At 63.9% G+C, this 48,473-nt stretch carries 47 protein-coding genes, 1 tRNA gene and 2 pseudogenes; 24 read left to right on the forward strand and 26 right to left on the reverse strand.

Going from position 1 to position 48,473, the window contains the following annotated elements; all coding sequences use genetic code 11:
* The first annotated feature begins 241 nt into the window (after positions 1-241).
* On the forward strand, positions 242-1,129 hold the full coding sequence (locus tag QME24_RS19175; RefSeq protein WP_281690958.1) for a LysR family transcriptional regulator: 888 nt from the start codon (positions 242-244) through the stop codon (positions 1,127-1,129).
* On the opposite strand, the gene QME24_RS19180 is transcribed toward QME24_RS19175, so the two are convergent.
* Positions 1,117-1,899, reverse strand: coding sequence for an AraC family transcriptional regulator (locus QME24_RS19180; protein ID WP_029886565.1), 783 nt, complete (start codon positions 1,897-1,899; stop codon positions 1,117-1,119). The two genes, QME24_RS19175 and QME24_RS19180, sit on opposite strands and share 13 nt — an antisense overlap.
* A 376-nt stretch (positions 1,900-2,275) precedes the next feature.
* On the opposite strand from QME24_RS19180, the gene QME24_RS19185 reads away from it, so the two are divergent.
* The 5 genes from QME24_RS19185 to QME24_RS19205 all read left to right on the forward strand — a co-directional run bounded on the left by QME24_RS19185 (position 2,276) and on the right by QME24_RS19205 (position 8,921).
* Positions 2,276-3,892, forward strand: a complete 1,617-nt coding sequence (locus QME24_RS19185; RefSeq protein WP_281690959.1) for an APC family permease — start codon at positions 2,276-2,278, stop codon at positions 3,890-3,892.
* Positions 3,893-3,978: 86 nt separating this feature from the next.
* Positions 3,979-4,905: a 4-hydroxyproline epimerase gene (locus QME24_RS19190; RefSeq protein ID WP_144187857.1), complete on the forward strand. Its 927-nt coding sequence runs from the start codon at positions 3,979-3,981 to the stop codon at positions 4,903-4,905.
* Positions 4,906-4,949: 44 nt separating this feature from the next.
* Positions 4,950-5,897 carry a dihydrodipicolinate synthase family protein gene (locus QME24_RS19195; RefSeq protein WP_009683314.1) on the forward strand — a complete coding sequence of 316 codons (948 nt, stop codon included), beginning with the start codon at positions 4,950-4,952 and terminating at the stop codon, positions 5,895-5,897.
* 187 nt (positions 5,898-6,084) lie between these two features.
* Positions 6,085-7,662, forward strand: coding sequence for an aldehyde dehydrogenase (NADP(+)) (locus QME24_RS19200; protein WP_281690960.1), 1,578 nt, complete (start codon positions 6,085-6,087; stop codon positions 7,660-7,662).
* A gap of 2 nt (positions 7,663-7,664) precedes the next feature.
* Positions 7,665-8,921, forward strand: coding sequence for an FAD-dependent oxidoreductase (locus QME24_RS19205; protein WP_281690961.1), 1,257 nt, complete (start codon positions 7,665-7,667; stop codon positions 8,919-8,921).
* A gap of 271 nt (positions 8,922-9,192) precedes the next feature.
* On the opposite strand, the gene xenA is transcribed toward QME24_RS19205, so the two are convergent.
* Complete coding sequence (xenA, locus tag QME24_RS19210; protein ID WP_009681758.1) at positions 9,193-10,284, reverse strand: xenobiotic reductase XenA; 1,092 nt, start codon at positions 10,282-10,284, stop codon at positions 9,193-9,195.
* A gap of 49 nt (positions 10,285-10,333) precedes the next feature.
* Here xenA and QME24_RS19215 point away from each other — a divergent pair, with 49 nt between their 5' ends.
* On the forward strand, positions 10,334-10,669 hold the full coding sequence (locus tag QME24_RS19215) for a helix-turn-helix domain-containing protein (protein WP_029886571.1): 336 nt from the start codon (positions 10,334-10,336) through the stop codon (positions 10,667-10,669).
* Positions 10,670-10,759: 90 nt separating this feature from the next.
* Here the strand turns inward: QME24_RS19215 and mqo are convergent, their stop codons facing one another.
* Positions 10,760-12,397: a malate dehydrogenase (quinone) gene (mqo, locus tag QME24_RS19220; protein WP_009681756.1), complete on the reverse strand. Its 1,638-nt coding sequence runs from the start codon at positions 12,395-12,397 to the stop codon at positions 10,760-10,762.
* Between the two features lie 266 nt (positions 12,398-12,663).
* Here mqo and QME24_RS19225 point away from each other — a divergent pair.
* Together QME24_RS19225 and QME24_RS19230 are read left to right on the forward strand one after the other, a co-directional pair.
* Positions 12,664-12,885: pseudogene (locus QME24_RS19225) on the forward strand (iron dicitrate transport regulator FecR); the annotation flags it as partial.
* Between the two features lie 247 nt (positions 12,886-13,132).
* Positions 13,133-15,140 (forward strand): annotated as a pseudogene (locus QME24_RS19230) (TonB-dependent receptor).
* 91 nt (positions 15,141-15,231) lie between these two features.
* Here the strand turns inward: QME24_RS19230 and QME24_RS19235 are convergent.
* The 9 genes from QME24_RS19235 to dapA all read right to left on the reverse strand — a co-directional run bounded on the left by QME24_RS19235 (position 15,232) and on the right by dapA (position 23,737).
* A complete protein-coding gene (locus QME24_RS19235) occupies positions 15,232-15,423 on the reverse strand; it encodes a YhfL family protein (protein WP_182337245.1) in 192 nt (63 codons plus the stop codon).
* Between the two features lie 113 nt (positions 15,424-15,536).
* On the reverse strand, positions 15,537-16,745 hold the full coding sequence (locus QME24_RS19240; RefSeq protein ID WP_054905777.1) for a hypothetical protein: 1,209 nt from the start codon (positions 16,743-16,745) through the stop codon (positions 15,537-15,539).
* A 10-nt stretch (positions 16,746-16,755) separates the two neighbouring features.
* Positions 16,756-18,600 carry a hypothetical protein gene (locus QME24_RS19245; protein WP_054905776.1) on the reverse strand — a complete coding sequence of 615 codons (1,845 nt, stop codon included), beginning with the start codon at positions 18,598-18,600 and terminating at the stop codon, positions 16,756-16,758.
* A gap of 7 nt (positions 18,601-18,607) precedes the next feature.
* Positions 18,608-19,468 (reverse strand): SH3 domain-containing protein, encoded by an 861-nt coding sequence (locus tag QME24_RS19250; protein ID WP_009681801.1) that lies wholly within the window; start codon positions 19,466-19,468, stop codon positions 18,608-18,610.
* A 563-nt stretch (positions 19,469-20,031) separates the two neighbouring features.
* Positions 20,032-20,121: transfer RNA gene (locus QME24_RS19255), tRNA-Ser, on the reverse strand.
* A gap of 91 nt (positions 20,122-20,212) precedes the next feature.
* On the reverse strand, positions 20,213-20,923 hold the full coding sequence (gene purC / locus QME24_RS19260; RefSeq protein ID WP_004375217.1) for a phosphoribosylaminoimidazolesuccinocarboxamide synthase: 711 nt from the start codon (positions 20,921-20,923) through the stop codon (positions 20,213-20,215).
* A 30-nt stretch (positions 20,924-20,953) separates the two neighbouring features.
* Positions 20,954-21,712 (reverse strand): MBL fold metallo-hydrolase, encoded by a 759-nt coding sequence (locus QME24_RS19265; RefSeq protein WP_009682009.1) that lies wholly within the window; start codon positions 21,710-21,712, stop codon positions 20,954-20,956.
* The gene (gene bamC / locus QME24_RS19270; RefSeq protein ID WP_009682010.1) at positions 21,713-22,834 is read right to left on the reverse strand and encodes an outer membrane protein assembly factor BamC; all 1,122 of its coding nucleotides are present in this window, start codon (positions 22,832-22,834) and stop codon (positions 21,713-21,715) included.
* Positions 22,835-22,849: 15 nt separating this feature from the next.
* Positions 22,850-23,737 carry a 4-hydroxy-tetrahydrodipicolinate synthase gene (dapA, locus tag QME24_RS19275; protein WP_009682011.1) on the reverse strand — a complete coding sequence of 296 codons (888 nt, stop codon included), beginning with the start codon at positions 23,735-23,737 and terminating at the stop codon, positions 22,850-22,852.
* Positions 23,738-23,996: 259 nt separating this feature from the next.
* Between dapA and QME24_RS19280 the strand changes: the two genes are divergently transcribed.
* On the forward strand, positions 23,997-24,557 hold the full coding sequence (locus QME24_RS19280; protein ID WP_009682012.1) for a glycine cleavage system protein R: 561 nt from the start codon (positions 23,997-23,999) through the stop codon (positions 24,555-24,557).
* Between the two features lie 10 nt (positions 24,558-24,567).
* The gene (locus tag QME24_RS19285; protein ID WP_009682013.1) at positions 24,568-25,041 is read left to right on the forward strand and encodes a peroxiredoxin; all 474 of its coding nucleotides are present in this window, start codon (positions 24,568-24,570) and stop codon (positions 25,039-25,041) included.
* Positions 25,042-25,201: 160 nt separating this feature from the next.
* Here QME24_RS19285 and QME24_RS19290 read toward each other — a convergent pair whose 3' ends face one another.
* Positions 25,202-26,272, reverse strand: coding sequence for an AI-2E family transporter (locus QME24_RS19290; RefSeq protein ID WP_029887111.1), 1,071 nt, complete (start codon positions 26,270-26,272; stop codon positions 25,202-25,204).
* A 20-nt stretch (positions 26,273-26,292) separates the two neighbouring features.
* Positions 26,293-26,532 carry a sulfurtransferase TusA family protein gene (locus tag QME24_RS19295; RefSeq protein WP_009682015.1) on the reverse strand — a complete coding sequence of 80 codons (240 nt, stop codon included), beginning with the start codon at positions 26,530-26,532 and terminating at the stop codon, positions 26,293-26,295.
* A gap of 123 nt (positions 26,533-26,655) precedes the next feature.
* On the opposite strand from QME24_RS19295, the gene QME24_RS19300 reads away from it, so the two are divergent.
* Entirely contained in the window at positions 26,656-28,092 is a 1,437-nt protein-coding gene (locus tag QME24_RS19300) for a M48 family metalloprotease (RefSeq protein WP_029887110.1), read from the forward strand.
* Positions 28,093-28,146: 54 nt separating this feature from the next.
* Here the strand turns inward: QME24_RS19300 and QME24_RS19305 are convergent, their stop codons facing one another.
* On the reverse strand, positions 28,147-28,878 hold the full coding sequence (locus QME24_RS19305) for an amidotransferase (protein WP_009682018.1): 732 nt from the start codon (positions 28,876-28,878) through the stop codon (positions 28,147-28,149).
* A gap of 218 nt (positions 28,879-29,096) precedes the next feature.
* Between QME24_RS19305 and QME24_RS19310 the strand changes: the two genes are divergently transcribed.
* Together QME24_RS19310 and QME24_RS19315 are read left to right on the forward strand one after the other, a co-directional pair.
* The gene (locus QME24_RS19310) at positions 29,097-29,339 is read left to right on the forward strand and encodes a hypothetical protein (RefSeq protein WP_146073870.1); all 243 of its coding nucleotides are present in this window, start codon (positions 29,097-29,099) and stop codon (positions 29,337-29,339) included.
* A 66-nt stretch (positions 29,340-29,405) separates the two neighbouring features.
* On the forward strand, positions 29,406-30,206 hold the full coding sequence (locus QME24_RS19315) for a cytochrome c (protein WP_009682019.1): 801 nt from the start codon (positions 29,406-29,408) through the stop codon (positions 30,204-30,206).
* Between the two features lie 68 nt (positions 30,207-30,274).
* Here QME24_RS19315 and QME24_RS19320 read toward each other — a convergent pair whose 3' ends face one another.
* The 4 genes from QME24_RS19320 to QME24_RS19335 all read right to left on the reverse strand — a co-directional run bounded on the left by QME24_RS19320 (position 30,275) and on the right by QME24_RS19335 (position 33,707).
* Positions 30,275-30,604 carry a ribonuclease E inhibitor RraB gene (locus QME24_RS19320; RefSeq protein WP_009682020.1) on the reverse strand — a complete coding sequence of 110 codons (330 nt, stop codon included), beginning with the start codon at positions 30,602-30,604 and terminating at the stop codon, positions 30,275-30,277.
* 177 nt (positions 30,605-30,781) lie between these two features.
* The gene (locus QME24_RS19325) at positions 30,782-31,018 is read right to left on the reverse strand and encodes a hypothetical protein (protein WP_009682021.1); all 237 of its coding nucleotides are present in this window, start codon (positions 31,016-31,018) and stop codon (positions 30,782-30,784) included.
* A 200-nt stretch (positions 31,019-31,218) separates the two neighbouring features.
* Positions 31,219-33,276, reverse strand: coding sequence for an LTA synthase family protein (locus QME24_RS19330; RefSeq protein WP_009682022.1), 2,058 nt, complete (start codon positions 33,274-33,276; stop codon positions 31,219-31,221).
* Positions 33,277-33,515: 239 nt separating this feature from the next.
* Positions 33,516-33,707: a PLD nuclease N-terminal domain-containing protein gene (locus QME24_RS19335; protein WP_009683250.1), complete on the reverse strand. Its 192-nt coding sequence runs from the start codon at positions 33,705-33,707 to the stop codon at positions 33,516-33,518.
* 126 nt (positions 33,708-33,833) lie between these two features.
* Between QME24_RS19335 and QME24_RS19340 the strand changes: the two genes are divergently transcribed.
* Complete coding sequence (locus QME24_RS19340; protein ID WP_009683249.1) at positions 33,834-34,772, forward strand: ZIP family metal transporter; 939 nt, start codon at positions 33,834-33,836, stop codon at positions 34,770-34,772.
* A 25-nt stretch (positions 34,773-34,797) separates the two neighbouring features.
* Here QME24_RS19340 and QME24_RS19345 read toward each other — a convergent pair whose 3' ends face one another.
* Entirely contained in the window at positions 34,798-35,328 is a 531-nt protein-coding gene (locus tag QME24_RS19345; RefSeq protein ID WP_235768617.1) for a hypothetical protein, read from the reverse strand.
* 58 nt (positions 35,329-35,386) lie between these two features.
* Positions 35,387-35,911 carry an ankyrin repeat domain-containing protein gene (locus tag QME24_RS19350; RefSeq protein WP_054881728.1) on the reverse strand — a complete coding sequence of 175 codons (525 nt, stop codon included), beginning with the start codon at positions 35,909-35,911 and terminating at the stop codon, positions 35,387-35,389.
* A gap of 266 nt (positions 35,912-36,177) precedes the next feature.
* On the opposite strand from QME24_RS19350, the gene QME24_RS19355 reads away from it, so the two are divergent.
* On the forward strand, positions 36,178-36,450 hold the full coding sequence (locus QME24_RS19355; RefSeq protein WP_009683246.1) for a DUF3509 domain-containing protein: 273 nt from the start codon (positions 36,178-36,180) through the stop codon (positions 36,448-36,450).
* Between the two features lie 156 nt (positions 36,451-36,606).
* Here the strand turns inward: QME24_RS19355 and QME24_RS19360 are convergent, their stop codons facing one another.
* The 3 genes from QME24_RS19360 to aroC form a co-directional block, all read right to left on the reverse strand.
* Complete coding sequence (locus tag QME24_RS19360; protein ID WP_281690962.1) at positions 36,607-37,143, reverse strand: oxidase; 537 nt, start codon at positions 37,141-37,143, stop codon at positions 36,607-36,609.
* Positions 37,143-38,297 carry an MFS transporter gene (locus tag QME24_RS19365; protein ID WP_198748749.1) on the reverse strand — a complete coding sequence of 385 codons (1,155 nt, stop codon included), beginning with the start codon at positions 38,295-38,297 and terminating at the stop codon, positions 37,143-37,145. Before QME24_RS19365 ends, QME24_RS19360 begins: the two co-directional genes overlap by 1 nt.
* A gap of 466 nt (positions 38,298-38,763) precedes the next feature.
* Complete coding sequence (gene aroC / locus QME24_RS19370) at positions 38,764-39,855, reverse strand: chorismate synthase (protein WP_029887408.1); 1,092 nt, start codon at positions 39,853-39,855, stop codon at positions 38,764-38,766.
* Positions 39,856-40,065: 210 nt separating this feature from the next.
* Between aroC and QME24_RS19375 the strand changes: the two genes are divergently transcribed.
* Positions 40,066-41,028 (forward strand): alpha/beta hydrolase, encoded by a 963-nt coding sequence (locus tag QME24_RS19375; RefSeq protein ID WP_281690963.1) that lies wholly within the window; start codon positions 40,066-40,068, stop codon positions 41,026-41,028.
* A gap of 61 nt (positions 41,029-41,089) precedes the next feature.
* On the forward strand, positions 41,090-41,872 hold the full coding sequence (locus QME24_RS19380) for a hypothetical protein (RefSeq protein ID WP_281690964.1): 783 nt from the start codon (positions 41,090-41,092) through the stop codon (positions 41,870-41,872).
* A 107-nt stretch (positions 41,873-41,979) separates the two neighbouring features.
* Here QME24_RS19380 and prmB read toward each other — a convergent pair whose 3' ends face one another.
* Positions 41,980-42,888 carry a 50S ribosomal protein L3 N(5)-glutamine methyltransferase gene (gene prmB, locus QME24_RS19385; RefSeq protein WP_009683238.1) on the reverse strand — a complete coding sequence of 303 codons (909 nt, stop codon included), beginning with the start codon at positions 42,886-42,888 and terminating at the stop codon, positions 41,980-41,982.
* A gap of 179 nt (positions 42,889-43,067) precedes the next feature.
* Here prmB and QME24_RS19390 point away from each other — a divergent pair, with 179 nt between their 5' ends.
* The 5 genes from QME24_RS19390 (at position 43,068) to QME24_RS19410 (ending at position 45,737) form a co-directional block, all read left to right on the forward strand.
* On the forward strand, positions 43,068-43,658 hold the full coding sequence (locus QME24_RS19390; RefSeq protein WP_009683237.1) for a cysteine hydrolase family protein: 591 nt from the start codon (positions 43,068-43,070) through the stop codon (positions 43,656-43,658).
* Between the two features lie 85 nt (positions 43,659-43,743).
* Entirely contained in the window at positions 43,744-44,064 is a 321-nt protein-coding gene (locus QME24_RS19395; protein WP_009683236.1) for a hypothetical protein, read from the forward strand.
* Positions 44,065-44,130: 66 nt separating this feature from the next.
* Positions 44,131-44,691 carry a Smr/MutS family protein gene (locus QME24_RS19400; protein ID WP_009683235.1) on the forward strand — a complete coding sequence of 187 codons (561 nt, stop codon included), beginning with the start codon at positions 44,131-44,133 and terminating at the stop codon, positions 44,689-44,691.
* Positions 44,692-44,760: 69 nt separating this feature from the next.
* Positions 44,761-45,306 carry a GTP cyclohydrolase I FolE gene (folE, locus tag QME24_RS19405; RefSeq protein WP_009683234.1) on the forward strand — a complete coding sequence of 182 codons (546 nt, stop codon included), beginning with the start codon at positions 44,761-44,763 and terminating at the stop codon, positions 45,304-45,306.
* 59 nt (positions 45,307-45,365) lie between these two features.
* A complete protein-coding gene (locus tag QME24_RS19410; protein WP_009683233.1) occupies positions 45,366-45,737 on the forward strand; it encodes a glutaredoxin in 372 nt (123 codons plus the stop codon).
* Positions 45,738-46,190: 453 nt separating this feature from the next.
* Here QME24_RS19410 and QME24_RS19415 read toward each other — a convergent pair whose 3' ends face one another.
* Positions 46,191-46,793, reverse strand: coding sequence for a glutathione S-transferase family protein (locus QME24_RS19415; protein ID WP_029887247.1), 603 nt, complete (start codon positions 46,791-46,793; stop codon positions 46,191-46,193).
* 144 nt (positions 46,794-46,937) lie between these two features.
* On the opposite strand from QME24_RS19415, the gene QME24_RS19420 reads away from it, so the two are divergent.
* Positions 46,938-48,128 carry a benzoate/H(+) symporter BenE family transporter gene (locus QME24_RS19420; RefSeq protein WP_029887246.1) on the forward strand — a complete coding sequence of 397 codons (1,191 nt, stop codon included), beginning with the start codon at positions 46,938-46,940 and terminating at the stop codon, positions 48,126-48,128.
* Positions 48,129-48,473 lie beyond the last annotated feature (345 nt).

Here is a 48,473-nt window from a genome sequence, read left to right on the forward strand (position 1 = left end):
CCTGGCACAGGGGTTACTGGCCCGAAACAAACGTAGGAGCGAGCGCAGCTCGCGATGCGCCGCGCGGGCGGCGCTCGATCTCACCGGCCCTGCATTTCTTGTGACAAACACCTGTCAGCCCTGACGCGATCCCTGTGGCAGCTGGCTTGCCAGCGACAGGGCCCGCCCAGGCAGCATCTAACAATGGCCAGCCACCGCAGAGTTGGTTAAGGTCAACACACCCCGCATCCCAGGCACTTCCATGGACATCAAGCAGCTCAAGTTCCTCATCGCCCTCGACCAGACCCGCCACTTCGGCCAGGCGGCGGCGCTCTGCCATATCACCCAGCCGACGCTGTCCATGCGCCTGCGCAACCTGGAGGACGAACTGGACCTGGTGCTGGTCAAACGTGGCCAGCGCTTCGAGGGCTTCACCGAAGCCGGCGAGCGCATTCTGGCCTGGGCCCGCACCCTGCTGGCCGCCCACGACGGCCTGCAGGCCGAAGCCGCCAGCTGCCGGGGCCAGGTGGTCGGCAGCCTGCGCCTGGGCACGGTGCCGCTGGCCAGTTTCAACCCCATGCGCCTGCTGCTGCCGCTGCGGGAAAAATACCCGGAGCTGCACTTCCAGCTCAGTTCGCTGAGCTCGGAACAGGTCATCGACGGCCTTAGCCGCAACCAGCTCGATCTGGGCATCTGCTATTTGGACCAGGTCAACACCAGCTTCTTCGAAGTGATCGAGCTGGGCATCACCACCATGGGCCTGCTGCATGACACCCGGCACTTCCGGTTTGCCAGCGACAGCTTGCGCTGGGACGAACTCGGCGACATTCCGCTGGGGTTGCTGAGCAAAGGCATGCACTACCGCCAGTCACTGGACCTGAGCTTTCGCAGCCGTGGCCTGGAGCCCAATGCGGTGCTGGAAAGCGATTCGAGCTTCCAACTGATTCAGGCCATCAACACCGGCATGTGCTGCGCGATCATGCCACTGGACTGCGGCCTGGAAGACCTCAGCGAGCACTTGCGCATCCTGCCGGTGGCCGACGCCGCCATCCATAGCCCGGTCGGCCTGCTGCTGCGCCGCAGCGAGCCACGTTCGGCCATTGCCGAGCAGTGCTTTGCCGAGGCGCAGGCACTGTTTCAGGCGGGCTGATCGCTGGTCGCCTGGCGGTATTGGCGCGGCGTGAAGCCGGTCAGTTGCTTGAACTGGCGGCTGAAGGCGCTGTGGTCGGTGTAGCCGCAGCACATGGCCACCTCGGTGATCGGCAATTCTGAATGCAGCAAGCGATGGGCGTGCTCCAGGCGCGCCTTGTGGATCATCTGCCGTGGCGTGAGGTGGAACACCCGCTTGCAATAGCGCTCCAGCTGGGCCACCGAAATGCCCGCGATGCGGGTCAGCTCGCGCATGCTTATGGGCTGGTGAAAATGCTGGCGGATATGTTCGTCCACCGCGGCCAGGCGCTGGTACGCAGGGTGGCTGTCGGCCGCTGACTGCAGGTCGACCGAGATGCCGACCAGGCCAATGATCTCACCCGCCTGGCTGTACAACGGGCGCTTGTGGGTCAGGCACCAGCCTGGCTCGCGGCTGCCGTACAGGTGCAGCTCCAGCTGGTCTTCCAGCACCAGGCCCTCCTTGAGCACGCGGCGGTCCTGTTCGGTGTAGCCGGGACCGAGCTGCGCCGGAAACACTTCGGCGCTGGTCTTGCCCAGCAACGGTTGCAGGCGCTTCAGGCCACAGCGCTGGACCAAGGTGTTGTTGGCCAGCACGTAGCGGGCGGCCGGGTCCTTGATGAAAATCGCAGCGTTGGGGATGGCGTCGAGGATCGGCAGCAGCAGCGAGACACCGGCCAGCAGGGCCTCGAGGGAGGCGGGACGGTGCTGGTCCAGGGAGTGGTAGAGGGGTGCCAGGGGGGTGTCGGTCATCTGCTCGATCTCTGTTGGCTTTGTCGGCCCTTTCGCGGGCATGCCCGCTCCCACAGGTACCTCACAATTCCCGAATCCTGTGCTGTACCTGTGGGAGCGGGCGAGCCCGCGAAGAGGCCGGCACTACTCACACATACCTACAGCCCTTATACGGTATGGCCTACAGCCTATTCCCCACCCTTGTGGCTGACCACTGCTTTTTCCCAACTGTGCCGATTTCGTCATGCCCCTTGCAGAAAACCATCAAGAACCGCCGCCCCGATCGGCCCATTCTATGCCCCACGCAAGCCGCCCAAGCCCTACAAGAACGCGGCCCGAAAGCCGCACCTGGTGACATCAGACCTGCCTATCCAATAACCAACAAAAAGGCGAACCCATGTCAGGCAAATTCAAGAAACAGTTATCGCTGCTGGACCTCACCTTCATCGGCCTCGGCGCCATTTTCGGCTCCGGTTGGCTGTTCGCCGCCAGCCACGTTGCGGCCATCGCCGGCCCGGCCGGCATTCTCTCCTGGTTCCTCGGCGGCTTCGCCGTGCTGCTGCTGGGCATCGTGTACTGCGAACTGGGCGCCGCCCTGCCCCGCGCCGGTGGCGTGGTGCGCTACCCGGTGTACTCGCACGGCCCGCTGCTGGGCTACCTGATGGGCTTCATCACCCTGATCGCCTTCTCCAGCCTGATCGCCATCGAGGTGGTCGCCTCGCGCCAATATGCTGCCGCCTGGTTTCCCGAACTGACCAAGGCCGGCTCCAGTGACCCCACCGTGCTTGGCTGGCTGGTGCAGTTCGCCTTGCTGGGGCTGTTCTTCTTCCTCAACTACCGCAGCGTGAAAACCTTTGCCAAGGCCAACAACCTGATCAGCGTGTTCAAGTTCATCGTGCCGCTGCTGGTGATCGGCGTGCTGTTCACCTTCTTCAAGCCGCAGAACTTCACCGTGCAAGGCTTTGCCCCCTTCGGTTTGTCTGGCGTGGAGATGGCCGTATCGGCCGGTGGCATCATCTTCGCCTACCTTGGCCTGACACCGATCATTTCGGTGGCCAGCGAAGTGAAGAACCCACAGCGCACCATCCCGATCGCACTGATCCTGTCGGTGCTGCTGTCCACCGCCATCTACGCCCTGCTGCAACTGGCCTTCCTCGGCAGCGTACCCACCGAAATGCTGGCCAACGGCTGGGCCAGCGTAACCAAGGAACTGGCCCTGCCCTACCGTGATATCGCCCTGGCACTGGGGGTGGGCTGGCTGGCCTACCTGGTGGTGGCCGACGCCGTGATCTCGCCCAGTGGCTGCGGCAACATCTACATGAACGCCACCCCACGGGTGATCTATGGCTGGGCGCAAACCGGCACCTTCTTCCGCTACTTCACCCGTATCGACGCCGAGTCCGGCATCCCGCGCCCGGCGCTGTGGCTGACCTTCGCGCTGTCGGTGTTCTGGACCCTGCCCTTCCCGTCGTGGGAGGCGCTGATCAACGTGGTGTCCGCAGCCCTGGTGCTGAGCTATGCCGTGGCCCCGGTCAGTGTCGCCGCGCTGCGCCGCAACGTCCCCGAGATGCCGCGCCCGTTCCGGGTCAAGGGCATGGCGGTGCTGGGCCCCCTGTCGTTCATCATCGCCGCACTGATCGTGTACTGGTCGGGCTGGAACACCGTGTCCTGGCTGCTGGCCCTGCAAATCGTGATGTTCGTGCTGTACCTGATGTGCAAACGCTTCGTACCGACCCAGCACCTGTCGCTGGCCCAGCAAATGCGCAGCTCGGCGTGGCTGATCGGCTTCTACGCGGTGACCATCCTGCTGTCCTGGCTGGGCAGCTTCGGCGGCCTGGGCGTGCTTGGCCACCCACTCGACACGGTGGCGGTGGCTGTGAGTGCGCTGGGCATCTACTACTGGGGGGCCGCTACCGGTGTGCCTGCCCACCTTGTACGCCTGGAAGGCGAGGACGAAAGCGAAGCCAGCCATGAGCCCCTGACAGACCCGCGCTCGGCTGCACTGGCGCGGTGAAGGGCTTTACCTGTGGGAGCTGGCTTGCCAGCGATGAGGCCCGCACCAGCAGCACATGACCATACAGATCAAACAGGGACAGGCCCATGAAACAGATACACGTCATCGACTCCCACACTGGCGGCGAACCTACCCGCCTGGTGATGCAGGGTTTCCCGCAACTGCATGGCCGCAGCATGGCCGAGCAGCGCGACGAACTGCGCGAGCTGCACGACCCGTGGCGCCGCGCCTGCCTGCTGGAGCCACGCGGCAACGATGTGCTGGTGGGCGCGCTGTACTGCCCGCCAGTGTCTGCCGACGCCACCTGCGGGGTGATCTTCTTCAACAACGCCGGTTACCTGAACATGTGCGGCCACGGCACCATCGGCCTGGTCGCTTCGCTGCAGCACCTGGGCCTGATCGCACCCGGCGTGCACAAGATCGACACCCCGGTCGGCCAGGTCAGCGCCACCTTGCATGAAGACGGCGCCGTCACTGTCGCCAACGTGCCCGCCTACCGCTACCGCCAGCACGTGGCGGTGGACGTACCCGGGCATGGCGTGGTGCATGGCGACATCGCCTGGGGTGGCAACTGGTTCTTCCTGGTTGCCGAACACGGCCAGCGCATTGAACTGGATAACCGCGAGGCCCTGACCGCGTACACCTGGGCCATGCTCAACGCCCTGCAAGCGCAAGGCATTACCGGCGAGCATGGCGCGCCCATCGACCACGTCGAGCTGTTTGCCGACGACGCCAACGCCGACAGCCGCAACTTCGTGATGTGCCCCGGCAAGGCCTACGACCGCTCGCCCTGCGGCACCGGCACCAGCGCCAAGCTGGCCTGCCTGGCGGCCGACGGCAAGCTGGCCGAGGGCCAGACCTGGGTGCAGGCCAGCATCACCGGCAGCCAGTTCCAGGGCCACTACCAGCGCGACGGCGAGCGGATTCGCCCGTTCATCACCGGCCGCGCCTACATGACCGCCGACAGCACCCTGCTGATCGACGAACAGGACCCATTCGCCTGGGGCATCTGAACCCCGCCTTTTGACCCACCCGAATTTCGCCAGGAGTAACTTGCATGAACAACAACATCTTCACCGGCACCATGCCCGCCCTGATGACCCCGTGCACCGCCGAGCGCAAGCCGGACTTCGACGCGCTGGTGCGCAAAGGCCGTGAACTGATCGATGCCGGCATGAGCGCCGTGGTGTACTGCGGCTCGATGGGCGACTGGCCGCTGCTGACCGAGGCCCAGCGCCAGGAAGGCGTGGCACGCCTGGTGGGCGCCGGCATCCCGACCATCGTCGGCACTGGCGCGGTGAACACCCGCGAGGCGGTGGCGCATGCCGCCCACGCGGCCAAGGTTGGCGCCGCCGGGCTGATGGTCATCCCCCGCGTGCTTAGCCGCGGCGCCTCGCTGATCGCGCAAAAACACCACTTCTCGGCCATTCTCGCCGCGGCACCGAAGCTGCCGGCCGTGATCTACAACAGCCCCTACTACGGCTTTGCCACCCGCGCCGACCTGTTCTTCGAACTGCGCAGCGCATACCCCAACCTGATCGGTTTCAAGGAGTTCGGCGGTGGCGCCGACCTGCGCTACGCCGCCGAACACATCACCTCCAAGGACGATGACGTGACCCTGATGGTCGGCGTCGATACCCAGGTGGTGCATGGCTTCGTCAACTGCAACGCCACCGGTGCCATCACCGGCATCGGCAACGCCCTGCCGCGTGAAGTGCTGCAACTGGTAAGCCTGAGCAAGCAGGCGGCCAAGGGCGACGCCCGCGCCCGCCGCCTGGCGCGTGAGCTGGAAGCGGCGTTGGCGGTGCTGTCGTCGTTCGATGAAGGCTGCGACCTGGTGCTGTACTACAAGCATTTGATGGTGCTCAACGGCGATCGCGAGTACAGCCTGCATTTCAACGAGACCGACGCCCTGACCGACGCCCAGCGCAACTATGCCGAGCAGCAGTACGCCCTGTTCCGCACCTGGTACGCCAGCTGGTCGGCCGAGCAGAACCTGGCCTGACGTATGGCCTGCGCGGTCTCTTGTAGGAGCGGCCTTGTGTCGCGATCGGGCTGCACAGCAGCCCCGGCAATTCATGCGTCTGCGCGCAACCCTTGGGGCTGCTGCGCAGCCCAATCGCGACACAAGGCCGCTCCTACAGGGGCACGTTTTGCCTTGCTACATGCACCTGATTCCCCAAGGAGGCTCCATGACCCTTACAGGCAACCTGCTGATCGGCCACACCCCGGTAACCGGCAGCCGCGCGGCGATCCACGCCGTCAACCCGGCAACCGGCCAGGCGCTGGAACCACCCTACTTCGGCGGTAGCGGCGAACAGGTGGCCCAAGCGTGCGCCCTGGCCTGGGCGGCGTTCGATGCCTACCGCGAAACCTCGCTCGAACAACGGGCCCACTTTCTCGAAACCATCGCCGCGCAGATCGAAGCGCTGGGCGATGCCCTGATCGACCGGGCCGTGGCCGAAACCGGCCTGCCCAAGGCGCGCATCCAGGGCGAACGCGGCCGTACCTGCACCCAGCTGCGCACCTTCGCCCGTGTCGTGCGCGCCGGTGAATGGCTGGATGTGCGCATCGACCAAGCCCTGCCCGAACGCCAGCCGCTGCCGCGCAGCGACCTGCGCCAGCGCCAGGTGGCCTTGGGGCCGGTGGCCGTGTTCGGCGCCAGCAACTTCCCCTTGGCCTTCTCGGTGGCCGGCGGTGACACCGCCTCGGCATTGGCTGCAGGCTGCCCGGTCGTGGTCAAGGCCCACAGCGCGCACCCCGGCACCAGCGAACTGGTCGGCCGGGCCCTGGCGCAGGCGGCGCAACAGTGCGGCTTGCCAGAAGGTGTGTTCTCGCTGCTGTACGGCGCCGGCCATGAAGTCGGCATCGCGCTTGTCAGCGACCCGCGCATCCAGGCGGTTGGCTTCACCGGCTCGCGCAGCGGTGGCATGGCGCTGCGCCAGGCTGCCCAGGCACGCCCGCAGCCGATCCCGGTGTATGCCGAAATGAGTTCGATCAACCCGGTGTTCCTGTGCAACGCGGCCCTGCAAGCCCGCGGCGAAGCACTGGCGCAAGGCTTTGTCGCGTCGCTGACCCAGGGCGCCGGCCAGTTCTGCACCAACCCGGGCCTGGTGATCGCCCGCCAAGGCCCGGCCTTGCAGCGTTTCATCAGTGCGGCCAGCCACCACCTGCAACAGGCGGCCGCGCAAACCATGCTCACCCCGGGCATTTTCAGTGCGTACCAGGCCGGCGTCGCGGCCCTGGCGGAAAACGCCAATGCCCAGCCTGCCGCCAGCGGCCAGGGCGGCACCGGCCCTAACCAGTGCCAGGCGCAACTGTTCGTCACCCAGGCCGAGGCCTTCCTTGCCGACCCGGCGTTGCAGGGCGAGGTATTCGGCGCGGCCTCGTTGCTGGTCGCCTGCAGCAGCGATGAGCAAATGCGCCAGGTTGCCGAGCACCTGGAGGGCCAATTGACCGCCACCCTGCACCTGGACGAAGCCGACATCGACAGCGCCCGCGCCCTGCTGCCCACCTTGGAACGCAAGGCCGGGCGGCTGTTGGTCAACGGCTGGCCGACCGGGGTCGAGGTGTGTGACGCAATGGTGCATGGCGGCCCGTTCCCGGCCACCACCGATGCGCGCACCACTTCGGTGGGTACAGCGGCGATCCTGCGTTTCCTGCGCCCGGTGTGCTACCAGGACTTCCCCGATGCGCTGCTGCCACAGGCCCTGCAACAGGCCAACCCGCTGCAACTGCGGCGCCTGCTGGACGGTAAACGGGAAGGCTGAGCATGCACGAAACCGCTGAAACCGATATCGCCGTAGTGGGCGCCGGCATCGTCGGCGTCGCCTGCGCCCTGCAACTGGCCCGTCAGGGCCGCCGGGTCACCCTACTCGACCGCCAGGCGCCCGGCCATGGCGCCTCGTTCGGCAATGCCGGGCACCTGGCGACCGAGCAAGTGTTCCCGATTGCCGACCTGTCGATCCTCAAGCGCCTGCCACGCATGCTGCTCGACCCCATGGGCCCGCTGCGGCTGGACTGGAAGTACCTGCCCAAGGCCATGCCGTGGTTCACCCGGCTGCTGCTTAATCTGCGCCCAGCGCCGTTCCAGCGCAGCGTGGCCGGCATTCGCCGGTTGAACGAAGCCAGCCTGGGGGCCTGGCAACAGCTGCTGGGCTCGATCGGGCGCAGCGAGCTGTTTCACGAAGCGGGCTCGCTGCTGGTGTTCGAGCGCCCCGAATCACGGCAGGCGCTGGCGGCGTTGCAGGCGCGCCTGCAACAGCAGGCCGTGCCCGTGGATTACTGGTCGGCACACGCCGTACGCGCAGCCGCGCCCCAGCTGAGCGAGTCGTTGCTTGGCGGGTTGTTTTTCCCCAGGACCGGGCATTTCATCGACCCCTACCGGGTGGTCTGCGCGTTGTTCGAGGCGGCCAAGGCCAGCGGCGTGCGCTTTGTACAAGCGCAGGTGGAGGGTGGCCACCTGCACAGCGGCGGGGTCAGCCTGGCCAGCGCCCAGGGCACGTTCAACGCCCGCCAGGTGCTGCTCAGTTGCGGTGCGCATTCGGCACGGCTCACCGCGGCCCTGACCGGCAAACGGGTGCCGCTGGACACCGAGCGTGGCTACCACCTGATGCTGCCTGGCGAACACCAGCGCCTGCCCTTTGCGGTCACTTCGCTGGAGCGCAAGTTCATCATGACCCCCATGGCCGAAGGCCTGCGCCTGGCGGGCACGGTGGAGTTCGCCGGGCTGGAGGCGCCGCCGAGCATGCAGCGGGCGTGGCAGTTGCACCGCTTGAGCAAAGGCTTGTTTCAGCAAGAGCTGAGTGTTGAAGGCGCCACGCCGTGGATGGGCTTTCGGCCTTCGCTGCCCGATTCACTGCCGGTGATCGACCGTGTGTGTGACGGGCGGGTGCTGTTGGCGTTCGGGCACCAACACCTGGGGTTGACCCAGGCGGCGGTCACGGCGCAATGGGTGGGGCGTTTGGCCGAGCGGGCTGGCGGGGCCGAGCTGGCGGCTTACCGGCTGGGCCGTTTTGGGAGATTCTAGGGGCTTGCCGATGGCATCACTCGGCGCGGCATCTTCAGGGTTTGGGAGATCGAGCGCCGCCCGCGCGGCGCATCGCGAGCTGGCGCTCGCTCCTACGTTTGTTTCTGGCCAATTATGCCTGTGGGTGTTGCGCGCGAACGCCTTGGTGTATGGCGCGATATCGCGTCGTACGAAAAGGCGGTCGCGTGCGCCTGACACAGGATGGACTGGCCCGAAACAAACGTAGGAGCGAGCGCCAGCTCGCGATGCGCCGCGCGGGCGGCGCTCGATATCAGCGATAACGCTCAAGCCAGTGCGCATAAGGCGCTGGCAAGGTCCAGGAGGCTTTTTCCACCCCCAGCTCCTTGGCCGCAAAGTAGGCCCAGTGCGGGTCGGCCAGGTGCGCGCGGCCTACCGACACCAGGTCCAGCTGGTTGGCCTGCAATGCCGCTTCGGCCAGCTGCGGGGTACCGAAACCCCACGCCGACGTCACCGGCAGCTTGGCTTCACGGCGCACACGCTCGGCAATCGGTCCCATGAACGCCGGGCCCCATGGGATGTTGGTATCAGGGATGGTAAAGCCGACACTCACGCTCAGCAGGTCCAGGCCGCCAGCCTTGAACCGCCGCGCCAACTCGATCGACTCTTCCAGGGTCTGCTCATCACGGCCGTCGTATTCCAGCACGCCAAAACGCGCCGTCAGCGGCAGGTTTTCTGGCCACACTTCACGTACTGCCGCCAGGGTTTCCAGCAGGAAGCGGCTGCGGTTGTCGAAACTGCCACCGTAGGCATCGGTACGCTTGTTGGAGTGCTCGGAGAAGAAGCTCTGCCCCAGGTAGCCGTGGGCAAAGTGCAGCTCGATCCACTCGAAGCCGGCATCGCGTGCACGGCGGGCGGCATCGACGAAGTCCTGCTTGACCCGGGCGATGTCCTCCAGGGTCATGGCACGCGGCACTTTGGGCAGGTGTGCACCAAAGGCAATGGCCGACGGGGCAATGGTTTCCCAGCCGCGGGCATCGTCGGCGGCAATATGGTCGTCACCTTCCCAGGGCCGGTTGGCGCTGGCCTTGCGCCCGGCGTGGGCGATCTGGATGCCCGGTACCGAACCTGCTGCCTTGATCGCCTGTACCACCGGTACGAACGCCTGGGCATGGGCGTCGCTCCAGATGCCGGCGCAGCCGGGGGTAATGCGCCCCTCCGGTGCCACCGCCGTGGCTTCGACCACCAGCAAGCCGGCACCGCCACGGGCCATGCCGGCCAGGTGCACATGGTGCCAGTCGTTGATCATGCCGTCCTCGGCCATGTACTGGCACATCGGCGGAATGGCGATGCGGTTGCGCAGGGTGACGTCCTTGAGGGTGTAAGGTTGGAACAACGCGGACATGGGAAACTCCCGGGCTATATGGATACGATTGTTCGATCATAATCGAACTATGGCAATAATGGAAACCCCCGGTATCATGTGCAGCATGCGAGCCTATAAACATCCCAACCCTGAAGACCTGGTGCTGGAGCGCCTGCTGTACGCCCTGAGCGACCCCGTGCGCATGGGCATCGTGCGCCAGCTGGCCGGTGTGGCCGAAGCCACGTGCGGCGAACTGGACGGCGGCCGGCCCAAGTCGAGCATGTCCCACCACTTTCGCGTCTTGCGTGATGCGGGGTTGGTGCATACCCGCAATGTGGGCACAACCCATATGAATTCGCTGCGCAGCGAAATGCTGGAGGCCCGCTTCCCGGGGTTGCTGGCGTGCATTCTGCGCCAGCAGTAATACCTGCCCTGCGCCGCAAACAGCCGCTAACAGGCAACAAAAAAGCCACGAGGTCACCCCCGTGGCTTTCGGTCACAACCTGGCGGCCAATTACAGCGCCATGTCGTTCTCTGGCTTGCTTTCAACCGGTTGGCTTGGCGCAACGGTGGTACCAACGCTGGCGTCGATCACCGGTGGCTTCTCCAGTTGCAGTACTTCAGCGGTGTAGTTCCACTCTTTCTGGGTGGCCGCTGCCGAATCATTGAGCTTGGTGCCGTAGCTCGGAACGATCTGCTTGATCTTGGCCTGCCACTCTGGGGTAGCGACCTTCTCCTTGAACACGGTTTCCAGCACGTTGAGCATGATCGGCGCAGCGGTCGAAGCACCTGGCGAGGCGCCCAGCAGGCCCGCGATGGTACGGTCTTCGGAGGCCACCACTTCGGTACCCAGCTTCAGCACACCGCCCTTCTCGGCATCACGCTTGATGATCTGCACGCGCTGGCCGGCCTGCCACAGTTTCCAGTCTTCCTTCTTGGCGTTCGGGAAGTAGGTGCGCAGGGCTTCGAAGCGGTCGTCGTCAGACAGCATCAGCTGGCCAGCGAGGTACTCCACCAGCGGGTACTGCTCGATACCGACCTTGGTCATCGGCCACACGTTGTGGGGGGTGGTGGTGCTCAGCAGGTCCAGGTACGAACCGTTCTTCAGGAACTTGGTGGAGAAGGTGGCGAACGGGCCAAACAGGACCACGCGCTTGCCGTCCAGCACGCGGGTGTCCAGGTGCGGTACCGACATGGGTGGCGCGCCGGTCGAAGCAATACCGTAGGCCTTGGCCATGTGCTGCATGGCCACGGTCGGGTTCTCGGTCACCAGGAACGAGCCACCCACCGGGAAGCCTGCGTATTCCTTGGCTTCAGGAATGCCCGACTTCTGCAGCAGCTTCAGGGCACCACCGCCGGCACCGATGAACAGGAACTTGGCGTCGGTGGCCGACTCGGTACCGTCCTTCAGGTTCTTGTACTCGACGTGCCAGGAGCCGTCCTTGTTGCGGGTGATGTCCTGCACTTCGCTGGACAGCTTCAGGTCGAAGCCTTTCTGGGTTTGCAGGTGGCCAACGAACTGGCGGGTGATCTCGCCGAAGTTCACGTCGGTGCCGATTGGCGTCCAGGTCACGGCCAGCTTCTGGTTCGGGTCGCGGCCTTCCATCATCAGCGGGACCCACTTGGCGATCTGCGCGTGGTCCTCGGAGTACTGCATCGGGCGGAACAGCGGGCTGGCCTGCAGCGCGTCGTAACGCTTCTTCAGGAACTTGATGTTGTCATCGCCCCAGACGAAGCTCATGTGCGGGGTGGTGTTGATGAACGAATGCGGGTTCTTCAGCACGCCCTGGCGGACCTGCCACGACCAGAACTGACGGGAAATCTGGAAGGCCTCGTTGATTTCGATGGCCTTGGAGATATTGATGTTGCCGTCTTTGTCTTCCGGGGTGTAGTTCAGCTCGGCCAGCGCCGAGTGGCCGGTACCGGCGTTGTTCCAGCCGTTGGAGCTTTCTTCGGCCACGCCGTCCAGGCGCTCGACCATTTCCATCGACCAGCTTGGCTCCAGCTCGTGCAGCCACACGGCCAGGGTGGAGCTCATGATGCCGCCGCCGACCAGCAGTACGTCGACTTTCTTGGTTTCTGCGGCGTGCGCTTGCATGCAGCTTGCAGCGACAGCCAGACCCAGCAAGGTCTTGCCAGCTTTCTTGAACATTGATCAATTCCAGTCATAAGAACAGAGGGAGGGCCTGTGGCTGGCCCAAGTAAAGCGTGTTCTTCAGCGCAGGCTTGTTATTGATCATTGTTCAGCAGCTAGAGAACGAGAAAACGACCCTGCCTTTTGTCGAATTGACTGACTTGGCTGAATCGTTTTGCCGATTGTACTTGAAATGCCTGCACAAACAAATTGCAGCCCTTTGCGTCAAGGCGGCAGGTTGTCCCATGGCGCGCAGGCAAAACATCTTGCCGATTGCAGTTCAGCACAGACTGAACGCCGAAGGCATGCCCTTGGCCGATTTGCTGCAAACCCTTGGGCGCTACCGCCATGGGCACCTGGGCTGGCACCCGGAGGTGGCGACGTTGTCGGTGATGGGGGCGTTTCCGCTCAACGATACCGACCGGGCGCTGGAATTGCTGCAAGCGGCACTGCCGGTGCGGGTGCAGCGGTTGACGCCGTGGTGGGTCACAGTCGAGCCGGCTTGATACCTGAACACCTTTGAACCCAGCGCCTTGCATCGCGCTGGATTCTTCGCGGGGATGCCCGCTCCCACAGAGACAGGGTGAACTCGAAGCCGGCGCAGTACCTGTGGGAGCGGGCGAGCCCGCGAAGCAGGCGACACGGTGTTCATCAGTCATGAAAAATAATGCCAAGCCAGTTCCCTTTTTCCAATCGCGTTCGGTTAGCCCGGCATAGCCCGTCCAACTCACCTTACCGACTCCAGAGACCCGCATGCCGACGCCCTTCCAACCCATGCTTCGCCTGGCGCTTGCCGCGCCCCTTTCGCTGTGTGCCGCCGCACCGCTGATGTTGCCGGCCAACCTGGCCCATGCCGAACAGCCCGCCGAAACCCGCTTCGATATCGCCCCCGGCTCGCTGGCCAGCGCCCTCAACCAGTTCAGCAGCCAGGCCGGCATCTACCTGGCCGGCAGCAACGAGCTGGCCGCCGGCAAGCTCAGCCAGTGCCTGCAAGGCCGCTACAGCGTGGCCCAGGGCCTGGCCCGCCTGCTACAGGGCAGTGGCTTGCAAGCGGTTGCACAAGGCAACGCCGGCTATGTGCTGCAACCGCTGGCCGAGGGCAACGCCCTGCAACTGGACGCTACCGCGATCAATGCAGCCACACTGCTGGTCAGCAACGGCCAGAGCGACACGGGTTACCGTGCGGTCGCCAGCAGCACGGCCAGCAAGACCAGCAGCGCCCTGGCCGATACCCCACGCTCTGTCTCGGTGGTGACCCGCCAGCGCCTGGACGACCAGCAGTCACAAACCCTCACCGAAGTGCTGGGCTATGTGCCGGGCATTTTCTCGCCGCCCTTCGCCGGCGGCGATGGCCAGGCCGGCGACCTGTTCTTCATCCGCGACTTCAACGCTACCGATTACGGTTATGGCCTGCTGCGCGACGGCCTGCGGGTACAGGGCAACCGCTACGACACCAGCAGCGAACCCTATGGCCTGGAGCGCGTGGAGGTGTTCCGCGGGCCGACTTCGATCCTGTACGGTGAAAACGCCCCCGGCGGCGTGGTCAACCTGGTCAGCAAGCAGCCCACCGCCGAGCCCCGCGGGGAAGTGCAACTGAGCTACGGCTCGCACAACCGCCGCCAGCTGGGCGTGGACATTTCCGGGCCATTGACCGATGCGGGCAATGTACTGGGCCGCCTGGTGATGCTGGGCCGCAACGCCGACACCCAGGTCGACCACCAGCCCGACGACCGCCTGTACCTTGCCCCCTCGCTGACGCTGAATTTCGATGATGACAACAGCCTGACCGTGCTGGCCACCTATCAGCGCGACCGCACCCTGATGGAGCTGGGCTTCCCCGCCGCCGGTACCCTGCTGCACAACCCCAACGGCAAGATCGACAAGGACCAGTTGTCCGGCAACCCGGACTGGGACAACTTCGAGCGGGAAACCTGGACCCTGGGTTACGCGTTCAGCCACCGCTTCAACGACACCTGGCAGTTCCGCCAGAACTCGCGCTACCTGCAGTCGCGCATCGACCGCCAAGAATTGTGGCCAGGCAACCTGAACGACAACGGCTTCGGCAGTACCCTCGGCAACACGGCCTACGACCGCTATAACAAGTCCATCGCCTACTCGCTGGACAACCAGTTCGAAGGCCACTTCACCCCCGGCGCCTTCGACCACACCGTGCTGGCAGGGCTGAGCCTGGACCGGGTCAACAGCCAATACCGCAACAAGGCAGGCACCCTCAACGCCGCGGCCGACATGAACAGCTGGGACAGCAAGTTCACCTGGCAAACCGGCGTGATGTACCAGTTCGACAATGGCCTGTCACCGTACGCCAGCTATGCCACCGCCTTCGCCCCGACCCAGCAGACCGAAAGCAGAAGCGGCCCACTCGACCCCACCACCAGCGAGCAGTACGAACTCGGAATCAAGTACGAACCCAAAGGCTGGAACACCGCCTTTACCGCATCGGTGTTCGACCTGCGCAAAAAGGACGATGTGCTCTACGACGCGGCCGTGGGTGACTACCGTCAGATCGGCGCCAGCCGCGCCAAGGGTGTGGAGCTTGAACTGAACAGCGACCTCAGCGAGCACGGGTGACGTAACCTTGGTCGACGCCAAGGTAGGCTACGCGATAGACGACAACTGGTCGGTAGAGGTGAACGCGCGCAACCTGTTCGACAAAGAATACGTGGCCGGCTGCAATAACGCCGGGCGCTGCTACTGGGGTGAAGAGCGCACCTTGCTCGGCACCGTTTCGCTGCGCTGGTAACCCTTGCCGGGAAAACAAAAACCCCCGGCCATTTGCATGACCGGGGGCATTGGATCACGCCGCAAGGGGCGCGATCAGGGTACCGCCAAGATTACTGCTGCTGAGGCAGTTTATCGATCGGGCCGCAGCCACCGATGATCTTGGAGATGGAAACCGAAGGGTGGAACAGGTAGTCGTAGGTGCAGTTTTTCGGTTGGTTGTAAACCTGGCCAGTGCAACCCGACAACAGGGCAATACCCGAAACGACAGCAACGGCTACAGTGGCCTTGAACAGCTTTTTCATTACTAAGTCCTTTAAATGAAACATTTGCGGCCATCGTCTGATGGCGGCGGGATGATACAGAAACTGAGCATTGGATCCAAGTCGCAGGGTCTTGAATGCTCAGCCCTCCCCTATCAATCGGTTTCCAGCTGGTACGCCTTGCTCACGAACACTGCTGCGAACAGGCTCTTGCCTTCCTTGAAGGTGTAGGTTTCCTCGAACTGGCCGTCTTCGACCAGCTTCTGCCCGATGGCACATTCGGAGTCGCTGTGGTTCTTCGCCTTCGTGCCGAAATCACTGCTCCACGATGACAGCCCCACTTCCTGGCAGAATGCCGCGAACTTGGCCTTGGGAACCCGCTGCTGGTAATCGTTGAACGCCTGCTTGAGCGGCTTGAAGCCGCTGTAGCTCAAGGTGTAGTTCTCGACCTTGGCCTTGCGGGCAAAGCCGCTCACCGCCTCCGCCAGCACCGCCTGGCCGGAATACGCGCTGTAGGCACCGATCACCATGGCACTCAGGGCGCTCTTGAGCTGGGTTTCAACATCGTCCAGCTCCGGCAGCGACTGGAACTCCGCCTTGCGCACGATCTCACCGACCTTGGAGCCGTCGTTGCGGTGGGTAACCACGAACGTCATCGAGCCTTCACCGTCGCTGGAGCGCTTGATGGTGAAGTCCAGGTCGACCGTGGTACCAAAGTCGCCGGTACTGCTGACCAGGAAGGCACCGGTCAGCGGCTGGCGCACGGCCATGTTGCCCCCCCAGTTGAAACTCGACGGGGCGGCGCGCCCGTTGGCGAGCAGCTCGGCCCGTGGCTGGATCTCGTCGCTGACATCGGCCACCAACACCACCTCGGCGCCCTTGGTGGCCACGAACGGGTTGCCCATCTGCATGCCCAGCAACTGCACATGGATACTGCCGTCCTTGCTGTCCCCGTCATGGGCCAGCTTCAGCGCATCTGCCTTCAGGTACACGCCGGCCACATCACGGCTGGCGTTGAGCTGGTACTTGGCCCAACCGGCCAGGCCTTCCTCAGCCGAACTGCCCTGCACCGACTCCATCAGGCCTGACAGGCCGCGCATGAACTGCTGAGCCCCGTTGGTCTGTGCAGCGGCCACGCGGATCTCCGGGTCGGCCACGGTCAGGTTGCCGGAAAACGCCGAGTAGGAAATGTCGCCCTCTGACAAGACGTCTTCCAGGAAGTAGCGCTCCTTGAAGTCGTCGTAGTAGGCCATCGCAGCCTTCTTGCCCGAGCTGGAAAGCAGGGCATAGCCACCGCCAAGCACCAGCACCGCTGCGGCCACACCGCCCATCAGCAGCTGCTTCTTGTTCATCTGTTTGATCATGGTGTTTGCCTCACTGGACCATGGCGGAAGCGTTGTTCCAGTCGTTCACGTACTGTTGGGAGACCTCGGGGGTCCAGCTGAAATCGATGCCGGCGTTGGGGAATTCCTTGGCCAGTACGGCACCGAACGATACGCGGTCGGCACAGTGTTCCTGCTTGCAGGCCGCAGGCTCGCCGGCGCTGTAGGCGCGGTAGGTGGGCACCGCGCGGCCGTCGTCCAGCGGGTAGTACGGCGTGGCGTTGGCCACTTGGGTTACGTACCAGCCCTCGCCGTATTCCTCGTCCGCGACCAGGCGGCCTTTGCTCGGGAAATCGATGTTGTAGAAGTCGCCCTGCTTGCCGGTTACATGCACCATCATCGTCGCCACAGTGGCCGAGGTCGCCGGGTTCTGCTGCTCCAGTGGCGACGCGAAGCGCACCTTGATGCCGGCCATCTGCGCCAGTGCCTCGGTTTCACGCCCCTTGAACTCGCTCATGCCGTCCTGCAGCTGCTGGTAGCGCTCCAGCACACGGGTGTGCACGCGCGCCAGTTCCTGCTGGCGCTGGCGCAGCTCGCGCTGGCGTTGCTGCTCACGCTGTACCGCCCAGTTGGCACCGTCGCGCACATCGAAGAACAGGCCTTGGCGGTTGATGCCGATGCGGTTGCGGGTGATCTTCTGCGCGTCATTGCCCCAAAGGCTGTTGGTGATGGCCGAGATGTCCTTGACGATCAACAGGGTGGCCACATCGGTGGTGGACGGCGAGGCGGTCTTGACCAGGTCGAAGATCTCCAGCGCGGCCTCCTTGTACTTGGCCGGGTCCAGGGCAAATGATTCGTCCGGGGTGACCGCCACGTAGTACGGGTCGCTGCCGAACGGGCGCAATACGCCATAGCTGGAACGACTGAAGGTCAGGTACACCTTCATCTGCCGGCCGGGGATCTCACCCACCAGGAATGCGGCCTGGTCTGCGTCGGCAGTCAGGTAGGAAACCGCCTTGTCCTTCACTGCGGCCTCCAGGCGCTTGGTGAAGATCAGGCCACTGGGGTGGGCATAGACCTTGTCCCAGTTATCGCCGCGATAGGTACCCACCGCTTTCCAGCTGATTCTGTCGAAGCTGCCTTGGCCAAAGCCGGAGGCCGGGCACGGCATGGCCGGGGTGGTACCGAACGACAGGGTGTCGCCTGCGCCGATGATCGACTTGCTCAGCACCCATTTGCAGCCGGCGCCGTCGGTTACCTGCATCAGGTTGGGGTTTGCCAGGACCACCGGGCGGCCAAAGTCCGAGCTGGGGGCTGCGGCCACTGCTGGGGCTGGGGCCGCCGCGGGTGGTGCAGCAGGGGCTTGGGCGGGCGCAGCAGGCGCTGGTTCTGCCGCTACGGCGGGCGCCGGTGCCGGTTGTGCCAGCGCGGGGGCGGGTTCGGCGGCTGCCGGGGCCGCTGCCGTGGCAGGTGCCGGGGTCGGGGCAGGTGCCTGCTCCGCTGCCGGTTCCGGTACCGGTTCCGGTGCAGCAGGCGCCGGGGCGGCAACGGCAGGTGCAGCAGCCAGTGTCACCAGCCCCAGGTTGCTGGCATTGCCCGAGCCGCTGGCGTAAAGCTTGCCGTTGCCATCGACTGCCTTCCAACTCACCTTGGCGGTCGAGCAGTCCTTGGCAAACACGAACGGCAGCTTGCTCAGCAGGCCCGTCAGCAGTTCCTGGTTATCCCAGGCTGGGCGGCTGATGGTCAGGTCGACCTGGGGTTTGCACCAGGTGCTGGCATCGCCAGGCACTTCGACCTTGATGTTGTCTTTCTTGGAATAGGCCAGCTCATGGGCGAACGCTTGCGGTACCAGACCACAAACGCCGACCACAGCCAGCGCGAGCGCGTGCTTTTTCATGGAGTCCTCAGATCAGTTCCCAGGTGCCGTTGGCTTGTTTGCAGAAGGTGTTCTGCTCTTGTTCGGTCTTGCCGTTTTGCGCCTTCAGGCTGACGGTGACCGGGCGGCAGGCCGCTTCGGCGGCAACGGTCTGGGTGGGCAGCGACTGCAGCGAGTCCAGGTCGAAGGCTTGGGTTTCCTTGCTGGCGGCAACGTCCAGCTCGTCCAGGTTTACCGCCGGGGTCACGCGCTTGGCCACGGCCTGCGCCTTGGGCTCAACGTAGTCCTTGTGCACGTAGCCCACGGTCACCCCCTTGCGCCCGACCAGGATCCAGTCGCCGGTGGCGCCCACTGCGGTGAACTCGGTGTGGTTCTTCAGGCTGCCGACCTTCTCGCCAGAGGCGTTCGGCGCGGCGCGTACGTTCAGGTTGTCGCTGGTGGTCACGTACGGTTCGTTGATCAGCTTCATCGACGGCACGGCCTGGATCTTGGGCGCGCGCTTGACCTCGACCTGCTTGGTCTTGGTGTATTCCTTGCCTGGCACGATCTGCGCGCTGGCACCAGAGTGGTCGGACTTCCAGGTCACGGGCTGGGCGCTGGCGGTAGCCTGCTGCTGGCTCAGTACTTCCTGGGTACGCAACGCCAGGGCCTGCTGGTCCTTCTCATCGAGCATATTGCCGATGCGGTTGCCGACGTAGGCGCCAATCCCGCCCGCGATCAGCGCGGCGGCAATCTTGCCGTTGCCACTGCCCAAGGTCGAACCGATGGCAACGCCAGCCAGGCCACCGATTACCGTGCCCGCTTGCTCTTTGCTGATCCCGAGCTGTGCACAGGCCGTGGTAGAAGCGATGGCGACCGCCAGTAGGGACGCGACGAATTTCTTACGCAAGTGGAGCACTCCATTGTCGATGGGGCGCACAGCCGCGTACCGCAGCCAATGGCAGGCGGCGGCAGGCGAAGGTGTGCGTTGATTTGAGAGGGGGCGCGGCACTGGTCGCGAGCGGCAATTCAGCCGCCCGGCGCTGGGCAAAAAGGAAGACCAGTACGGCGCGAAGCATCCAACGAATCCATGTCAGAAAAAGTCATCGCCCAGCGCGCGTAATCATTACGGCGTTTGGCCTGGGCGTGAGTGGTGTAGTAGAGGGCCGCATTGTAGCCCAAGGTGCTATTGGCAGTTCAAGACAAAATGTTGCGGTCCTCAGCGTCGGCAGGACCGGCCCCCTCGCGGGCACGCCCGCTCCCACAGGTTTTCAGGTGCAGCACCGTCCCCTTTGGGAGCGGGCGTGCCCGCGAAGGGGCCAGCCCGGCAAACACGATTCCAGGGCAATAAAAACACTGCCCACCGACAACATCACAGAACCATTTTGCCGATGGCTGCCCTGATCCAAACCACCAAAACGACGAAGCCCCCGAAAACTTCAACGTTTTCGGGGGCTTCGGCTACTTCGCGTATGGCGGAGAGATAGGGATTTGAACCCTAGGTACTGTTGCCAGTACAACGGATTTCGAATCCGTCCCGTTCGACCACTCCGGCATCTCTCCAATGCCGCGCATCATACCAGCGTTCTTTTAAAACGCAAACCTTTTTTTAAAAAAAATCGCGTGGTATCAGGCGCTTGCGTGAACGCACCGCTTACAGCGGCACGCCCAGGCGCTTGGCAACTTCTTCGTAGGCTTCGATCACGTCGCCCAGGCCCTGGCGGAAGCGGTCCTTGTCCATCTTCTTGCGGGTTTCTTTGTCCCACAGGCGGCAACCGTCTGGGCTGAACTCGTCACCCAGCACGATCTGGCCGTGGAATACGCCGAACTCCAGCTTGAAGTCGACCAGCAGCAGGCCGGCGTCATCGAACAGCTTGCTCAGCACTTCGTTGACCTTCAACGACAGCTTTTTCATTTCTGCCAACTGCTCGGCGGTGCCCCAGCCGAACGCGACAACGTGGGACTCGTTGATGAACGGGTCGCCCTTCTCGTCGTTTTTCAGGAACAGCTCGAAGGTGGACGGCTCCAGCTTGATGCCTTCTTCAACGCCCAGGCGCTTGACCAGGCTGCCGGCCGCGTAGTTACGCACTACGCATTCGACCGGGATCATGTCCAGCTTCTTGACCAGGCATTCGTTGTCGCCCAGCAGCTTGTCGAACTGGGTCGGCACGCCGGCTTCTTCCAGCTTTTGCATGATGAAGGCGTTGAACTTGTTGTTCACCATGCCTTTACGGTCGAGCTGTTCGATGCGCTTGCCGTCGAACGCCGACGTGTCGTTACGGAACAGCAGGATCAAGCGGTCGGCGTCATCGGTCTTGTAAACCGATTTGGCCTTGCCGCGGTAGAGTTCGTCGCGTTTTTCCATGATTGGGCTCCGCTTGCTTGAGGTGTTGGGCTAGGCGATTTCGCGCCAGTCGAGCCCGTGTTCCTGATTCGCCACCTGGAGCCAGTCCGGGTCGCACCCGAGGGTGTCGACGAAGCACTGGCGCGCCAGATGTGGCAGGTTGTTCTTGCTGCTGAGGTGGGCCAGCACCAGGTGCTGCAGGTTGTTCCAGCCCAACTCGTGCACCAGGCGCGCGGCCTGGTGATTGTTCAAATGCCCTTGCATGCCCCCTACCCGCCGCTTCAAGAACGCCGGGTAGTGACCGCGCGCCAGCAGGTCGCGGCAGTGGTTGGCCTCGATCAGCAGTGCATCCAGGCCTTGGTAGCGTTCCAGCAGCAGCGCGTCGTACGAGCCCAGGTCGGTGAGCATGCCAAAACGGCGCTTGCCGTCACTGACCACATACTGCAAGGGCTCGTAGGCGTCGTGCTCTACCCGCGCGGCGTTCACTTGCAGGCTGCCGATATGCAGGCTTTGGCCACAGGCCAGAAAACCGGCCACCTCCACCGGCTTGCGCATGCCGCGCAGGGTGCCTTGGCTGAGGTAGACCGGTACATTGTAGCGCCGTGACAGCAAGCCGACCCCATGCACGTGGTCGGCATGTTCGTGGGTGACCAGCACAGCACTGAGTTGCGCCGGCGAAACCCCGAGCAGCGCCAGGCGCCGCTCGGTTTCGCGCAGGGAAAAGCCGCAATCGACCAGGATGAACGTGTCACCACTGGCGATCAGCGTGCCGTTCCCTTGGCTGCCGCTTCCGAGTACCGCGAAGCGCACTTAGCCCAGGTGGTCCTGAATGGCGCTCAGCACGCGGCGGGCGACATCGGGCGGCGCCACGGTGTTGATGTTTTTCTCGACGGTGACCTGCACGCTTTCACCCACCTTGCTCAGGCGCACCTGGTAGCGCTCGGCACGGGCTTCACGCTCTTCCTTGGTGGGCTCGCTGCCGAACAGGCGGCCGAAGAAGCCCGGCTGGTTCTGCTTGTCTTCAGGCTTTTCCGACAGGTTGATGTAGTACAGGCCCAGGCTGCGGTTGATGTCCTCGACACGCCACTGGCCACCCTGCTCCAGGGCGCGACCTACACCCGACCAGGCGCGGTCCAGGTCGGAGCCCAGGTAGAGTACCGGGTTACCGCTGCCGTCCTCGCTCAGGCTGACGCGGCTTGGCGCGTCGAAATCACGCTCAGCCAGCAGCGACACCGAACCGCCCTTCTCGGCGCTGCGGTTCATGCTGGCCAGCATTTCGTCGACCAGCAGGGCATCGGCGCCGGCATTGGCGGAGGTGGACGGGAACGCGGGCTCGGCGGTGCTGCCGGCCGGGCGCTCGACGCTGACCACATACACCTCGGAGGTGTTGCGTTGCACGCCAGGCTCCATGCGCACACGTACGCGCACTTCGCTGTCAGCGCTGCTGGCAGTGCTGGCCAGGCGCTGGCCGAGCGATGCCGACAGCTCGTCGAAGCGCTGCCAGCTGGTGTTGAATTCACCGGTCTGCGGGCGCTCTTCGTCGATACGGAAGCCGTTGTCCTCGAAGAACTGGCGGGCCACCGGCCACACCTCGGCCGGCGAGTGCTGGGCCAGCACCCAACGGCTGCTACCGCTGCGCTGCAGGCTGTAGTCGGTGACCTGGCCAGCGCCACCGGTCAACGGTTGCGGCCGCGGCACTTCGTACTCGCCCGTGACGTTGTCATCGGCGACGTTACGCGGAATTGGCAACAGCGGGTCGAGCCGCTTGACGTTGCTGGCGTCCGGCGGCAGCTGCATGGGCGCGGTAGGGTGCGCCTGCAGGTAGTCGCTGCCGCGGTCGCGGAAATAGCCATCCTCGCCCCACAGCCAGCCACACCCACTGGTGCTGGAGATAATCAGGGCAAGGGCAGAAAGACCAGCCAGTCGCTTCATGCGGTGTACTTCCTCTTAAACCAGTACGCCGGACTGGCGCAAGGCAGTACGGACTTTGTCGTGGCAACCTTCGCTGAGCCAGGTCAGCGGCAGGCGAATACCCTTTTTCATCAGGCCCATTTCAACGAGCGCCCACTTCACCGGGATGGGGTTGGCTTCGCAGAACAGCTCTTTGTGCAGTGGCATGAGTTTTTCGTTGATAGCGCGGGCCTTCTCGGCATCGCCCGCAAGGGCGGCCTCGCACATATCGGCCATTTCGCGCGGGGCGACGTTGGCGGTGACGGAGATGTTGCCCTTGCCGCCCATCAGGATCAACTCGACAGCGGTCGGGTCATCGCCAGACATGACGATGAAGTCACTGGCAACGCCTTCCAGGATGGCCTTGGCACGGGCCAGGTCGCCGGTGGCTTCCTTGATACCGATGATGTTCGGCACAGTCGACAGGCGGATCACGGTCTCGGCCTGCATGTCGCAGGAGGTGCGGCCCGGCACGTTGTAGAGGATCTGCGGGATGTCGACGGCTTCGGCAATGTGCTTGAAGTGCTGGTACAGGCCTTCTTGCGTTGGCTTGTTGTAGTACGGCACCACCAGCAGGCAGGCATCGGCGCCGGCATTCTTGGCGTTCTGGGTCAGGTGCACGGCTTCGGCAGTGGAGTTGGCACCGGTACCGGCGATGACCGGGATGGGCTTGTTGCTGCGCTTGACGCGCTCGACCACATGCTTGATGACCAGGATGTGCTCTTCGACATCGAGCGTGGCCGACTCACCGGTGGTGCCGACAGCGACGATCGCATGGGTGCCGTTTTCCAGGTGGAAGTCTACAAGTTTGTCGAGGCTGCCCCAGTCAACACGCCCTTGTGCATCCATGGGTGTGACCAATGCCACCATACTGCCCGCAATCATGTAACTGCTCCTGCCGGAAAAAGAGAGCGGTAATGGTACTGGGGGCATCGGCCTTGCACAAGCGAAGCAGGCGGGCGGAGCATTCCCCTCGGCGCCTTATTTCGCTACCCTTGATGCTTTGATCGGTGCAGCGCGGCCCGCCGGGCCGTCGACCTTGCTCCCGGCCAGCGTCCAAGACCTCGCATGCGAGCCCCGGGCCCTGCCGACTGGAGGCTTTCTCCCGTCCTGTACCGACCGCTCATCGCTTTAGGAATGCTGCATGTCCACCCCCACCGTCCGCGAACAATTCCTCGTCATCAGTGCCTTGGGGCCCAACCCCATGGAACTGGCCAACGTCCTCAGCCGCGCTGCCTTCGAAAACCGCTGCGCGGTGGTTACCTCGCGCCTGAGCCGCCACGGCGAAACCAGCGCCCTGGTGCTGCAGGTAGGCGGCAGCTGGGACGCCCTGGCCCGCCTTGAAGCCATGTTGCCAAGCCTGGGCAAGAAGCACGGCCTGACCTTGGACGTGGTGCGCAGCGCCGACCAGGAGGTACGCCCGCAGGCCCTGCCTTATGTAGCCTACGTCAGCGCCGCCTACCGCCCGGACATCATCAACGAGCTGTGCCAGTTCTTCCTCGACCACCGCGTCGAGCTGGAAGCCATGACGTGCGATACCTACCTGGCGCCGCAGACCGGCAGCAGCATGCTCAATGCCCAGTTCACCGTCATTTTGCCGGCCGGCACGCAAATCAGCTGGTTGCGTGACCAGTTCCTGGACTTTGCCGACGCCCTGAACCTCGATGCGCTGATCGAGCCATGGCGCCCACAGAACCCAATGTAAGGAAGCGATCATGGCTGTAGCACTCGACCAACCTGTAGCGCACTTCCAGGCCCAGGCCACCGGCGGGCAAACCGTGAGCCTGGCCGACCTCAAGGGCCGGCAGGTGGTGCTGTACTTCTACCCGAAGGACAGCACCCCGGGCTGCACCACCGAAGGCCAGGGCTTCCGCGACCAGCATGAAGCCTTTGCCGCAGCCAACACCGTGGTGTTCGGCGTGTCGCGTGACGGCCTCAAGTCGCACGAGAACTTCAAGGCCAAGCAAGGCTTCCCGTTCGAGCTGATCAGCGACAAGGACGAGGCCCTGTGCCAGCTGTTCGACGTGATCAAGCTGAAGAAGCTGTATGGCAAGGAGTACATGGGCGTGGATCGCAGCACCTTCCTGGTCGACAAGGACGGTGTGCTGCGCCAGGAATGGCGTGGGGTGAAGGTGCCCGGGCATGTGGATGCCGTGCTGGCAGCAGCTCAGGCACTGAACAAGGCTTGAGATCGTTGGGGGCGCTTTGCGCCCCTTACGCGACATGAGGCCGCTCCTACGCCGGGCGGGGGCGGCCGGCAGTACTGAGGGGGCGGGCCGGCATCATCGGAAATCGCGATGCCTGTAGGAGCGGCCTTGTGTCGCGATGGGCTGCAAAGCAGCCCCAAATTTACAGCATCGGTGACACAATAGGCTCCTGCCGCGGCCAGGCATCCAGCACAGCCTTGATCAGGGTCGCCAGCGGGATGGCGAAGAAGATCCCCCAGAACCCCCACAGCCCGCCAAACAACAACACCGCGCAAATGATCGCCACCGGGTGCAGGCTCACGGCCTCGGAAAACAGCAGCGGCACCAGCACGTTGCCATCCAGCGCCTGGATGATCGCGTACACCGTCATCAGGTAGATGAACTGATCGCCCCAGCCCCATTGGAACAGTGCAATCAGCGTGACCGGCACCGTTACCACTACCGCGCCCACATAGGGCACCACCACCGACAGCCCCACCAGCAACGCCAGCAGCGCGGCATAATTGAGCCCGAGGCTGATGAACGCGATGTAGGTGGCAATGCCACAGATCAGGATCTCGATGCCCTTGCCACGGATGTAGTTGGCGATCTGCCGGTTCATCTCGCTACCCACCCGGTTCAGCAGGGTGCGCTGGCGTGGCAGGTAGCCACTGACCCAGCGGCCGATGAGTTCGCGGTCCTTGAGGAAGAAGAACACCAGGATCGGCACCAGCACCAGGTAGATCATGGCATTGACCAGCAATGGCAGGCTGGACAGCGAGAAGGTCAGCGCCCATTGGCCAAACTTGCCGATTTCACCGCGCACCGATTCGATGGCATGCAGCACCTGCTCGTCCGACACCAGGTGCGGGTAACGCTCGGGCAACAACAGCAACAACGACTGCCACTTGCCGAGCATGCCCGGTAGCTCGTTGAACAGGGTGATCAGCTGGTGCCACAACAGCGGCACCAACACCAGCATGAACAGCGCCAGCGCCCCCATGAACAGGGCAAATACCAGCATCACTGCCAACCGCGTGGGCACCCGCAAGCGCTCCAGGGCATTGACCAGGCCTTGCATGAGGAACGCCAGCACCATGCCCGCCAGCACCGGCGCGAGCATGCCACCCAGGGTTAGCACGGCCGTGAACGCCAGGAACAGCAAGACCGCCAGCACCACCGCTTCTTCATCGGAGAAGTAGCGCTGCACCCAGTCGCGAAGCACTTTGAACATTGACGATCCTTGGTAAAGACTCAGGCCTTGCGCAGCCAGTAGGTGTAGGTGCCGGCCTCGGCCGTTTCCTGCAGCAGGGTATGACCGGCCAACGTGGCGAAAGTGCGGAAGTCGCGCTGCGAGCCGGTGTCGGTGGCGATCACCTTGAGCACCGCGCCGCTGGCCAGGCGGTTGAGCTCCATCTTGGCCTTGAGCAGCGGCAAAGGGCAATTCAGCCCGCTGGCGTCGAGTACGGCGTCGCAGGTCAGGGTGTCACTCATTGCAGGGTCTCCAAAGGCATTGCCAGACTGCTTGTTGGCAGGGCTGCCTAGGATAGCGCCACTGGTCGCCAACGTGTGAGCCCGCTACAGTAGCTATCTTTGACACCGACGCGAGCTTCGTGCATGAAACTACTGCGCCCTACCCTGCTGACGCTGGCCTGCCTGTTGGCCCTCCCCGGCCATGCTGACGACCTGCCATCACTGGGTGACGCCAGCTCCGCGATCGTCTCACCGCAGCAGGAACACCAGCTCGGCCGCGCCTGGCTGAGCCTGTTGCGCGGCCAGGTCAACCAGCTCAACGACCCGCAACTCAAGGACTATGTCGAAACCAGCGTGTACAAGCTGGCCGAGACCAGCCAGCTGCAGGACCGGCGCCTGGAGTTCATCCTCATCGACAGCCGCGAGCTCAACGCCTTCGCTGCGCCCGGGGGCATTGTGGGGGTCAACGGCGGGCTGTTCCTCAACGCACAGACGGAAGGCGAATACGCCTCGGTGCTGGCGCACGAACTGGCGCACTTGTCGCAACGCCACTTCGCCCGCGGCGTCGAGGCCCAGCAACGCATGCAACTGCCGATGATGGCAGCGCTGCTGGCCGGGATCGTACTGGCGGCGGGGGGCGCTGGCGACGCCGGCATCGGCATGATCGCCGGCACCCAGGCGGCGGCCATTCAGGAGCAGCGCCGGTTCTCGCGGCAAAATGAACAGGAAGCGGACCGCATCGGCATCCTGAACCTGGAAAAGGCCGGCTACGACCCACGCAACATGCCAACCATGTTCGAGCGCCTGGCCCGCCAGTATCGCTATGACGCCAAGCCACCGGAGTTTCTGCTGACTCACCCGGTGACCGAGTCGCGGATCGCCGACACCCGCAACCGCGCCGACCAGGCGCCACCGGGCGGTATCGAAGACAGCGCACGCTACCAGCTGATTCGCGCCCGCGTGGCGCTTATCTACGAAGGCACCCCGGGGCTGGCGGCCAAGCGCTTCCGTGCCCAGCTCGACGAAGACCCCAAACTCGATGCTGCACGCTATGGCCTGGCCCTGGCGCAGATCAAGGGCGGCCAGCTGAACGAAGCGCGGGAAATGCTCAAGCCGCTACTGGCCAAGGCGCCCAACGACATCACCTACAACCTGGCGCAGATTGACCTGGACATCACCAACAATCGCCTGGCCGATGCCCAGCAGCGCGCCGAGCGCATGCAGCAGCTATACCCCGGCAACTACCCGCTGAAACAAGTGCGCGCCGATTTGCTGGTGAAGCTGAACAAGCCTGCCGAAGCCGAGAAAGTGCTGGACGAGCTGGTGAAAAGCCGGCCGGATGATCCGGACGTGTGGTACGACATGGCCGAGGTGCGCGGTTTGTCGGGCAATACCATCGGCTTGCACCGGGCGCGGGCAGAGTACTTCACCTTGGTGGGGGACTTTGACCAGGCGATCCAGCAGCTGGATTACGCCAAGCGCCGGGCCGGCGGGAATTTCCCGCTGGCTTCGCAGATTGACCAGCGCCAACGCGAGATCATGGAGCAGCAGCGCATGGTCCGGGACATGATGGGGCGCTGAGCCCCGGGGCGGCCGTGGGGCACGATCGGGCTGCTGTGCAGCAGCCCCCGGCCATTACGCCGCGTCGTGTTTGGTCACCGGCTGCTGGATGAACCGCAACATCCACTCGCCCACCAGGTCGCCCTGGTGCTCGCTGGCCAGGCTGGCCACCGCCTTCTGGTACACCTCGTCGCCCAGGTATTCCTGGCGCGCATCGAGCAGCGCGCGGGAGTAGTCGTGGACAAACTCCGGGTGGCCCTGGAAGCACAGCACCTGGTCGCGGATGTGATACGCCGCATTCGGGCAGAAATCGCTGGAGGCAATGACCGTGGCGCCTTCCGGCAGTTCGGTCACCTGGTCCTGGTGGCTGATCAGCAAGGTCAGCTCCGACACCTCAGGGTCCATCCACGGGGCGTGCGCCGCCAGCGAGTAGCGGTGAATGCCCACGCCCCAGCCCTTGTCGGCACGCTCGGCCTTGCCACCCAGGGTCAACGCAAGCAACTGGTGGCCAAAACACACACCCAGCAATTTCTCGCCACGCGCGTAAAGCTTCAACAGGTAGGCCTTCAGCGTCTGGATCCAGGCATCGGTACCAAACGAGTCTGCCTTGCTGCCCGTGACCAGGTAGGCATCGAACACTTCGCTGTCGGCGGGGTAATCGCCGTTCATCACGTTGTACACACGAAACTCTGCGGCAATTGGCTGCCGCGAGAACAGCTGCTCGAACATCCTGCCGTAGCCCTGGTATTGCGCCGTCAATTCCGGCCGCAGAACATCGGTCTCAAGGATGCAGATGCGTAACGACATAGGATTAGTCCTGAACGACATGGGTGGGAATCTGCTGTAGAGCCTGACGCGAAAGGCACGTACAAGCAAGTAGGCGGCACTGACGAACGGTCACATTTTGTCGGCGCCCTATGGATGGCTGCGCCACCGTCTAGCGAGAGCATGCTAGCGAGATGGCACATGGCCTCATAGCCATGAGGCCTGAAAGTCTCGACTACTAGAACAAAGAGTTCTCGAACATGGATAACGCACGCCCTACTGTTGGTTGTATATCCACTCATAAAAGGCAGGCAGTCAAGGCGCCACACCACGCTACTGCGATCGACCCGAAGCGCGACAAGGAAGCCAACGGGTACTCAGGAATAACAACAAGAAGGCGGTCCGCCATGTTCAGACATTCGAAAATTCGCCAAGCCGGGCTTATTTTATTCGCCACTACATTGCTGCTGATCGTGCCGAACCTGACAAGGTTGTTCGGCTGACTGCAGCAGTGGCGTCAACGGGCAGTGCGCAGGTAACCTGCTGGCCTCTTTGGTCGGAGTGTACCCATGCGCCATTGCCTTGCCCTGCTTGCGCTGCTGCTGAGCCTGCCACTGTCGGCGGCACAACTGCACCTTGAACTCGGCGCTACCCAGCGCCAGTGGAGCAGCGACGAACTGCTCAGCCACCCGCAAGCGCAGACCATCCGCATCGAGCAGGACGTAGCCTACAACCGCCCCATGCAGTACCGGGCGGTGCCGTTGGCTGCACTGTTGCCTGGCGTTACCGCCAGCGACCACCTGCAGGCGGTAGCGCTGGACGGTTTTGCCGCAGAAATGCCCGCTGCGCCGCTGTTGCAGAAAGGCCCGGCGCAGGCCTGGCTGGCCGTGGAAGACCCCAACCAACCTTGGCCACCGCTGGGTGCAGGCAAACCTGGCGCAGGGCCGTTCTACCTGGTGTGGACAGCAGCGCAGGCCGGCGGTATACGCCCGGAGCAATGGCCGTTCCAGATCGCAACCTTGCGCCAGCTCGCCCCGGTAGCCCAGCGGTACCCGGCACTGCTGCCCGACCCGGCGCTACCGGCCGACAGCCCGGTACGCCAGGGCTTTGCCCTGTTCCAGCAAAACTGCATGGCCTGCCACCGCCTGAACGGTGCGGGGGATGCGCAGGTTGGGCCGGACTTGAATGTGCCGCACAACCCCACCGAATACTTTCAGCCGGGTTATTTGCGCATGTTGATCCGCGACCCGCAAAGCCTGCGGCAGTGGCCACAGGCGAAGATGCCGGGCTTTGCCGAAAGCGTGCTGAGCAACAAGGAGCTGGATGCGCTGCTGGACTATTTGCAGCATATGGCCAAGCGCAAGCGTTAGTGGCTGCTTAGGGTAAACCCGCCCCTGCCTGGCGCGGGTGTGCCTGAGGTGATGGCCACGCAGGGCTGCTAGGCCGTGAGCCGCTCGTGCTTGACCCCCCAACCCTCCACCTCGCCGCCATAGGGCGTCACCAACTGCTCGAAGGCCTCTTCAAAGTCGCCAATCCCACAATAGGTGGCATACATGACCTTGCTCAGTTCCAGGTGCCAGCCACCGTCGCCCTCCTTCACCTGGGCATTGAGCGATTCGCCGCGAAACTGCCTGGCAGCACGGCGCGCCCCGGCTTCGTCGGGGAATACGGCATAGAACTCGATGGGGTGGATCTGGGTGAAGTCGAAACCGCCTGCTTTCATCTGGCGCAGGACGTCGCTGCTGATATCGTCGTTCTGGCTGCTCATGAAACGTCCTCCTGAATAATGCAATGGATAGACTTTCCGTGCTACTGCGCACCTGCCGGCAGCGGCCGGGCAGTACGAGCTGATGCAAGACGCGAATGTATGCGGTGCCAGCCCGCATATTAGGCGAGCACCTGCTGACAGCGTAGCGCCTGCCAAGGCACCACGCAAACGTGTGGGTTAGGGCTGTTCCTCAATGCTTTTGATCATTACGCCGCTGTGCTCACGCAGCCAGCGTGCAGTGGGGGAAATGCTGCGGTCCTGGAAGTCGTTGAGGTCCAGCTCGGCCATTACCGGAAACAGGTGAGAACGAATGGCCCTCGCCGCCTCCTCCTCGCTAGGACGATGCTCGGCTTTCAACACCAGAGTGGACGGTTCGCCCTTCTGGTCGGCAAAAATGACTTCCCACTCTTTCATCTAACGGACCCTCTGAGTCAAGGAACACAGGGTGTGTGTTACGCCTGAACAACTGACCTTGGGGCAGGGAGAATGTTCAGTAGGATGAAAGCGGCAGGCGTCGAAACGTGGGGCCCCCATCGCGACCCAGGGCCGCCCGCAGGGGTAGCGCCAGCACGAAGCTGGCGCAGCCACTGTGGCAGCGGGTGACCCGCGAGCTTTTACTTCGGCGTGCCGTGCACCACACCGGCGGTGTTGTCCAGCAGGCTCTTGGTGGCGGTCTGGATGTACGCTTCAAGCTGCTTGAGCAATTGCGGCTGGTCGGGGCTTTCGATCAGCTCGGCCTTGAACTCGCTGCCCAACTGGTAGCGGTACATGCGCGGGGTCATGTCCTTGGACTCGATCAGAATGCGGTCGCCCTGTACCAGGCCGACGATCTGTTCGCTGCCCGACGGCTTGATCATGCCCACGCCCTGGTCGCCCTCAGGCAGGTTGAGCAGGTCGCGCCCCCAGCACTGGTGGCGGGCCTTGCCACCCAGGCGGCCCATGATGGTCGGCACGATGTCGACCTGGGTGCCCACGGTGTGGTTGACCGCACCGAACTTCTCCTGAATGCCCGGGGCAATCAGCAGCAGCGGCACATTGAAACGGCCCAGGTCCAGCTCGGTGACCTGCTGGTGGTTGCCGAAACCGTGGTCGCCAACGATCACGAACAGGGTGTCCTTGAAGTACGGCTCTTTGCGCGCCTTCTCGAAGAACTGGCCCAGCGCCCAGTCCGAATAACGCATGGCGGTCAGGTGCTCGTCCAGGCGGCCCTGGCCGGTCACCTTCTCGACGGGCAGGTCTTTGGGCAGCGCATACGGGGTGTGGTTGGACAGGGTCTGCAGCAACGCATAGATCGGCTTCTTGCCGTCGTGCTTGGCCAGCTCCTCGTTGCCGCGGTCGAACATGTCCTGGTCGGACACGCCCCAGGTGGGGTCAGAGAACACCGGGTTGACGAAGTCGTTGCGGCCAATGAAGGTGGTCATGCCCTGGTTGCCGAAGAACCCGGACTGGTTGTCCCAGGCGAAGTCGCCGTTGTAGACGTAGACGTCGTCGTAGTCACGGGCGCTGAGCAGGGCTGGCAGGCCCGACAGCTTGTGGCCGCCTTCCGGGGTTTGCATCAGGTATTCGAAGCCCGGCAGGTTGGGGAAGCAGGCCATGGTGGCAAACATGCCCTGGTGGGTGTGCGTGCCGTTGGAGAAGAAGCGGTCGAACAGCAGGCCCTCTTTGGCCAGCTTGTCGAAGTACGGGGTGATGTTGTTCGGGCTACCCAGCGCACCGACCGAGTGGCCGGCAAAGCTTTCCATCAGGATCACCACCACGTTCTTGACCGGCAGGGTGCGCTCGGCCGGCGGCAGGAAGTCGCGGCGCACGGCAGCTTCGTCGGCATCGACCAGGGTGTCGTTCGGCGTCAGCAATTGCTTGCGCACGGTTTCGGTGGCCAGGCCCTGCTCCAGTACCGGCTTCCAGATGTTGGCGCGGTCTTCGCCGAAGCGGCTCTTGGCGGCGTCGATCAGGGTCAGGGTGCCGTTCAGGCCCAGCTGGTTGACGAAGTTGGAGTCGGTGGTGAACGCATCGCCCCAGCGCATCGGCGGGCCTTGGCGTAGCGTGCCACGGGCGGCGACCACGGCCACCAGCAAGACCACCATGAACACGGCCAGGCGGTTGTACCACGGCGCCACGCGTTGTGCGCCCTGGCCCCGGGTGATGCGGTCGATGCCCTTGAACAGCAGGCTCAGCAGCCAGGTGCCGAAGGCCCAGGCCAACAGATAGCGCACCACCGGGAAGCCGTACCAGAGCATGCTCAGTACGGTTTTCGGGTCTTCCTTGATGTACTGGAAGACCAGGCCGTTGAGGCGCTGGTGGAACTCGCGGTAGAAGTCCATTTCCATCAGGCCAAGGAACATCACCACGCTGGAGGTGAGTGTCAGCCAGAAACGGAACACTCCTCGCCGGGCCATGGCCCAGGGGCTGAGCATGGCCAGCAACAGCGGAATGCTGAGGTACACCACCACCCGCAGGTCGAAGCGCAAGCCATTGATGAAGCCTTCGGCGACGGTGGAGTAAGGGGTATCGCCGACCATATCGCTGTTGTAGACCAACAGCGCCAGGCGCACGAGGCTGAGCATCAGCATGATCACCAGGCCGCTGAGCAGCGTGTAGGCCAGGTGGGATTTCAGGGTGGGCGAGAACGGTGCTCGCGCGCCCCGTTGCTTCAAGGCGTCCGTGTTAGCCATGAATGGGAAGGTCCTAGGATTGCGGGTTGCGAAGAGGGCGCTGGCACTGGGCCAACGCAGCATTGTGCGGGTGCGGATTCTGTTTAAACCAATGTGAAAATTTTGTCACGCGGGTGTTGCAGCTTTTGTCTGTTCCGGCCCTATCGCCGGCAAGCCGGCTCCCACAGGGTCTCCACAGCCCCAGGCATTGTGGGGGCCTGTGGGAGCCGGCTTGCCGGCGATAGGGCCAGCACAGGCATTCAGATCCGCACATTCCCCCGCGGCCCGGCGATGGCCCAGATCACCAGGCCCACCACGGGCAGCAGTGCGATCAGCAAAATCCACAACACCTTGCTGCCCACCTCGCTGCCGCTCTTGATCACGTTGAGGATGGCCCAGATATCCAGCGCCAGAATGATCAGCCCAACCAGGCTGTTGAATGTCGACCCCATGCTTTGACTCCCTTTCAAAGGCTGTGCTGCACAGCATAGTCAGCTATCACGGCAATAGAAGGGAATCCTTGGCGGTGGCGGCAGGTCCCTGAGTAAACTGCCAGCAGCCATTGAACCGAGGTCCGCATGCCCGTCGCACAGCCGCAAAGCCCTACCCCACCCTCGCTGCGCAACGCCTGGCGCCAACAGGTCGTGAATGCCCCGTGGCTCAGCGCCGGGCTGGCGCTGAGCCTGCTGGCGGTCTGTGCATTGCTGGCGGCCAGCTTCTGGAACGCGGTGAACGGCGACCATGCCGACAACCTGCACCTGGCGCTGCTGGGCGGGTTGTCGGGGTTCGGCGCCACGGCACTGGGGGCAGTGCTGGCGGTGGTGCTGCGCGATGTGAGCGCACGCACCCAGGACGTGATGCTGGGCTTCGCCGCCGGCATGATGCTGGCAGCCAGTTCGTTTTCGCTGATTCTGCCGGGGCTGGACGCCGCCCGCGAAATCACCGGCAGCGGCCCGGCGGCGGCGTTCACCGTGGTGCTGGGCATGGGCCTGGGCGTGCTACTGATGCTAGGCCTGGACCGCTTCACCCCGCACGAGCATGAAAGCACCGGCCCGTGTGGCCCCGATGCCGAGCGCATCAACCGGGTGTGGCTGTTCGTGCTGGCGATCACCTTGCACAACCTGCCAGAGGGCATGGCGATTGGCGTGAGCTTTGCCAACGGCGACCTGAACATCGGCCTGCCGCTGACCAGCGCCATTGCCATCCAGGATATTCCCGAAGGCCTGGCCGTGGCGCTGGCCTTGCGCGCTACCGGCTTGTCGAACTTCAAGGCTGCGCTGGTGGCCATTGGTTCGGGGCTGATGGAACCGCTGGGGGCGGTGATCGGGCTCGGCATCTCGACCGGCTTCGCCCTCGCCTACCCCATCAGCATGGGCCTGGCGGCGGGGGCGATGATCTTCGTGGTCAGCCACGAAGTGATCCCCGAAACACACCGCAACGGGCACCAGACGGCGGCGACCCTGGGGTTGATGGGTGGGTTTGCCGTCATGATGTTTCTGGATACCGCGCTGGGCTGAAGTTTTGGGTTGGCTGTACAGGCCCTCAGGCATGCACGGCAACTTTCAGCGCTTCAAGGGCTGGCTCGACCTTGATCCCCAGCTCCGCGCCCAGTTCCAGCACCCGCGCCAGGTCGTGCTGGCCCACCATCACCATCTGCAGCTCGTCATCCAGCAATTGGCTGAAGTTCAGCAGCACATAACCGCCGGCCTCCTTGTTCAGCGCGCCCATCTGCACCTGAATGCGGTTCAAGGCAGTCAGCGGCTCGGTGCGGGCCAGTTGTTTGGGCTTGAGGGTGAACGGCACGCTGTTGTCGAACGAGTCGCTGATCTGCTGGAACAGCGCCAGGTAGCTGTCGGCCTGGAACACCACGGTGTCCGGCAGGCTGCCCAGCACCACCCATTCGCCCAGCGGGATCGGGAAGGTGTCGTCGTAGTTGATATCAGGGTTGGCGGCGAGGAACGCGGCCGGGTCGGCGTAAGCCTGAGCGGCCTCGTCGGCGATGCGCTCGATGTCGGCCTCGCGCATGCAGCCAGCACCAATGAGGCTGATGAATTCGAGCAACTGAGTTTTCATGAGGGGGGCCTGCGGCGGGTGAAAGTCGCCAAGGATAGCCGCAAATGCCCCCAGGCCGTTAGCCGGCCTGCACTTGCAGGCGTGCTGCCGTATCCACCGCGCCCATGGTGCGCGCGGCCATCAGCGCGGTGGCCCCGCGGGCGTCCTGGCGCGCCGGGTCGGCGCCCTCGGCCAACAGGTAATCGAGGATCTCGCAGCGGTTGAACATGGCCGCCAGCATCAGCGCCGTGCGCCCATCCTGGGCCGCTGCGTCTACCGGCACGCCGTGCTCGAGCAATAGGCGGATCATTGCCAGGTCACCCTTGAAGGCGGCACCGGCTATCGGCAACTGGCCGTTGTCGTTGGCAATCAGCGGGTCGGCGCCGTGGGCCAGCAGCACACGCACTGCGTCGTGGTGACCGTGGTAGCTGGCCAGCATGACCAGGGTGTCCCCTTTGTGGTTACGCAGGTTGGCCGGCAGGCCGCTGGCGAGCAAGCGCTCGAGCATCTCGGCATCGCCCTGGCGGGCTCGTTCGAACACCTGCTCGGCAAAGGCTGCTGTTTCGTCATCGGTCATGGTGGCGTGTGCGGCTTGGCTGGTCATCGGGAACCTCCTTGCGTAAATGATTGCCCAAGTGTTTGTCAGGCACGCAATTACGGTCAAAGGTTCATATTCTATTGCGCCGATAGCCAACGCCCGCTTCGTGCAAATTGCACTGTGCAAAATGCACGACCTTGCAAGCTGCACGGAAGCGCTTCTGCAAAAGCATCGCAAGCCACTGAATTTAAAGGACTTTCCATGAATTCAGATTCTGGCACGGTCACTGCAACTACCTACTCATGTCTGCCACACAACAGCCAGGAGTTGCTATGGACCTTATTCAGCAAAAATTCGTCTCGGTATTTTCGGCCTACGAAGTGACCACCCAGGCTCGCCCGGACGGCGGCGTCCTGCTGACCCTGCGTGCGGCTGATGGCAAAGTGACTCGACGCGTACTGACCTATGGGCAATTGCACAGCGCCGAGCAGCTGTCGTGGGCCATCAGTGCCATCCGCCGGGACCTGGCTGAACAGGCCAGTGAGCTGCCGGTGATCTCGATGCTGCAGAGCCAGCAACGGTTTGCATTGCCGACCTACCGCTGAATGCTGTGGAGATAACACAGCCCTAGGGTCTGCGTAGTCGAGCGGGGAACTTGTGTGGGAGCGGGCGTGCCCGCGAAGAATCCGGTGAGATGGCTGGCACCGGCTACGCCGGTGTTCGCGGGCATGCCCGCTCCCACAAAAAGTCCGGTGCAGGCATTACAACTCGTCAATGCCCAGAAATGCCCGCGCACTCACATCCCCAGTAAACTTCGCCTGCGCCCCCTGCTCGCTGCCATACAAACGCAAGGCCAGGCAGAACGGCGCCTCACCCAGCTCCACCCAGCGCCGCGTGCCAGCCGGCACGTACAATTGATCGCCCTTCTCGCACAACACCGAATACACCCACTCGCCCACCCGCAGCCCCACCTGCGCGCGCCCGCTGATCACGGCGAAAACCTCGTCGGCGTCATGCACGTGTTCATCGCGCACATCAACCTGCGCCAGGTCCTGGCCGTCACGGTTGAGCAGTACGAATGCCTTGCTGCCCTGCGCGGTCATCAGCTGGTCCAGGTACGCGCGGCACGCCGCCAAAACCTCGTCCTGCGCAGTGCCTGGGCGCACCCGCACACTAGGTTCGGCATGCTCGAAACGCACGCCGTGTTCAGCCAGGGTTGCGGCGATGTCATCGTGGTGGGTCAACACTTTGTGCGGCAATGCCGGGCTGGCGGTGTGGAAAACGCTGAGAATGCTCATCAGGGGCGGGTCCTGGTCGGTTGCGAACAAAGGCCAATGATAACGGCTGCAGCCAAGGCTGCGGCACTGGCCATACCAAAGGTGAAGCTGGGCCCCAGCAGTTTCCAGCTGTAACCCGAATACAAAGCCCCCAACGCGCCGCCGGTACCCGAAAGCGCGGCGTAGAAAGCCTGGCCCTGGCCCTGCTGGCGAGCGCCGAAGCTGGCCTGCACGAACGCGATGCTGGCGGCGTGGAAACAGCCGAACGTGGCCGCATGCAGCAGTTGGGCGAAAACCAGCACCGCCGGCTCGGCCGCCAAGTTGCCCAACAGCAGCCAGCGCACGCCGGCCAGCAGGAAACTGGCCAGCAACACACGTTGCACGCTGAAACGGGCGAACAGGCGGCTCATGCCCATGAACATCAACACCTCGGCCACCACCCCCAGTGCCCACAGCAAACCGATGGCGCCACGGCTGTAGCCCAGGTGTTCCAGGTGCAGGGTAAGGAAGGTGTAGTACGGGCCGTGGCTGAGCTGCATCAGCGCCACGCAGGCATAGAAGGCGATCACCCCGGGCGCACGCAGTTGGCGCAGGAAGCCGCCGGCAGCGCTGCGCTCGCCCTGCTCCACCGGCTGGGCATTGGGCACCCACAGGCTGGCGGCGACGATACCGCCCATGATGATGACCAGCGCCAGCGGGTAGATGTCCAGGCTTAGCCACTCGAATACACGGCCCAACCCCACCACGGTGAGGATGAAGCCGATCGAGCCCCACAGGCGCACCTGGCTGTAGCGTGCCGTTTGCCCATGCAGGTGGGCCAGGGTGATGACCTCGAACTGCGGCAGTACCGCGTGCCAGAAGAACGCATGCAGGGCCATTACCAGCGCCAGCCAGGCGTAGCTTTTGCCGAAGAACACCAGGGAGAAGCTGGCCAGCGTGCACAGCGCACCCAGGCGCACGATCAGCAGGCGCTGACCGCTGCGGTCGCCCAGCCAGCCCCACAGGTTGGGGGCAATGCAGCGCATCAGCATAGGGATGGCCACCAGCTCGCCGATGCGCGCCGGGCTGAAGCCCAAGTGGTCGAAGTACAGGGCCAGGAACGGCGCGGTGGAACCGAGCAGGGCGAAATAGAACAGGTAGAAGCTGGACAGGCGCCAGTAAGGGATGGGTTGCATGGGGTGGCCTTGTTGGGGGCCTGTAGCGGCCCTATCGCTGGCAAGCCAGCTCCCACAGGTATCGCATCAGGGCTGACAGGTGTTTGTCAGAAGATATGCAGCGCCTGTGAGAGCGAGCGCCGCCCGCGCGGCGCATCGCGAGCTGCGCTCGCTCCTACGTTTGTTTCGGGCCAGTAACCCCTGTGCCAGGTGCGCGCGACCGCCTGGTTCATACGGCGCGACATTGAGGCATGCGCCAAGGCGTTCGCGCGCAAATTCCACAGGCATAACTGGCCCGAAACAAACGTAGGAGCGAGCGCAGCTCGCGATGCGCCGCGCGGGCGGCGCTCGATCTCACAGGCGCTGAAGATACTGCGGCTACCCTTGCCAAAAACCATAGAATCTCCCACAGGTTGGCCCACAATGTACTGGTTTGTGGTGACCCTGTGGGAGCTGGCTTGCCAGCGATGGGGCCGGTGCAGGCAGATCAGCGCTGGCCCAGCACCGGGGTAGTCACCTGCACATCGGCATTTTGTGCACGGTGGCGCAGCAGGTGGTCCATCAGGGCAATGGCCATCATCGCTTCGGCGATCGGCGTGGCACGAATACCCACGCACGGGTCGTGGCGGCCTTTGGTGATCACCTCGACCGGGTTGCCATCCACGTCGATGGAACGCCCCGGGGTGGTGATGCTGGACGTCGGCTTCAGCGCCAGGTGGGCCACGATGGGCTGCCCCGAGGAAATGCCACCCAGAATGCCGCCGGCATTGTTGCTGAGGAAGCCTTCAGGGGTCAGCTCGTCACGGTGCTCGGTGCCCCGCTGGGCCACGCTGGCGAAACCGGCGCCGATTTCAACGCCCTTGACCGCGTTGATGCTCATCAGCGCGTGGGCCAGTTCGGCGTCGAGGCGGTCGAAAATCGGCTCGCCCAGGCCAGGCATCACGCCTTCGGCAACCACGGTAATTTTGGCGCCCACCGAATCCTGGTCCCGGCGCAGTTGGTCCATGTACGCCTCCAGCTCCGGCACCTTGTCTGGGTCGGGGCTGAAGAAGGCGTTCTGCTCCACCGATTCCCAGGTTTTGAACGGGATTTCGATCGGCCCCAGCTGGCTCATGTAGCCGCGCACGGTGATGCCCTGGCTGGCCAGGAACTTCTTGGCGATGGCACCGGCGGCCACGCGCATGGCGGTTTCGCGGGCCGAGCTGCGGCCGCCGCCGCGGTAATCGCGCAGGCCGTACTTGTGGTGGTAGGTGTAGTCGGCGTGGGCCGGGCGGAACAGGTCCTTGATAGCGGAGTAGTCCTTGGACTTCTGGTCGGTGTTGCGGATCAACAGGCCGATCGAGCAACCGGTGGTGCGCCCTTCGAATACGCCGGACAGAATCTCCACCTCGTCGGCCTCCTGGCGCTGGGTGGTGTGCCGGCTGGTGCCGGGCTTGCGCCGGTCCAGGTCGTGCTGCAGGTCGGCGAGGGAAATTTCCAGGCCCGGTGGGCACCCGTCGACAATGGCGACCAACGCCGGGCCGTGGCTTTCGCCAGCGGTGGTGACAGTGAACAGCTTGCCGTAGGTATTGCCGGACATGGACGCTCCGCGAGATCTGCCTGAAATGGACGAAAGCGGCAGTATACAGATGGTTTGATCGCCTGTGCTGGCCCGTTCGCGGGCACGCCCGCTCCCACAGATATCACCCTGTGGGAGCGGGCATGCCCGCGAAGAGGCCAAACCTGCCAAGCCCCCCAGAACCTTCCCCAAAACATTGGGTCAAACCCACATCTCCCCATGTAGTACCGCATGATGTCGCGCCTTGTCGCCTTGTTCCTCTTGCTGTGTACCGGCCTGGCCCAGGCCGCCGCCCCCACCGTGCTGCAACGCCCCATCGACCTCGACACCGGCCAGGGCGTGCTGCACGGCAGTTTGCTGCTGCCGCAGCAAGCCACACCGCCGCCGGTGGTGCTGATTATTGCCGGCTCTGGCCCTACCGACCGTGACGGCAACAACCCGGCCTCGGGCAGGGTCGACAACCTCAAGCGCCTGGCCCTGCTGCTGGCCAACGAACACATTGCCAGCGTGCGCTACGACAAGCGTGGCGTGGCTGCCAGCCAGCCTGCCGCACCCGATGAGCGGGACCTGAGCGTGGAGCGCTATGTGGCCGACGTGATCGCCTGGAGCCACAAGCTCAAGGCCGACCCGCGCTTTGGCCCGCTGATCCTGATCGGCCACAGTGAAGGTGCGCTGATTGCCAGCCTGGCCGCCGAACAGGCCGGGGCCAGCGCCGTGATTACCCTGGCCGGCAGCGGCCGGCCAATGGCCGACGTGTTGCGCGAGCAGCTGGCCCAGCGCCTGCCGCCGGCGCAACTGGCCGGTGGCAGCGCCCTGCTCGACCGCCTGCAGGCCGGGCAAACCAGCCTGGACGTGCCGGCACCGCTGCGCCAGGTGTTCCGCCCTAGTGTGCAGCCCTACCTGATTACCCTGTTCCGGCAAAACCCCGCCGCCGCCTTCGCCCGCCTGCCGATGCCGGCGCTGATCGTGCAGGGGCGCAACGATGTGCAGGTGGACGTGGCCGACGCCGAACGGCTCAAGGCAGCCAAGCCGGATGCGCAGTTGGTGTTGATCGACGGCATGAACCACATGCTGCGTATCAGCCCCAAAGACATGAGCCAGCAACGCGACAGCTACCTCAACCCTGAGTTGCCCCTGGCCCGCGAACTGGGTGAGCGAATCGTGACCTTCATCCAGCATTTGCCTTCGGCCTGAGGCAACGCCCTCAGGTCTGCGGCCTGCCTGCCGATACAGCAGGCATAGCCGAGGACCAGCCATGACCATTGCCCCCGCCGCCGCAGAGCCGGCCGAAGAGCCCCAGGACAACCCCGCCCAGCCCTGGGCCGACCTGCCGGTCGAACACTTCAAGCTATTGCGCCTGGCCGCGCTGCCCACCGACCGCAGCACCGGCGCCCGGCCGCTGCGCTTTGTGCAGTTCGGCTATGCCGAGCGCCATGACAAGGCCCACAGCCTGCTGCGCATGGAGATCCAGTTGCCTGGGCAGAAGGTACACAAGGAACAGAACCGCCTGGACATCCGCGTGGACCATGCCGAACGCCGGGTACGTATCGGCAACGCCCAGGGCTTGCAGCTGGAGCCGGTCAACCGCGGCATCGGCCGCTTCCTGCTGGCCCAGGCCGCGCAATGGTTGCAGCGCAAATGGTCGCATTACCAGGTCGAGGGCATGCCCTTGCCGAACAAGGACGCGCTGAACGAAGACTCACGCCTGCGCCGTGACCACTGCCTGCGTGGGGTGGGCATCGAGGTGGAGTACGAAGACGCCCAGCATCTGAAGGGCCGCACCGTGGAAATGCCTGTGGGGCAGTTGAAAGCAGCCTGGAGCAATGAACGGCTGCAACGGGTGGCTATCCTTGATGCGGCCAGCTTGCTGCAGCAGGCAGACCAGCAGTTGCAGGAAAAAGACGCACAGCTGCGCGAGCGTGATGAGCGGGTGGCCAAGTACCAGCGTGAAGATGGCGGGCTGCGCTTTACCATTACGTGCCTGGTGGCGTTTGCGGTGTTTCAGGCGGGGCTGCTGATCTGGATTGCAACCCGTTAAGACCGCGTTGCCTGTTTCGCGGGCTTGCCCGCCCCCACAAGGACCGGTGATAAACCGGTGGGAGCGGGCATGCCCGCGAATGGGCTGCAAAGCAGCCCCGTTCGGAATCAGACGCGGCCCTTGAACAGCTCCTGGTGCTGGCGGCACTGCTCAGCGGTCAGCATGAACACCCCATGCCCGCCGCGCTCGAACTCCAGCCAGGCAAAGTCCACCTCGGGGTACAGCGCCTCCACATGCACCTGGCTGTTGCCCACTTCGACAATCAGCAAGCCTTTTTCGGTGAGGTGGTCGGCCGCTTCGGCCAGCATGCGCCGCACCAGGTCCAGGCCATCATTGCCACAGGCCAGACCCAGCTCCGGCTCGTGGTGGTACTCGGCCGGCATGTCGTCGAAGTCTTCGGCGTCGACATACGGCGGGTTGGACAGGATCAGGTCGAAGCGCTGCCCGGGCAAGCCGGCAAAACCGTCGCCCTGCACGGTGTACACACGGGCGTCCAGGCCATGGCGCTCGATGTTCTGGTTGGCCACTTCAAGGGCCTGGAACGACAGGTCGGCCAGCACCACTTCGGCCTCGGGGAACACGTCGGCGGCGACGATGCCGATGCAGCCCGAACCGGTGCACAGGTCCAGAATGCGTGCCGGCTCGTTGGCCAACCACGGCTCGAAGCGCTTTTCGATCAGCTCGCCAATGGGTGAGCGCGGCACCAGCACGCGCTCGTCGACAATGAACGACATGCCGCAGAACCAGGCCTCGCCCAACAGGTAGGCAGTTGGCACGCGCTCTTCGATACGGCGCTTGAGCAGGTGCTGCAGGCGCACCCGCTCGTCGTCTTCGAGCATGCAGTCCAGGTAGCTGTCGGCCACCTCCCATGGCAGGTGCACCGCACCCAGCACCAGCAGACGGGCTTCGTCCCAGGCATTGTCGGCACCATGGCCGAAGAACAGGTCATGCTCATGGAAGCGGCTGACTGCCCAGCGGATGTAGTCGCGCAGGGTGCGCAGGCGGGATGTGATCACGGGGTACTCCTAATTCAGAACGGACAAAAGTCTAACAGCCTGGGGCACAGATTTGTTCCATCGCATGGTTGCCGGGCTAGCCACAGGCCAGTAACCATGCCACTTGCGTTGTCAACCATTCCCATTGGCGCCAATGCAGGGGAGAATAGGTGCACAAAAGCCCTACCAAGGAGCCCTTGATGTCCGTTCCAACCACGATGTTCCGCCTCACTGGCCGCGATTACCCGCCGGCCAAGCTGAGCCACGCCAGCCTGATCATCATCGATGCGCAAAAGGAGTACCTCAGTGGGCCCCTGCAGTTGTCGGGCATGGACGAGGCCGTGGCCAACATCGCCAGGTTGCTCGACGCCGCGCGCAAAAGCGGCCGTCCGATCATCCATGTTCGCCACCTGGGCACGGTGGGTGGCCGTTTCGACCCACAGGGGCCCGCTGGCCAGTTCATTCCAGGGCTGGAGCCGCTGGAGGGCGAAATCGTCATCGAAAAACGTATGCCCAATGCCTTCAAGAACACCAAGCTGCACGAAACGCTGCAGGAGCTGGGGCACCTGGACCTGATCGTGTGCGGTTTCATGAGCCATTCCAGCGTCAGCACCACCGTGCGCCGCGCCAAAGACTATGGTTACCGGTGCACACTGGTAGAAGACGCTTCGGCGACCCGCGACCTGGCGTTCAAGGACGGGGTCATACCGGCCGCGCAGATCCACCAGTGTGAAATGGCCGTGATGGCCGACAACTTCGCTTGCGTGGCCCCAACCGCCAGCCTGATCTGAGGCCTTGGCACGACCGCCCGGCAGCCGGGCGGAACCCAAGGGGCGGCGGCAGGTCGAATTCCGGATATCCACTGAGGAGAGCGGAATGAAGCTCAAAGGCAGTTTCGACGCCAAGCGCCTGCGCCCGCGCCAACCGCGTAACTGGGGCGCCCGCCTGGCGGCCGGGCTGTCCGCCCTGCTGGCGACCCTGGGCGTACTGCTGGCCATGGCCGGCATCGCCGGCTTGCTCGGCAACTACCCTGCCCTGCAGGAACTCAACGCCAACAAGGCGTTGTCCAGCATCGTTACCGTGGCTGGTTTGCTGCTGCTGTGGCTGGGCGTGCGCTTGTGGCGGCGCAGCCGCATTCGCCTGCGGCGCGGGCGTGAGCTGAACCTGTCGCCGCACCTGATGAAGAAGCATGATTGAGGGTTTTGTATTGGCTGCATAAAGCCCCCACAGTCGCGTAAACTACGCCGCCCACGTGGAGGCACCATGCAAGACGACGATTTTTCCCTGTTCAAGGCCGAAGTGCGCGGCGTAAAGCCGATCCGCCACGACCGCGCCGAAGTCGGCAAGCCCAAGGCAGACCGCCAGCAGCTGGCCGGCCTGCGCCAGGCGGCGACCGTTCGCAGTGACAAGGCGCTGGTCATCGACGGTATGTCTGACCAGTTCGTGATCGACGTGGGCGCCGAAGACGAACTGATGTGGCGCCGCGACGGCGTGCAGGAAACCCAGCTGCGCAAGCTGAAACTGGGGCAGATCCCGTTCGAGGGCAGCCTCGACCTGCATGGCATGACCGTGGAGAAGGCCCGCGAAACCTTGTGGGCCTTCATCGCCGAAGCCACCAAGCTGGAAGTGCGCTGCGTGCGCGTGACCCATGGCAAGGCTGCGCGCCTGGACGGCAAGCGGCCGATGATCAAAAGCCACGTCAACACCTGGCTGCGCCAGCACCCGCAGGTGCTTGGCTTTGCCTCGTGCAGTGCCCGCCACGGCGGCACCGGTGCCGTGTATGTGATGCTCAAGCGAACCATGCTCGAAGGCCGCGACGAGTAACGCCGCGCTTGCAGCGCCGCGCGCGCCGCCGTAACCTTCGTTTTTGCGATTTTTTCCCAAGGTAGATCCATGTCCCTGGAACAGAACTACACCGAGATCCTCAGCCAGCTTGGCGAGGACGTCTCCCGCGAGGGCCTGCTCGACACGCCCAAGCGGGCTGCAAAGGCGATGAAGTACCTTTGCCGCGGTTATGAGCAAACACTGGAAGAAGTGACCAACAACGCGTTGTTCAGCTCTGACAACAGCGAAATGGTACTGGTCCGGGACATCGAGCTGTATTCGATGTGCGAACACCACATGCTGCCGTTCATCGGCAAGGCGCACGTGGCCTACCTGCCCAAAGGCAAGGTGCTGGGCCTGTCGAAGGTCGCGCGCATCGTCGACATGTTCGCCCGCCGCCTGCAAATTCAGGAAAACCTCAGCCGCCAGGTGGCCGAGGCCATCCTGCAGGTTACCGGTGCCGCCGGCGTGGCCGTGGTGATCGAAGCCAAGCACATGTGCATGATGATGCGCGGTGTGGAAAAACAGAACTCGACCATGATCACCTCGGTGATGCTGGGCGAATTCCGCGACAACGCCGCCACCCGCAGCGAGTTCCTCAGCCTGATCAAGTAATTGGCTGCAGACCCCGAGCCGACCCTTGCAGGTCGGCTTTTGCATTTCAGGAGTTGCCCATGATCGTCAAAGCCCTGCGGGTTGGCCTCGGCCAAGTCATCGTGTTTGCAGACTGGATCAGCCGCCCGGCCAAGCGCAAGCGCGACGCCGCCGCCCAGGCCCGCGTCGACCAGGCGGCCAAGGGCCTGGCGCTGTACCAGTTCCATGCCTGCCCGTTCTGCGTCAAGACCCGCCGCACCCTTCACCGCCTGAACGTACCGGTGGCGCTGCGTGATGCCAAGAACGACTCGGCGCACCGCCAGGCCCTGCAAGAAGGTGGCGGCCGGGTGAAAGTGCCGTGCCTGCGCATTGAAGAAGCGGGCAAGGTGACCTGGATGTATGAGTCCAAGGCCATCATTGCCTACCTGGATGAGCGGTTTGCTTCGGCCTGACAGGTTTCAGCTTTCCTGTACTGGCCCTGTCGCCGGCAAGCCAGCTGCCACAGGGATCGCGTCAGGGCTGACAGGTGTTTGCCACAAGGTATGCAGCGCCTGTTAGAGCGAGCGCCGCCCGCGCGGCGCAATCGCGAGCTGCGCTCGCTCCTACGTTTGTTTCGGGCCAATTATTCCTGTGGGATTTGCGCGCGAACGCCTTGGTGCATGCCTCAATATCGCGCCGTACAAACAAGGCGGCCGCGCGCGCCTGTCACAGGCGTTACTGGCCCGAAACAAACGTAGGAGCGAGCGCAGCTCGCGATGCGCCGCGCGGGCGGCGCTCGATCTCACAGGCGCTGAAGATGCTCCGGCTACCCTTGCCAGGAACCATAGAATCTCCCACACAACAATACCTAACATATTGATTGTGAGAGCTGGCTTGCCAGCGATGGGGCCGGTACAGGTTAGCGGTCAACCCACCATCGGCACATGCCCTGGGTGGCTGGCAACCCGCGCCAGCCAGGCGCGAACGGCAGGGTAATCGGCCAGGTCGAACCCGCCCTGATGGGCCACATGGGTGTAGGCATACAACGCCACATCGGCAATCGAATACTGCTCACCGACCAGGTACGGGGTCATCTGCAGCTGGCGTTCCATCACCCTCAAGGCCTTGTAGCCGCCCTTGTGCAGCTTTTTGTATTCCTCCATACGCTCATCTGGCAGCCCCAGGTAAAACTGGATAAAACGCGCCACGGCAATGTACGGCTCGTGGCTGTACTGCTCGAAGAACTGCCACTGCAACACCTGGGTGCGCAGGCGCGGCTCGCTGGGCAGGAATGTACTGCCATCGGCCAGGAAATTGAGAATGGCGTTGGACTCCCACAGGTAAGTGCCGTCTTCCAGCTCCAGCACCGGCACCTTGCCATTGGGGTTCATCGCCAGAAACGCCGGCGTTTCGGTCTCGCCCCTGAGAATGTCCACCGGGTGCCATTCGTACGGCCGGCCCAGCAGGCTCAACATCAACTTGACCTTGTAGCAGTTACCCGACTGGTAGTCGCCATAAACCTTGTACATCGCCCCTCCCTGCAAAGCAGTTTTGCAATTGCGCCCAATAGTTGGCGACTGTACGGCTAAAAGCAATGGCCGCTGTATGGCAAGGATCCACCTTGCTGGCTGTAGTCTGAAAAAACTGCTTACACCTTTACAAGGACTTTGTTCATGACCAATGCCACTTCCGCACGCCTGCGGCCCCTGGCAGACAGCGCCCCGTCGGCGGTGGTCGCCGGCTTCATCGCCATGCTCACCGGTTATACCAGCTCGCTGGTGCTGATGTTCCAGGCCGGCCAGGCGGCCGGGCTGACCACTGCGCAGATCTCGTCGTGGATCTGGGCGCTGTCGATTGGCATGGCGGTGTGCAGCATCGGCCTGTCATTGCGCTACCGCACCCCCATCACCATTGCCTGGTCCACCCCCGGCGCAGCGCTGCTGATCACCAGCCTGGGCGGGGTCAGCTACGGCGAGGCCATTGGCGCCTACATCACCTGTGCGGTGCTGGTGCTGGTGTGCGGGCTGACCGGCAGCTTCGAGCGCCTGGTCAAACGCATTCCGGCGTCGCTGGCTTCGGCGTTGCTGGCGGGCATCCTGTTCAAGATCGGCAGCGAAATTTTCGTGGCGGCGCAGCACCGTACCCTGCTGGTGTTGGGCATGTTCTTCAGCTACCTGCTGGTCAAGCGGCTGTCGCCGCGCTACTGCGTGCTGGCGGCCTTGCTGGTGGGTACCGCACTGTCGGGCGCGCTGGGCCTGCTGGACTTCAGCGGCTTCCACCTGGAAGTGGCCAAGCCGGTGTGGACCACGCCGAGCTTCTCGCTGGCCGCCACCATCAGCATCGGCATTCCGCTGTTCGTGGTGGCCATGACTTCGCAGAACATGCCTGGCGTGGCCGTGCTGCGCGCCGACGGCTACCAGGTACCGGCCTCGCCCCTGATCTCGGCTACCGGTTTTGCCTCGCTGCTGCTGGCGCCGTTTGGCTCGCACGGGGTCAACCTGGCGGCGATCAGCGCGGCCATCTGCACTGGGCCGCATGCCCATGAAGACCCCAGCAAACGCTACACCGCAGCGGTGTGGTGCGGGATTTTCTACGGCATCGCCGGGGTATTCGGGGCGACCCTGGCAGCGCTGTTTGCCGCGTTGCCGAAAGAGCTGGTGCTGTCGATTGCGGCGCTGGCGCTGTTTGGCTCGATCATGAACGGGCTGACGGTTGCCATGAGCGAAGCGCGCGAGCGTGAGGCTGCAGTGATTACCTTCATGGTGACGGCGTCGGGGCTGACCCTGTTCTCGATCGGGTCGGCGTTCTGGGGGATTGTGGCGGGGGTTTTGGCCCTGGTGATTCTTAACCCGCGCAAGGCCTGAAGGTTATTGATGCCTGTACCGGCCCTATCGCTGGCAAGCCATCTCCCACGGGGATCGCATCAGGGCTGACAGGTGTTTGCCACAAGGTATGCAGCGCCTGTTAGAGCGAGCGCCGCCCGCGCGGCGCATCGCGAGCTGCGCTCGCTCCTACGTTTGTTTCGGGCCAATTATTCCTGTGGGATTTGCGCGCGAACGCCTTGGCGCATGCCTCAATATCGCGCCGTACAAACGAGGCGGCCGCGCGCGCCTGTCACAGGCGTTACTGGCCCGAAACAAACGTAGATACTCTGTTGGCGGTCAAGCTTTTCTGAGGTGTTCAGAGCTGAAAAGCTTGGCCGTATCAAA

The sequence above is a fragment of the Pseudomonas sp. PARCl1 genome (assembly GCF_947311875.1).
GTDB lineage: Bacteria > Pseudomonadota > Gammaproteobacteria > Pseudomonadales > Pseudomonadaceae > Aquipseudomonas > Aquipseudomonas juntendi.

Bases quoted from the DNA above. Each gene is read 5' to 3' on its own strand.
- QME24_RS19400 (WP_009683235.1), top strand. From the start codon at position 44,131: ATGCAAGACGACGATTTTTCCCTGTTCAAGGCCGAAGTGCGCGGCGTA.
- QME24_RS19180 (WP_029886565.1), bottom strand. From the start codon at position 1,899: ATGACCGACACCCCCCTGGCACCCCTCTACCACTCCCTGGACCAGCAC.
- QME24_RS19390 (WP_009683237.1), top strand. From the start codon at position 43,068: ATGTCCGTTCCAACCACGATGTTCCGCCTCACTGGCCGCGATTACCCG.
- QME24_RS19420 (WP_029887246.1), top strand. From the start codon at position 46,938: ATGACCAATGCCACTTCCGCACGCCTGCGGCCCCTGGCAGACAGCGCC.
- QME24_RS19185 (WP_281690959.1), top strand. From the start codon at position 2,276: ATGTCAGGCAAATTCAAGAAACAGTTATCGCTGCTGGACCTCACCTTC.
- QME24_RS19245 (WP_054905776.1), bottom strand. From the start codon at position 18,600: ATGAAAAAGCACGCGCTCGCGCTGGCTGTGGTCGGCGTTTGTGGTCTG.
- dapA (WP_009682011.1), bottom strand. From the start codon at position 23,737: ATGATTGCGGGCAGTATGGTGGCATTGGTCACACCCATGGATGCACAA.
- aroC (WP_029887408.1), bottom strand. From the start codon at position 39,855: ATGTCCGGCAATACCTACGGCAAGCTGTTCACTGTCACCACCGCTGGC.
- QME24_RS19355 (WP_009683246.1), top strand. From the start codon at position 36,178: ATGGACCTTATTCAGCAAAAATTCGTCTCGGTATTTTCGGCCTACGAA.
- QME24_RS19360 (WP_281690962.1), bottom strand. From the start codon at position 37,143: ATGAGCATTCTCAGCGTTTTCCACACCGCCAGCCCGGCATTGCCGCAC.
- QME24_RS19300 (WP_029887110.1), top strand. From the start codon at position 26,656: ATGAAACTACTGCGCCCTACCCTGCTGACGCTGGCCTGCCTGTTGGCC.
- QME24_RS19285 (WP_009682013.1), top strand. From the start codon at position 24,568: ATGGCTGTAGCACTCGACCAACCTGTAGCGCACTTCCAGGCCCAGGCC.
- QME24_RS19175 (WP_281690958.1), top strand. From the start codon at position 242: ATGGACATCAAGCAGCTCAAGTTCCTCATCGCCCTCGACCAGACCCGC.
- mqo (WP_009681756.1), bottom strand. From the start codon at position 12,397: ATGTTCAAGAAAGCTGGCAAGACCTTGCTGGGTCTGGCTGTCGCTGCA.
- QME24_RS19410 (WP_009683233.1), top strand. From the start codon at position 45,366: ATGATCGTCAAAGCCCTGCGGGTTGGCCTCGGCCAAGTCATCGTGTTT.
- QME24_RS19375 (WP_281690963.1), top strand. From the start codon at position 40,066: ATGATGTCGCGCCTTGTCGCCTTGTTCCTCTTGCTGTGTACCGGCCTG.
- QME24_RS19295 (WP_009682015.1), bottom strand. From the start codon at position 26,532: ATGAGTGACACCCTGACCTGCGACGCCGTACTCGACGCCAGCGGGCTG.
- QME24_RS19325 (WP_009682021.1), bottom strand. From the start codon at position 31,018: ATGAAAGAGTGGGAAGTCATTTTTGCCGACCAGAAGGGCGAACCGTCC.
- QME24_RS19240 (WP_054905777.1), bottom strand. From the start codon at position 16,745: ATGATCAAACAGATGAACAAGAAGCAGCTGCTGATGGGCGGTGTGGCC.
- QME24_RS19290 (WP_029887111.1), bottom strand. From the start codon at position 26,272: ATGTTCAAAGTGCTTCGCGACTGGGTGCAGCGCTACTTCTCCGATGAA.
- QME24_RS19280 (WP_009682012.1), top strand. From the start codon at position 23,997: ATGTCCACCCCCACCGTCCGCGAACAATTCCTCGTCATCAGTGCCTTG.
- QME24_RS19395 (WP_009683236.1), top strand. From the start codon at position 43,744: ATGAAGCTCAAAGGCAGTTTCGACGCCAAGCGCCTGCGCCCGCGCCAA.
- QME24_RS19340 (WP_009683249.1), top strand. From the start codon at position 33,834: ATGCCCGTCGCACAGCCGCAAAGCCCTACCCCACCCTCGCTGCGCAAC.
- QME24_RS19315 (WP_009682019.1), top strand. From the start codon at position 29,406: ATGCGCCATTGCCTTGCCCTGCTTGCGCTGCTGCTGAGCCTGCCACTG.
- QME24_RS19350 (WP_054881728.1), bottom strand. From the start codon at position 35,911: ATGACCAGCCAAGCCGCACACGCCACCATGACCGATGACGAAACAGCA.
- QME24_RS19305 (WP_009682018.1), bottom strand. From the start codon at position 28,878: ATGTCGTTACGCATCTGCATCCTTGAGACCGATGTTCTGCGGCCGGAA.
- xenA (WP_009681758.1), bottom strand. From the start codon at position 10,284: ATGTCCGCGTTGTTCCAACCTTACACCCTCAAGGACGTCACCCTGCGC.
- QME24_RS19200 (WP_281690960.1), top strand. From the start codon at position 6,085: ATGACCCTTACAGGCAACCTGCTGATCGGCCACACCCCGGTAACCGGC.
- QME24_RS19190 (WP_144187857.1), top strand. From the start codon at position 3,979: ATGAAACAGATACACGTCATCGACTCCCACACTGGCGGCGAACCTACC.
- QME24_RS19415 (WP_029887247.1), bottom strand. From the start codon at position 46,793: ATGTACAAGGTTTATGGCGACTACCAGTCGGGTAACTGCTACAAGGTC.
- QME24_RS19330 (WP_009682022.1), bottom strand. From the start codon at position 33,276: ATGGCTAACACGGACGCCTTGAAGCAACGGGGCGCGCGAGCACCGTTC.
- QME24_RS19310 (WP_146073870.1), top strand. From the start codon at position 29,097: ATGGATAACGCACGCCCTACTGTTGGTTGTATATCCACTCATAAAAGG.
- QME24_RS19345 (WP_235768617.1), bottom strand. From the start codon at position 35,328: ATGAAAACTCAGTTGCTCGAATTCATCAGCCTCATTGGTGCTGGCTGC.
- folE (WP_009683234.1), top strand. From the start codon at position 44,761: ATGTCCCTGGAACAGAACTACACCGAGATCCTCAGCCAGCTTGGCGAG.
- QME24_RS19365 (WP_198748749.1), bottom strand. From the start codon at position 38,297: ATGCAACCCATCCCTTACTGGCGCCTGTCCAGCTTCTACCTGTTCTAT.
- QME24_RS19195 (WP_009683314.1), top strand. From the start codon at position 4,950: ATGAACAACAACATCTTCACCGGCACCATGCCCGCCCTGATGACCCCG.
- QME24_RS19320 (WP_009682020.1), bottom strand. From the start codon at position 30,604: ATGAGCAGCCAGAACGACGATATCAGCAGCGACGTCCTGCGCCAGATG.
- purC (WP_004375217.1), bottom strand. From the start codon at position 20,923: ATGGAAAAACGCGACGAACTCTACCGCGGCAAGGCCAAATCGGTTTAC.
- bamC (WP_009682010.1), bottom strand. From the start codon at position 22,834: ATGAAGCGACTGGCTGGTCTTTCTGCCCTTGCCCTGATTATCTCCAGC.
- QME24_RS19215 (WP_029886571.1), top strand. From the start codon at position 10,334: ATGGCAATAATGGAAACCCCCGGTATCATGTGCAGCATGCGAGCCTAT.
- QME24_RS19380 (WP_281690964.1), top strand. From the start codon at position 41,090: ATGACCATTGCCCCCGCCGCCGCAGAGCCGGCCGAAGAGCCCCAGGAC.
- QME24_RS19335 (WP_009683250.1), bottom strand. From the start codon at position 33,707: ATGGGGTCGACATTCAACAGCCTGGTTGGGCTGATCATTCTGGCGCTG.
- QME24_RS19205 (WP_281690961.1), top strand. From the start codon at position 7,665: ATGCACGAAACCGCTGAAACCGATATCGCCGTAGTGGGCGCCGGCATC.
- QME24_RS19235 (WP_182337245.1), bottom strand. From the start codon at position 15,423: ATGAAAAAGCTGTTCAAGGCCACTGTAGCCGTTGCTGTCGTTTCGGGT.